The organism is Xanthomonas sp. NCPPB 2586 (assembly GCF_041475775.2).
Taxonomy (GTDB): Bacteria; Pseudomonadota; Gammaproteobacteria; order Xanthomonadales; family Xanthomonadaceae; genus Xanthomonas; species Xanthomonas campestris.
The window spans coordinates 4,701,509-4,759,179 of sequence record NZ_CM192981.1; the positions used below are offsets into that span (position 1 = coordinate 4,701,509).

At 65.8% G+C, this 57,671-nt stretch carries 44 protein-coding genes and 2 pseudogenes (2 of these 46 running past the window's edge); 14 read left to right on the plus strand and 32 right to left on the minus strand.

Translation table 11 applies throughout. The features are described from left to right. Positions 1 to 1,007 carry the 5' portion of a xanthomonadin biosynthesis 3-hydroxybenozate--AMP ligase XanA2 gene (xanA2, locus tag ACCQ09_RS20740; protein ID WP_016944516.1) on the minus strand. The gene continues 334 nt to the left of window position 1, outside the view, so the window shows 1,007 of its 1,341 coding nt (coding positions 1-1,007); the start codon lies at positions 1,005 to 1,007; the stop codon falls past the left edge of the window. Positions 1,008 to 1,559: 552 nt separating this feature from the next. On the opposite strand from xanA2, the gene ACCQ09_RS20745 reads away from it, so the two are divergent. From ACCQ09_RS20745 to hemF, 4 genes are all read left to right on the plus strand, one after another. After that, on the plus strand, positions 1,560 to 3,932 hold the full coding sequence (locus ACCQ09_RS20745; protein ID WP_040942053.1) for a S9 family peptidase: 2,373 nt from the start codon (positions 1,560 to 1,562) through the stop codon (positions 3,930 to 3,932). 722 nt (positions 3,933 to 4,654) lie between these two features. Continuing rightward, the gene (locus ACCQ09_RS20750) at positions 4,655 to 5,359 is read left to right on the plus strand and encodes a hypothetical protein (RefSeq protein ID WP_011039088.1); all 705 of its coding nucleotides are present in this window, start codon (positions 4,655 to 4,657) and stop codon (positions 5,357 to 5,359) included. Next, positions 5,356 to 5,925 carry a hypothetical protein gene (locus ACCQ09_RS20755; RefSeq protein ID WP_228428321.1) on the plus strand — a complete coding sequence of 190 codons (570 nt, stop codon included), beginning with the start codon at positions 5,356 to 5,358 and terminating at the stop codon, positions 5,923 to 5,925. The genes ACCQ09_RS20750 and ACCQ09_RS20755 overlap by 4 nt, the downstream gene beginning before the upstream one ends. Before the next feature lie 301 nt (positions 5,926 to 6,226). Beyond that, positions 6,227 to 7,126 (plus strand): oxygen-dependent coproporphyrinogen oxidase, encoded by a 900-nt coding sequence (gene hemF / locus ACCQ09_RS20760; protein WP_011039090.1) that lies wholly within the window; start codon positions 6,227 to 6,229, stop codon positions 7,124 to 7,126. Between the two features lie 550 nt (positions 7,127 to 7,676). Here hemF and polA read toward each other — a convergent pair. Next, entirely contained in the window at positions 7,677 to 10,460 is a 2,784-nt protein-coding gene (gene polA / locus ACCQ09_RS20765) for a DNA polymerase I (RefSeq protein WP_011039091.1), read from the minus strand. Positions 10,461 to 10,537: 77 nt separating this feature from the next. Between polA and ACCQ09_RS20770 the strand changes: the two genes are divergently transcribed. Further along, the gene (locus tag ACCQ09_RS20770) at positions 10,538 to 10,819 is read left to right on the plus strand and encodes a DUF2782 domain-containing protein (RefSeq protein WP_011039092.1); all 282 of its coding nucleotides are present in this window, start codon (positions 10,538 to 10,540) and stop codon (positions 10,817 to 10,819) included. A gap of 264 nt (positions 10,820 to 11,083) precedes the next feature. Here the strand turns inward: ACCQ09_RS20770 and tssA are convergent. From tssA to ACCQ09_RS20785, 3 genes and pseudogenes are all read right to left on the minus strand, one after another. Beyond that, a pseudogene (gene tssA / locus ACCQ09_RS20775) lies at positions 11,084 to 11,892 on the minus strand (type VI secretion system protein TssA); the annotation flags it as partial. Between the two features lie 388 nt (positions 11,893 to 12,280). Then, positions 12,281 to 12,727, minus strand: coding sequence for a universal stress protein (locus ACCQ09_RS20780; protein ID WP_011039095.1), 447 nt, complete (start codon positions 12,725 to 12,727; stop codon positions 12,281 to 12,283). 100 nt (positions 12,728 to 12,827) lie between these two features. Further along, positions 12,828 to 13,409 (minus strand): sugar O-acetyltransferase, encoded by a 582-nt coding sequence (locus tag ACCQ09_RS20785; RefSeq protein WP_040942408.1) that lies wholly within the window; start codon positions 13,407 to 13,409, stop codon positions 12,828 to 12,830. Between the two features lie 432 nt (positions 13,410 to 13,841). On the opposite strand from ACCQ09_RS20785, the pseudogene ACCQ09_RS20790 reads away from it, so the two are divergent. Then, positions 13,842 to 14,096: pseudogene (locus ACCQ09_RS20790) on the plus strand (hypothetical protein); the annotation flags it as partial. A 183-nt stretch (positions 14,097 to 14,279) separates the two neighbouring features. Here the strand turns inward: ACCQ09_RS20790 and uvrD are convergent. The 4 genes from uvrD to ACCQ09_RS20810 form a co-directional block, all read right to left on the minus strand. Then, a complete protein-coding gene (gene uvrD / locus ACCQ09_RS20795; RefSeq protein WP_011039097.1) occupies positions 14,280 to 16,466 on the minus strand; it encodes a DNA helicase II in 2,187 nt (728 codons plus the stop codon). 271 nt (positions 16,467 to 16,737) lie between these two features. After that, positions 16,738 to 18,129, minus strand: a complete 1,392-nt coding sequence (locus ACCQ09_RS20800; protein WP_040942055.1) for an FAD/NAD(P)-binding protein — start codon at positions 18,127 to 18,129, stop codon at positions 16,738 to 16,740. A gap of 306 nt (positions 18,130 to 18,435) precedes the next feature. After that, a complete protein-coding gene (gene cls, locus ACCQ09_RS20805) occupies positions 18,436 to 19,854 on the minus strand; it encodes a cardiolipin synthase (protein ID WP_029629072.1) in 1,419 nt (472 codons plus the stop codon). A 15-nt stretch (positions 19,855 to 19,869) separates the two neighbouring features. After that, positions 19,870 to 21,174 carry a LysR family transcriptional regulator gene (locus tag ACCQ09_RS20810; RefSeq protein WP_014506136.1) on the minus strand — a complete coding sequence of 435 codons (1,305 nt, stop codon included), beginning with the start codon at positions 21,172 to 21,174 and terminating at the stop codon, positions 19,870 to 19,872. 101 nt (positions 21,175 to 21,275) lie between these two features. Here ACCQ09_RS20810 and ACCQ09_RS20815 point away from each other — a divergent pair, with 101 nt between their 5' ends. From ACCQ09_RS20815 to ACCQ09_RS20825, 3 genes are all read left to right on the plus strand, one after another. Next, positions 21,276 to 21,947, plus strand: coding sequence for a 4-carboxy-4-hydroxy-2-oxoadipate aldolase/oxaloacetate decarboxylase (locus tag ACCQ09_RS20815; protein ID WP_014506135.1), 672 nt, complete (start codon positions 21,276 to 21,278; stop codon positions 21,945 to 21,947). Then, positions 21,940 to 22,995 (plus strand): 4-oxalomesaconate tautomerase, encoded by a 1,056-nt coding sequence (locus tag ACCQ09_RS20820; protein WP_228428322.1) that lies wholly within the window; start codon positions 21,940 to 21,942, stop codon positions 22,993 to 22,995. Before ACCQ09_RS20815 ends, ACCQ09_RS20820 begins: the two co-directional genes overlap by 8 nt. 228 nt (positions 22,996 to 23,223) lie before the next feature. Next, on the plus strand, positions 23,224 to 24,246 hold the full coding sequence (locus tag ACCQ09_RS20825) for an amidohydrolase family protein (RefSeq protein WP_011039103.1): 1,023 nt from the start codon (positions 23,224 to 23,226) through the stop codon (positions 24,244 to 24,246). A gap of 1,155 nt (positions 24,247 to 25,401) precedes the next feature. Here ACCQ09_RS20825 and rpmG read toward each other — a convergent pair. The 4 genes from rpmG to ACCQ09_RS20845 all read right to left on the minus strand — a co-directional run bounded on the left by rpmG (position 25,402) and on the right by ACCQ09_RS20845 (position 29,993). Then, positions 25,402 to 25,569, minus strand: coding sequence for a 50S ribosomal protein L33 (gene rpmG / locus ACCQ09_RS20830; RefSeq protein WP_002809462.1), 168 nt, complete (start codon positions 25,567 to 25,569; stop codon positions 25,402 to 25,404). Between the two features lie 13 nt (positions 25,570 to 25,582). Beyond that, a complete protein-coding gene (gene rpmB, locus ACCQ09_RS20835) occupies positions 25,583 to 25,819 on the minus strand; it encodes a 50S ribosomal protein L28 (RefSeq protein WP_002809459.1) in 237 nt (78 codons plus the stop codon). A gap of 341 nt (positions 25,820 to 26,160) precedes the next feature. After that, a complete protein-coding gene (locus ACCQ09_RS20840; protein ID WP_040942058.1) occupies positions 26,161 to 26,784 on the minus strand; it encodes a cation efflux transmembrane domain-containing protein in 624 nt (207 codons plus the stop codon). After that, complete coding sequence (locus ACCQ09_RS20845) at positions 26,781 to 29,993, minus strand: efflux RND transporter permease subunit (RefSeq protein WP_029217104.1); 3,213 nt, start codon at positions 29,991 to 29,993, stop codon at positions 26,781 to 26,783. Before ACCQ09_RS20845 ends, ACCQ09_RS20840 begins: the two co-directional genes overlap by 4 nt. 167 nt (positions 29,994 to 30,160) lie before the next feature. Here ACCQ09_RS20845 and ACCQ09_RS20850 point away from each other — a divergent pair, with 167 nt between their 5' ends. Next, positions 30,161 to 30,397, plus strand: a complete 237-nt coding sequence (locus tag ACCQ09_RS20850; protein ID WP_228428090.1) for a hypothetical protein — start codon at positions 30,161 to 30,163, stop codon at positions 30,395 to 30,397. 234 nt (positions 30,398 to 30,631) lie between these two features. Here the strand turns inward: ACCQ09_RS20850 and ACCQ09_RS20855 are convergent, their stop codons facing one another. The 5 genes from ACCQ09_RS20855 to rsmG all read right to left on the minus strand — a co-directional run bounded on the left by ACCQ09_RS20855 (position 30,632) and on the right by rsmG (position 36,643). Continuing rightward, positions 30,632 to 31,897 (minus strand): efflux RND transporter periplasmic adaptor subunit, encoded by a 1,266-nt coding sequence (locus ACCQ09_RS20855; protein ID WP_040942059.1) that lies wholly within the window; start codon positions 31,895 to 31,897, stop codon positions 30,632 to 30,634. A 212-nt stretch (positions 31,898 to 32,109) separates the two neighbouring features. Continuing rightward, positions 32,110 to 33,375, minus strand: coding sequence for a TolC family protein (locus ACCQ09_RS20860; RefSeq protein WP_040942060.1), 1,266 nt, complete (start codon positions 33,373 to 33,375; stop codon positions 32,110 to 32,112). A gap of 55 nt (positions 33,376 to 33,430) precedes the next feature. Further along, entirely contained in the window at positions 33,431 to 33,817 is a 387-nt protein-coding gene (locus tag ACCQ09_RS20865) for a DUF2946 family protein (protein WP_016944268.1), read from the minus strand. Between the two features lie 223 nt (positions 33,818 to 34,040). Continuing rightward, on the minus strand, positions 34,041 to 35,858 hold the full coding sequence (locus tag ACCQ09_RS20870) for a DUF885 domain-containing protein (RefSeq protein ID WP_040942061.1): 1,818 nt from the start codon (positions 35,856 to 35,858) through the stop codon (positions 34,041 to 34,043). A gap of 146 nt (positions 35,859 to 36,004) precedes the next feature. Continuing rightward, on the minus strand, positions 36,005 to 36,643 hold the full coding sequence (rsmG, locus tag ACCQ09_RS20875; protein WP_040942410.1) for a 16S rRNA (guanine(527)-N(7))-methyltransferase RsmG: 639 nt from the start codon (positions 36,641 to 36,643) through the stop codon (positions 36,005 to 36,007). A gap of 352 nt (positions 36,644 to 36,995) precedes the next feature. On the opposite strand from rsmG, the gene ACCQ09_RS20880 reads away from it, so the two are divergent. Beyond that, positions 36,996 to 38,624: an alkaline phosphatase D family protein gene (locus tag ACCQ09_RS20880; protein WP_040942062.1), complete on the plus strand. Its 1,629-nt coding sequence runs from the start codon at positions 36,996 to 36,998 to the stop codon at positions 38,622 to 38,624. Between the two features lie 74 nt (positions 38,625 to 38,698). Here ACCQ09_RS20880 and ACCQ09_RS20885 read toward each other — a convergent pair whose 3' ends face one another. The 5 genes from ACCQ09_RS20885 to ACCQ09_RS20905 all read right to left on the minus strand — a co-directional run bounded on the left by ACCQ09_RS20885 (position 38,699) and on the right by ACCQ09_RS20905 (position 46,718). Continuing rightward, the gene (locus ACCQ09_RS20885) at positions 38,699 to 39,520 is read right to left on the minus strand and encodes an IS30 family transposase (protein WP_228428092.1); all 822 of its coding nucleotides are present in this window, start codon (positions 39,518 to 39,520) and stop codon (positions 38,699 to 38,701) included. A gap of 15 nt (positions 39,521 to 39,535) precedes the next feature. Continuing rightward, positions 39,536 to 39,673: a helix-turn-helix domain-containing protein gene (locus tag ACCQ09_RS20890; RefSeq protein WP_228428062.1), complete on the minus strand. Its 138-nt coding sequence runs from the start codon at positions 39,671 to 39,673 to the stop codon at positions 39,536 to 39,538. Between the two features lie 147 nt (positions 39,674 to 39,820). Beyond that, the gene (locus ACCQ09_RS20895; protein WP_075272237.1) at positions 39,821 to 40,429 is read right to left on the minus strand and encodes a DUF416 family protein; all 609 of its coding nucleotides are present in this window, start codon (positions 40,427 to 40,429) and stop codon (positions 39,821 to 39,823) included. Between the two features lie 9 nt (positions 40,430 to 40,438). Next, the gene (locus ACCQ09_RS20900) at positions 40,439 to 41,350 is read right to left on the minus strand and encodes an RHS repeat domain-containing protein (RefSeq protein ID WP_012439585.1); all 912 of its coding nucleotides are present in this window, start codon (positions 41,348 to 41,350) and stop codon (positions 40,439 to 40,441) included. Positions 41,351 to 41,360: 10 nt separating this feature from the next. Continuing rightward, positions 41,361 to 46,718: an RHS repeat domain-containing protein gene (locus tag ACCQ09_RS20905; RefSeq protein WP_228428064.1), complete on the minus strand. Its 5,358-nt coding sequence runs from the start codon at positions 46,716 to 46,718 to the stop codon at positions 41,361 to 41,363. 51 nt (positions 46,719 to 46,769) lie between these two features. On the opposite strand from ACCQ09_RS20905, the gene ACCQ09_RS20910 reads away from it, so the two are divergent. Both ACCQ09_RS20910 and ACCQ09_RS20915 read left to right on the plus strand, forming a co-directional pair. Then, positions 46,770 to 46,964: a hypothetical protein gene (locus ACCQ09_RS20910; RefSeq protein WP_139145260.1), complete on the plus strand. Its 195-nt coding sequence runs from the start codon at positions 46,770 to 46,772 to the stop codon at positions 46,962 to 46,964. Between the two features lie 133 nt (positions 46,965 to 47,097). Next, positions 47,098 to 48,690: an alkaline phosphatase D family protein gene (locus tag ACCQ09_RS20915; protein WP_012439587.1), complete on the plus strand. Its 1,593-nt coding sequence runs from the start codon at positions 47,098 to 47,100 to the stop codon at positions 48,688 to 48,690. Here the strand turns inward: ACCQ09_RS20915 and ACCQ09_RS20920 are convergent. After that, entirely contained in the window at positions 48,672 to 49,286 is a 615-nt protein-coding gene (locus ACCQ09_RS20920; protein WP_014506122.1) for a 4'-phosphopantetheinyl transferase family protein, read from the minus strand. The genes ACCQ09_RS20915 and ACCQ09_RS20920 overlap by 19 nt on opposite strands. A 129-nt stretch (positions 49,287 to 49,415) precedes the next feature. Between ACCQ09_RS20920 and ACCQ09_RS20925 the strand changes: the two genes are divergently transcribed. Next, positions 49,416 to 49,667, plus strand: a complete 252-nt coding sequence (locus ACCQ09_RS20925; RefSeq protein WP_011039113.1) for a GlsB/YeaQ/YmgE family stress response membrane protein — start codon at positions 49,416 to 49,418, stop codon at positions 49,665 to 49,667. Between the two features lie 69 nt (positions 49,668 to 49,736). Here ACCQ09_RS20925 and ACCQ09_RS20930 read toward each other — a convergent pair whose 3' ends face one another. From ACCQ09_RS20930 to ACCQ09_RS20965, 8 genes are all read right to left on the minus strand, one after another. After that, a complete protein-coding gene (locus ACCQ09_RS20930) occupies positions 49,737 to 50,171 on the minus strand; it encodes a GFA family protein (RefSeq protein WP_019238105.1) in 435 nt (144 codons plus the stop codon). Next, on the minus strand, positions 50,168 to 50,947 hold the full coding sequence (gene xth / locus ACCQ09_RS20935; protein WP_040942064.1) for an exodeoxyribonuclease III: 780 nt from the start codon (positions 50,945 to 50,947) through the stop codon (positions 50,168 to 50,170). Before xth ends, ACCQ09_RS20930 begins: the two co-directional genes overlap by 4 nt. 89 nt (positions 50,948 to 51,036) lie before the next feature. After that, positions 51,037 to 51,597 (minus strand): hypothetical protein, encoded by a 561-nt coding sequence (locus ACCQ09_RS20940; RefSeq protein WP_011039116.1) that lies wholly within the window; start codon positions 51,595 to 51,597, stop codon positions 51,037 to 51,039. A 60-nt stretch (positions 51,598 to 51,657) separates the two neighbouring features. Further along, on the minus strand, positions 51,658 to 53,844 hold the full coding sequence (locus tag ACCQ09_RS20945; protein ID WP_040942411.1) for a Tle-like phospholipase domain-containing protein: 2,187 nt from the start codon (positions 53,842 to 53,844) through the stop codon (positions 51,658 to 51,660). Positions 53,845 to 53,988: 144 nt separating this feature from the next. After that, positions 53,989 to 54,870 (minus strand): ankyrin repeat domain-containing protein, encoded by an 882-nt coding sequence (locus ACCQ09_RS20950; protein ID WP_197708513.1) that lies wholly within the window; start codon positions 54,868 to 54,870, stop codon positions 53,989 to 53,991. A 134-nt stretch (positions 54,871 to 55,004) separates the two neighbouring features. Further along, a complete protein-coding gene (locus ACCQ09_RS20955; RefSeq protein ID WP_197708514.1) occupies positions 55,005 to 55,862 on the minus strand; it encodes an ankyrin repeat domain-containing protein in 858 nt (285 codons plus the stop codon). Positions 55,863 to 56,237: 375 nt separating this feature from the next. Beyond that, on the minus strand, positions 56,238 to 57,491 hold the full coding sequence (locus ACCQ09_RS20960; protein ID WP_040942066.1) for a phosphodiester glycosidase family protein: 1,254 nt from the start codon (positions 57,489 to 57,491) through the stop codon (positions 56,238 to 56,240). After that, positions 57,481 to 57,671 carry the 3' portion of a TonB-dependent receptor gene (locus ACCQ09_RS20965; RefSeq protein WP_228428068.1) on the minus strand. The gene runs 2,482 nt beyond the window's last position, so only the last 191 of its 2,673 coding nucleotides appear in the window; its start codon lies off the right edge, out of view; the stop codon is at positions 57,481 to 57,483. Before ACCQ09_RS20965 ends, ACCQ09_RS20960 begins: the two co-directional genes overlap by 11 nt.

Here is a 57,671-nt window from a genome sequence, read left to right on the forward strand (position 1 = left end):
TCGGCGGCCACGTCCATCATGTCGGCCAGCAGCACCGGGCTGGCCAGATGCGGCGCGTGCACCAAGGTGCCGGCGGCCTGCGATTCCAGACGCACGCCGGGCAGCGGCGTCCAGGCAGCCTCCACGGCGGTACGCCGCACCGCAAACACGCAGGTTTCGGTGGAGCCGAACATCTCGCGCACTTCCCCGCCAAAGCGCGCTTCGGCGGCGGCCGCCACCTCCTGCGCCAGCGGTGCGGTGGCCGAGACGATGCCTACCAGCGGCGGCAGGTGCACGCCCGATTCGACCAGCGCGCGCAGATGCACCGGCGTGGTCACCAGCACGCGCGGCTCGGGAATCTCCGCAAGCGCACGTGCCACATCGTCGGGGAAGAACGGCCGGCCGGCATGTACCGCCAGTGCGGTCACCATCGGTAGCAGCACCGACAACTCCATGCCGTACATGTGTTGTGGCGGCACGGTGGCCACCACGTGCGGCACCGCGTCGGTGTGTGCCCACAGGCTCTGCAACGCCACCAGATCCTGCCGCGTGCTGGTCAGGAAACTGCCCCAGGTCTTGGGATTGGGTTGCGGCGCGCCGGTGCTGCCGGAGGTGAAGCCGATCGCCACCAAGACATCGTCGGCCAGCATCGGGACCGGGCCTCCCAGCCGCGGCAAGTCCGCCGGTAATTGCCAATAGCGCGGGGGCGCCAGTTCCAGCGCCAGATCGCCCAGGCAGTACGCATCGGCGTGGCGCGCCTGCACTTCGCCCACCACCGCCGGCGCGCGCGAAGACGGCAGCAGCGACACCTGCCCACGCACCGCGCAGGCATAAAACGCCACCATGAAGCGATAGCGGTCCTCGCACAGGTTCACCGCGTGGCGGCCGTCGGGCAGCAACTGCGCCAGGCCATGCACGTGTGCGATGAAGGTGGCCAGGTCCACCGCCTGCCCATCGCGCCACGCCAACGGCCGGCCGGGTTCGCCAACGGCCAACGGATGGGACAGCGGAGTGGACGGACTGGGCATGGGCACCGGTGATCGCAAAAGCGCGCTAGCTTGGCGGCCCCCTGCGCTGCTGGCAAGTCGGGGCATTCCTGGCATTGGCTGATAGTCGGCGCTCATGACGGCGCGTGTTCGCGGCAATGTCGCAACTTCGCTGCTGTGTGCAGGGCGGCGTGGCGCCGGAATGCGCACGTGGGAAGCGTGGAGCGCCTGGCACACGCGCTGATAGGCGCCGCATAAATATGCACGCATCGCCGACGCCTAAGTTGTGCAGCGATCGCGCGCTCGTCGCCGGATGAGCGTCCATGCAAGCGCTCTGCCGCTGGCCCACCGAAACACGCTGCGATCGTGAAACGCGGTTGATCGCCACAATTCCCAGCACAGGCGCTTGCACAATCGCGGCCGCCTCGCACGACAATGCAGTCCGCAGCGCAGCTCTAGTCCAGCCGGCTTCAATCACCGCAATCACCACCGATGGCACGCGCGCAGACGCCATCACGCATGACCTGTGGCCCAGCCCCGTGCGGAAACGAACTGCTAGGCTTGCCCGCTCTTCTTGCGTTTCGATCCCGCCCGATGCCCAGACTGTTGCCGTTGTCCCTCCTGTTGCTGGCCGCCACTGCGCAGGCGCAGTCCACCGCACCGCTCACCATCGAACAGGTGATGGCCGACCCGGACTGGATCGGGCCGTCGGTCGAGCAGGCCTGGTGGCAATGGGACGGCAAGCAGGTGCAGTACCAGCTCAAGCGCGAAGGCAGCCCGGTGCGCGATACCTATCGCCAGCCCGCAGCGGGCGGCACCGCCGCCGAGCGTGTGGCCGACACCGCGCGTGCGGGGCTGGATGCCGCCAACCCGAGCTACGACGCCGGCCGGCAACGCATGCTGTTTGCGCGCAACGGTGACATCTTCCTGCGCGATCTGCGCTCCGGGGCGCTGACCCAGCTGACCCGCAGCAACGAGGTCGAATCGCGCCCGCAATTTGCCAGCGATGGCGGTGCGATCTGGCGCGCGGGCAACAACTGGTACCACTGGCGTGCCGATGGCGGTACCGCGCAGGTGGCAGTGGTGAAGGCCGAGCGCGATCCCAACGCCGCGCCCAAGGCCGATGTGCTGCGCGAGCAGCAACTGGCCACCCTGGCCACCTTGCGCCGCGACCGCGAGCAACGCGAGGCGTTGCGCACCCAGGACGATGCCTGGCGCCGCGCCGACAGCACACGCGCACCGGCACCGGTGTATCTGGGCGATGAGGTGGAAATCGTCGACAGCGCGCTGTCGCCGGATGGACGCCATCTGCTGGTGGTCACCCAGGCCAAGAGCGCCGACGAGGGCCAGGACGGCAAGATGCCCAAGTACGTCACCGAATCCGGCTATGAGGAATTCCAGGAAGTCCGCACCCGCGTTGGCCGCAACGCCCCGGTGGCGCATGCGCTGTGGCTGGTGGACGTGGCTGCCGGCAGTGCCAGAGCGCTGTCGTTCGACCCGTTGCCCGGCATCGCCACCGACCCGCTGGCCGCGCTGCGCAAGGCGGCCAAGAAAGATCCGCTCAAGGGCAACCGTGCCGTGCGCGTGGAAAGCGACGGCGATGGCAGCGGCCCGGCCGTGCACTGGAGCGATGACGGCCGCAACGTGGCGGTGGAAATCCGCGCCGTGGACAACAAGGACCGCTGGATCGCCAGCGTGGATCTGGACGATGCCAAGCTGCAGCCGCGCCATCGCCTGAGCGACAGCGCCTGGATCAACTGGGGCTTCAACGAATTCGGCTGGCTGCCGGACAACCGCACGCTGTGGCTGCTGTCGGAAGAATCCGGCTATTCGCAGCTGTACACGGTGGAAGGCAATGGCAAGCCACGCCAGCGCACCCGCGGCACATTCGAAGTATCCGCACCGGTGCCCAGCGCCGATGGCAGCGGGATGTTCTTCCTGTGCAACCGGAAATGGCCGGGCGATTACGAGGTGTGCAAGCTGGATCTGCGCACCGATCAGCTCAGCGAAGTCACCGCGCTCGACGGCGTGGAAGATTTCAGCCTGTCGCCGAACGGCCAGCAGGTGCTGGTGCGTTATTCCGGCAGCTACCTGCCCCCGCAGTTGGCGGTGGTGCCGGCCGCTGGCGGCCAGGCCACGGTGCTCACCGACACGCGCACCGCTGCCTTCAAGGCGCAGCCGTGGATCGCGCCGCAATACGTGCAGGTGCCTTCAACGCACGGCGCCGGAACGGTGTGGGGCAAGTACTACGGCCCGCAGCATCCCGAGCCCGGCAAGCAGTACCCGATCGTGATGTTCGTGCACGGCGCCGGCTACCTGCAGAACGTGTCGGCGCGCTACACGCCGTATTTCCGCGAGCAAATGTTCCATAACCTGCTGGTGCAGCAGGGCTACATCGTGCTGGATCTGGACTACCGCGCCTCCGAAGGTTACGGCCGCGACTGGCGCACTGCGATCTATCGCAACATGGGCCATCCGGAACTGGAAGACTATCTGGACGGCCTGCAGTGGCTGGTCGACACCAAGCAGGGCGATCGCGCGCGTGCGGGCATCTACGGCGGCTCCTACGGCGGTTTCATGACCTACATGGCGCTGTTCCGCAGCCCGGGCACGTTCAAGGCCGGCGCCGCGCTGCGGCCGGTCGGCGACTGGATGCAGTACAACCACGAGTACACCTCCAACATCCTCAACACGCCCGACCTCGACCCGCAGGCCTACAAGACCTCCTCGCCGATCAACTATGCCGAGGGCTTGCGCGACCATCTGTTGATTGCGCACGGCATGATCGACGACAACGTGTTCTTCAAGGACTCGGTCGACATGACCCAGAAGCTGGTCGAGCTGCACAAGGACAACTGGCAGGTGGCGCCGTATCCGCTGGAGCGCCACGGCTTCACGCGGGCCGATTCGTGGCTGGATGAGTACAAGCGCATCCTCAAGCTGTTCAACGAACAGGTGAAGCCGTAACGGCAGCGGTCTTGCCAGGGCGATGCGTCATGTATCGCCATGGCGTGGAGGTAATGCCGGCATTGCGTTCGCCGCTCTCCACGCTGGTGCGGTTACACAGTGCGAGCGCCAGCGCGTTTGATTCGCAGATAACCGCGTGCGTGGGGGCATCAGCGTGCTTGCCAGAGTGTCCGAGTGACGCGACCGCATGTAGGAGCGCACCTGGGCGTGATGGGACTTCGGTAAAGCCCCATCGCGCCCGGTGCGCTCCTGCGACGGATGCTGCGCTGAGAGGCATCCGCGAGATCGGTCACCCGTGCGTTGGGTTCGCGGGAAATCGCATATGTGGGGGTCTCTTCTCATCGACGTGCTTGTGCAGAGTCCGAGCGACACGAATCACCCGTAGCAGCGCACCGAGCGCGACGGGACTTCCCGGTAATGCCCTATCGCGCCCCGGTACGCTCCTACGATGAGATGCTGCGGCTAAGAGGAACACGCCAGATCGGCTGCCAGCGCTGCGTCGACCGATGATCGGAGCAGCGTATGCAGACCACGCGTGCGCGCACGGCAGTGACGCTGTAACGCACTCACCCCACCCTACGTGTCACGCCTTAAGCTTGGTGCAGGATCGGCAGCAGGCGTGCGTGTATGCGCCCCGTGCGCCGGTCCGCTGCCTGACCGGTGCGCCACCGGCCGTGCGGCGGCGCCATCCACTCCTCAATCGGCGCGTAGAAGGAATCGCGATGGGCCTGTGGGACCGTTTGTTTGGACGCAAGACCCCGGCGACACCGCCGCCCGCTGCAGCGCAAGCCGCGCCTGCCGCGGATGCAGATCCCGCTGCCGACATCGATCCACAGCTGCAGCCCGCGCTGGCGCTGTTCCAGCAGGGCGATCACGTCGGTGCCTACAACGCCGCAGTGGCGCATCTGGACGTCGGTGCCGATGCGCACCGCCTGTGCGCGATCTCGCTGAGCGCCCTGGGTCGGTACCACGAAGCGTTTCCGCATTGGCTGGCGTTGTTCGAGGTGGAGCAGAGCGCGCACAACGCGCTGCAACTGGCCACCACCTCGGTGATGTGCAACGAGATCGACCGCGGCGAAGCCTGGCTGATGAAGTTCGACCAGTTGAACGAGCAGGAACGCGCCACCTCGCCGGCCACCGCACGTACCAATTTCCTCAGCGCGCTGACCCAGGCCGGCCACGGCGAGCATGCATTGCCGCACCTGGAATGGCTGCGCGAAGCGTATGCCGGCATGTCGATCACCGATGGGCATTTCCTGTTCGTCCGCGGGCTACCGTTCTTCGAAACGTTTCTGGAGCGCAGCACACCACTGTTGCGCGTCTGCCTGCCCGCCGATGCGCTGGCCGACTGGTATCTGCAGATGCAGCCGGCGCTGGATGCACCGGGCCAGGCGGCAGTGGCCGCGCACGTCGCCTCACTGCAATGAACCGCACGCCGGCACCGGCAACGCGCGGCGGGTTCGTCACGCCAATGGCGTGGGTGTCGCTGCTGCTGGGCGTGGCCAGCGCGCTGACCAACCTGCTGCAGATCCTGCTGATCGTGCTGGTGCCCGGCTCCACCGCGCTGCCATTGCCCCCGGGAATGCGCATGCCCGCTTCCTGGCAATGGCTGATCGACCATGCGATGAGCTTGTCGGTGCTGGGCATGGTGCTGTCGGTGGCCTTCGCCTGGATGAGCTGGGCCTTGCTGCAGCGGCGCGAGTGGGCGCGGATCGGCTTCGTGCTGGTGCTGGTGGTCACCGGATTGCTTAATTTCGCTGGCTTGGCCCTGATAGGGCCGCTGTTCGATGGCCTGCAGTCGATGCTGCCGGCCGACATCCTGCACAGCCCGGAGTGGCCGCAGATGCAGGCGCGCCTGCAGACCACGCGACTGATGGCGCTGCTGCTGACCGGCATCGGTGCGCTGGTGATCGCGCTGTTTCAGTGCGCCCTGGCGTGGCGGCTGTGCGCGCCTGCGGTGCGCGCGGAGTTTGCGGCCTCGCCACGGGGCTGATCGTTCGCCTGGAATCACGGCTGGGAGCGGTTGTCTTCAATCGAAGAGACCTCGCGTGCGTGGCGCCCGCACTGCCTGCGGGGCACGGCGCCGATCCAGCCTGGAAAACGCCTTCGCGACCGCCCTGCCGCCCCAAGCCCCTGCACGCAGTGATGGCTCTGCACCTCCACGGTGGATCGGCGTGGTGGCGACAACCTGGCGGCCCTGCACGCGAACGACCAGACGACCCACCGCGTCGCACGCGACACCTTGGCGCGGGTGCGAAATGCACGCAGCGCGGTGCACCGCTTAGAATCGAGGCATGAACGAATTCGACCGTGTACGTGACTATCTGACCGATCTGCAGGACCGCATCTGCGCCGCCGTGGAAGCCATCGATGGCAAGGCGCGGTTTGCCGAGGACCTGTGGCAGCGCGCGGAAGGCGGCGGTGGGCGCACCCGCATCCTGCGCGACGGTGCGGTGTTTGAGCAGGCCGGCATCGGCTTCTCCGACGTGTCCGGCGCGCGGCTGCCGCCCTCGGCCAGCGCGCATCGGCCCGAGCTGGCCGGCGCCACCTGGCGCGCCTGCGGGGTGTCGCTGGTGTTCCACCCGCACAATCCGCACATCCCGACCACACACGCCAACGTGCGCTACTTCCGCGCCGAGCGCGATGGCGAGATGGTGGCGGCCTGGTTCGGCGGCGGCTTCGACCTGACCCCGTTCTACCCGGTCGACGAAGACGTCATGCACTGGCACCGCACCGCACAGGCGCTATGCGCGCCGTTTGGCGAGGAGCGTTACGCCGCGCACAAGCGCTGGTGCGACGAGTACTTCTTCCTGCGCCACCGCAACGAGACCCGCGGCGTGGGCGGGCTGTTCTTCGACGACCTGGGCCAGGACTTCGAACGCGACTTTGCCTACCAGCGCGCGGTCGGGGACGGCTTCCTGGACGCCTATCTGCCGATCGTCGAACGCCGCAAGGACACGCCCTATGGCGAAGCTGAGCGCGCCTTTCAGCTGTACCGGCGTGGCCGCTACGTGGAGTTCAACCTGGTCTACGACCGCGGCACCCTGTTCGGTCTGCAGAGCGGTGGCCGCGCCGAGAGCATCCTGATGAGCCTGCCGCCGCAGGTGCGCTGGGAATATGGATTCCAGCCGCAACCGGGAAGCGCCGAGGCACGCTTGGCCGATTATTTGATTCCGCGTGATTGGCTCGGCTGATTTCCAAACGCGTCACCGATGAAACACAGTGTTGATTCACGGATTAAATCGGCCCTATTTAAATTTGTGATTGCAGACGAAACCAGTCGCCCCGTCGTTCGATGAACTGGTTATGTTGCGCTGCACGCAGTGACGCGTGCATTGTGGGTCTCAGCACGCTCAGTAAAAGCGCCGAAGCGACGCCATTCGCCACCGCCGCTGCGCTGTAGGCGCTGAGCCCGATTCACCGCTGTACCGCTGCGGCATACATGGCCTGCGTGAGAAATCGCAGGCAATAAAAAGCCCCGCAGACCAGGGGGAGGTCGGCGGGGCCAGGGAACGGAAACTTGGGGAGGAGTTTCCGCTCCGAGATCTGCTCCAGGGGATGGGAGAGATCTGCCGACAGGCATTGCGCCCGTCGAGGGATATAACACCATTTTCTACATTGATGGATCGTGAAGATCACCGTTAAGAATTTGTAGAATTTAGCGGTTATTCAGTGCTGCGGCGCGGTGCGAGTTTCTGAATATTCTGATCTGCGTATTCAGCATACGAGGCATGCGCTGTACCATCAATGCGCCTCGTCCCAGTTATCGCCCACGCCAGAATCGACCACCAGCGGCACGCGCAGGCTGGCAGCTGCGGACATGCGTGCGGTGACCTCGGCCAGCAGGGTGTCGACGAAGTCGGCGTCGGCCTCGAACACCAGTTCGTCGTGCACCTGCAGGATCATCAGGGCGCGCTGCGCGTGATCGGCAATCCAGCCATCCACGCTGACCATGGCGCGCTTGATGATGTCGGCGGCGGTGCCCTGCATCGGCGCGTTGATGGCCGCGCGCTCGGCGCCGGCGCGTTGGCCCTGGCTGCCGGCGTTGATGAAGTCCAGGTACAGCCGGCGGCCGAACACGGTTTCCACGTAGCCCTTGTCGCGGGCCTGCTGCCGGGTGGTTTCCATGAAGTCACGCACGCCCGGGTAACGGCTGAAGTACAGCGCGATGTAGTCCTGCGCCTCGCCGCGGCCGATGCCGAGCTGGCGGGCCAAGCCGAACGCGCTCATGCCGTACATCAGGCCGAAGTTGATCGCCTTGGCGGCGCGGCGCTCATCCCCGCTGACCGTATCGATGGTGCGGCCGAACACTTCGGCGGCGGTGGCACGGTGCACGTCGGCGCCGGATTCGAATGCGCCGACCAGGCCGGGGTCGCCGGACAGGTGGGCCATGATGCGCAGCTCGATCTGCGAGTAGTCGCAGGCGATCAGCTTGCGTCCGGCCGGGGCGACAAAGGCGCGGCGGATGCGGCGGCCGTCTTCGGTGCGGATCGGGATGTTCTGCAGGTTGGGGTCGGACGAAGACAACCGCCCGGTGGCCGCGCCGGCCTGGTGGTAGCTGGTGTGCACGCGCCCGGACTGCGGGTGGATCATCTCCGGCAGCTTGTCGGTGTAGGTGCTGCGCAGTTTGGCCAGGCTGCGGTAGTCCAGGATCACCCGCGGCAGCTCGTGCTGGTCGGCGATGGCTTCCAGGGCTTCTTCGTTGGTCGAGGGCTGGCCCTTGGGCGTCTTGACCACGGCGGGCAGCTTGAGCTCGTCGAACAGCAGCGCCTGCAGCTGTTTGGGCGAGTCCAGGTTGAAGGTGCGCCCGGCCAGTTCGGTGGCCTTCTGCTGGGCGGCGAGCATGCGCTTGGACAGGTCCGCGCTCTGGCGGCGCAGTTCGGCCGCGTCCACGCACACGCCGTTGGCCTCGATGCGCTCCAGCACGCCCACCAGCGGCATTTCGATGTCGCGGTAGACACTCTCCAGCGCCGGCTCGGCGGCCAGGCGCTTGCCCAGCACCTGGTGCAGCCGCAGGGTGATGTCGGCGTCTTCGGCGGCGTAGCGGGTGGCGTCTTCCAGACTGACCTGGGCGAACTTGATCTGCTTGGCGCCCTTGCCGCAGATGTCTTCGTACTTGACGGTGTCGTAGCCCAGGTAACGTTTCGCCAGGCTGTCCATATCGTGGCGGGCACTGCCGGAGTTGAGCACGAAGCTCTCCAGCAGGGTGTCGTCGGCGTAGCCGGCCAGGGCGATGCCGTGGCGGCGCATCACGTGCAGGTCGTACTTGCCGTGCTGGCCGAGCTTGCGCACCGCCGGGTCGGTCAGCAGCGGCGCCAGCTGCGCCAGCGCCTGCGTGCGGTCGAGCTGGGCCGGTGCGCCGGGGAAATCGTGGCCGAACGGCAGGTAGGCGGCCTGGCCGGGCTCGGCGGCGACGCTGAGGCCGATCAGATTGGCCTGCAGCGCGTCCAGGCTGTCGGTTTCGGTATCGAAGGCGAACTGCCCGGCCGCGCGCAGCCGCGCGATCCAGCTGTCGAGCTGCGCCTGGGTGAGGATGGTCTCGTACTGGCCGGGCGCCGACAGGGCCGGGTCCAGCTCCACCGGAGCGGCAGCCGGCGCCGACACGAAGCCGGTGCCGCGTGCGCGGCCAGGCTCGGTGCGCGCCACCGCCATCGGTGCGGTCAGCCCGCCGGCCTCGGCGGCGGCGCCGCCGAGTTCGCGCAGCGCCTGGGTGAAGCCGTAGCGCGCGTACAGCACCGCCAGCGCTTCGGCGTTGGGTTCGCGCAGGTCCAGCGCGCGCGGACCGCTGGCCAGCACCACGTCGGTCTTGATGGTGACCAGCTCGCGATTGAGCGGCAGCCGCGGCAAGGCGGCGCGCAGGTTCTCGCCGATCTTGCCCTTGATCTTGTCGGCATTGGCGATCACGCCGTCGAGCGAGTCGTATTCGGCCAGCCATTTGGCGGCGGTCTTGGGGCCGCACTTTTCCACGCCGGGCACGTTGTCGACGGTGTCGCCCATCAGCGCCAGCAGGTCGACGATCTGGTTCGGGCGCACGCCGAATTTGGCGATCACCGCCTCGTCCGAATCCATGCGGCTGCCGCTCATGGTGTTGACCAGTTCCACGCCCGGGCGCACCAGCTGCGCGAAGTCCTTGTCGCCGGTGGAGATGGTGACGGCCAGGCCGTCGCTGGCGCCTTGCAGCGCGAGCGTGCCGATCACGTCATCCGCTTCCACGCCGTCGATGCGCAGGATGTCGATGCCCAGCGCATGCACGATGTCGCACATCGGCTGCACCTGCGCACGCAGGTCGTCGGGCATCGACGGGCGGTTGGCCTTGTAGTCGGCATACAAGTCATCACGAAATGTCTTGCCGGGCGCATCCACCACGAACGCCACATAGGCCGGGCGTTCCTTCAAGGTGGCACGCAGCATGTTGACCACGCCGAACAACGCACCGGTGGGCTCGCCCTGGGCATTGGTCAGCGGCGGAAGCGCGTGGAACGCGCGATACAGGTAACTGGACCCGTCGATCAGGACTAATCTGCTCATGCCGTAATTCTACGCTGCACGCCCACGCCACACCCGGCCAGCGCATACTCGGCGACGACCTCACACGGACCATCACGATGAAGAGAGCAAGTCTTTTGCTGTTGCCGCTGCTGCTGCTCGGCGGCTGCGCCACCACCGGTGGCGGCGGCGATGTGCCGGCCAACGCGGATGTCACCAGCAAGACCATGGGCAACGGCGACAAGGTTGACGAATACCGCGTCAACGGGCAGCTGGAAATGGTGCGCGTGACCCCCGCACGTGGCGCGCCGTACTTCCTCTACGACCGTGACCATGACGGCCATACCGACGCCGAGCGTGACAAGGTCAACAAGACGTATTGGCAGTTGTATAGCTGGTGATTGGGGAGCGGTGATTGGGAATTCGGGATTGGGGATTCGCTAGGCGAAGAGCTTAGCGATTGCATCGTCCGGCGCTTGTTTGGTGCGTCCTGAAGGCGTCAAACGGTTCAGCAGCTGCGGGCCAATCTGGCCCGCAGATTTCGGGCGACGAAGCACTGAAGCAGGCGTGCTGGGCGAGCGGATCCGGCAATCCTGCAGTGGCGGCGAGCGGCGGGTAACGCCACTGCTGTGCCCTGCGGCAGCTGATAGTGGTGAGCATATTGCTCAGCTGTTCTCCAGCGGGCCGGTGACGCGTTGCAGTTCATCGATCCCGCCTGGCGCCAGTTCCTTCATCAGCGCCAGGACGTCGCAGCCAACCAGCCGCTGCGCGCGCCGCAGCAACATCGGCACCGGGCTGGACGGCTCGTTGCGCGCGTAATAGGCGCAGATCTCCTCCAGCCGCCGCATGACATCGTCCGGGCCGGCGATTCCCCAGTGCGACGCGCCGGGCTGCCCGCAGCGGTGGCAGTGCCATCGCCTGAATGCTCGGTGGCGTCGGCGGCCTCTCCCGGGCTGCCCTGGCGCGCCTGCCAGTGCGGCAGCACGAAGCGCTCCAGATCGCGCAGGTCGGCCAGCAGCGGACGCAGGTCCGGCGCGGCGGTGCCGAGCTGTTCGGTGAGCAAGGCATCGATCGCCCGTGCGGTGGCGGCGGCGTCGGTAATCGCCTTGGCCGAGGCCGCCAGCGTGTCGAGCGGGCAATCCAGGCAGCAGGCTTCGATCTCGGCCAGCTTGAGGCTGCCGTTGGCGGCGCGCAGGTCGCGCAGGCTGAAGCGGCCCAGCCGCGGCGACTGCACGAAGGCGTTGGTGCGCAATGCGCCGAGCAGGCCCATCGGGTCGCTCAGGCCCACTAGCGCGTTGACCCGCGCGGTGGGGTCGTTGTCGTCGTCGGCATCCAGTTGCGGGTGCACGCTGTCCCAGTGCTGGCCGAGCAGGCCGTGGATCAGCGCCAGGGCGTCTGCCCAGCCAGGCAGCCCGCGCAGCCGCAGCCAGGCGGCGCCGAGCTTGCTGGCGATACGCACGTCGCGGCTGCGCCTTGGGCGCTCCTACAATGATCCGCATGCATCACGCTGCGCGTGCCGGTGAGCGCGCTGCTGCCGAGCTACCTCAGACGAATGACCAACTGCACACACCTGCGTAGGAGCGCGCTTGCGCGCGATGAGCCTTCCCGGTAATGCCCATCGCGCCCAAGGGCGCTCCTACGGTGATCCGCACGCATCACGCTGCGCATGCTGCTGAGCGCGGCTGTTGCCGAGTTACCTCAGGCGAATAACGAGCTGCACGCCCTGCGTAGGAGCGCGCTTGTGCGCGATGAGGCCTTCCCGGTAATGCCCATCGCGCCCAAGGGCGCTCCTACAAACGTTCTGCACGACTAGCCTGGACCCGATTGGTCATCGCGCTCGCATCAACGCATCAACCCCAATCTCAACGAATCACCAGTACCGGAATCGTGCTGTGTGTCAGCACTTCCACCGTCTGGCTGCCGAGCAATACGCGGCTCATGCCGCGGCGGCCGTGCGAGGTCATCACGATCAGGTCGCTCTTGCACTCCTCGGCGGTCTGCACAATGCCCTCGGCCGCAAAACGGTCCAGCACATGCCGCGCGGTCGCCTTGAGGTTCGCAGCGATCGCCAACTCCACAGCCGGGCGCAGGATCTTTTCCGCAGCCGCCTCGCGCTCCTTGCGATAGTCCGGGCTGGCTTCGTACCCCACGCTCCAACCCATGGCGTCGTACATGCCCATCGCCCACGGCTCGGAGACGGTGACGATATCGACCTTGGCGCCAGTGGCCTTGGCCAGTTCCAGACCCTGAAACAACCCGCGGTGGGAAAGCTCGGACGCATCGATGGCGATCAGGATACGTTTGTACATGGTGGCCCCCTGGAATGCCGGCACATCCACCGGCGGAAATCAGCGTGACAGCGCGGCGCAACTATCGCCTTGAGACAGATCAGTGCAGCGAGAAGCGCAGTCAGTCGGTCGGGGTCGCCTGTGGATCGGTGCGCGGCATGAGGACACGCGCAGGATTCCCCACTACAGTGGCGCCTGCCGGCACATCGCGGGTGACCACCGCACCGGCCCCGATCAACGCATCGTCGCCAATGCGCACGCCCGGCAGAATGATCGCGCCGCCGCCGATCCACACATTACGTCCCACATGAATCGGGCGGCCAAACTCCAGCCCGCTGGCACGATCGGTCGCATCGCGCGGATGGTCGGCCGCGTAGAACTGCACCGCCGGGCCGATCTGCGTGCCATCGCCGATGCTGACCTCGCACACATCCAGAATCACGCAATTGAAGTTGAGAAAAACCCCCGCACCCAAACGGATGTTGTAGCCATAGTCGCAATGGAACGGCGGGCGAATCACTGCACCCGCGCCCACCTCGGCCAGACGTTCGACCAGCAAGGCATGGCGCTGCGCAGCGGGCTGTTGCGCAGCGGCGTTGTAACGCGCCATCCACGCGGCGGCGGCAGCCTGATCGGCCTGCAGTTCGTCATCGGCCGCGTTGTACAGCTCGCCTGCGAGCATCTTCTTTTTTTCGGTGCACATCGGGCTGTGTGCCTTCATAAAGTCGGTTCGACCGCAGCTTGTCATGAAAGCTGTGGCGAATGCATCGAGCAGCGCACCACCGCGTTTGGCTGTCTGGATCTTCTGACCTGACTCGTTGCCTGTGCCGTATAGAACCAGTGAGAGATCACTGGCTCGGCCCTAGTAGCGCCAAGGAAGGTGGCGAGCAATTGCCAGGCGGCTGTTAAGGGCGCGCAGAAGCCGCAATATTCGCATCGTCAGATGCAGATGCGTTGTGACGCGGCGGCGGCATAAGTAATACTCGCTCCGACAGTGCCGTTCCACGCTGTGCGCTCTCAAGGATGACCCCATGAAAAACGTTTTTACGTTTGCCTGGCCGCGCTGCTTGCGATCTGCTGCAGCGCACCCGCTTACGCCACCTCAAGCCTTTCCTTCGAAGGCGGCGGCTACGCAATGACATTTGAAGTCGGCAACGACGGCCGCCCTGTTATCGCCAGCATCCATTTCTACGCGCCGGGCGACTGCAAGGGCGTCCCATTGCAGAACGACTTCGAGGTAAAAACCTTCGATACCAAACGCAGAGTATTGCGGTTGATTTACCCGGGTGGCGGCCAGGGAGTGCCACCATTTGCACTAGTTGTGCTCGCGGACAAGTCGACGCTCACCATAGGAGGTAAGCGAATCAACTCCACCTTCAGCTGGGAAATGTCGGCGTACGGCACCAAAGTCGATGCAATGCCATCTCCCATAAGGCTGGTCGTCAAGCGATGAAGCAATCTCGGCGGGCTTGGTGAGCTCCGACATCAGCCAGCCTTTCCGCCCTACCGATAAGCGCCAGCTTGCCCTGATAGCTTCACCCGGGCGACAGGATTGGCGCTGGTAAGGGCTCGCCTACACCACCGTCAGATTCGCGTACGCCATCACCAGCCACTTGGCGCCCACTTCATCGAATTGCACCTGCACGCGTGCATGCGCGCCGGCGCCTTCGTAGTCGACAACCACGCCGCCACCGAACTTGGGGTGTTCGACATTGGCGCCGAGCTTGATCGGCGCGGCGTCGACCACGGCGTGTACCGGGCCGCCGCGTGCGGCGCCCAGCGAGGCAGTGCGCGAGACCTGCACCTTGGGCCGCACTTCATGCAGCAGGTCGCGCGGGATCTCGCGCAGAAAGCGCGACGGCACGTTGTAGTTGTCCTGGCCGTGGATGCGCCGCGATTCGGCGTAGCACAGCACCAGTTTCTGGCGCGCGCGGGTGATACCCACGTAGGCCAGGCGGCGTTCTTCTTCGAGCCGGCCGCTTTCTTCCAGCGAGCGTGCGCTGGGGAACAGGCCATCTTCCAGCCCGACCAGGAACACGATCGGAAATTCCAGGCCCTTGGCCGAGTGCAACGTCATCAGCTGCACGCCTTCTTCGCCGGCCTGCGCCTGGCCTTCGCCGGCTTCCAGCGAGGCGTAGGCGAGGAAGGCCACCAGTTCGGTCATGCCCTGGCTGTCTTCATCGTCCGGGCGGGTGAAGCGCGAGGCCACCGAGACCAGTTCGTCCAGGTTCTCGGTGCGCGATTCCGAATCCAGCCCGCCGCGGCTTTCCTTGGCCCAATGCTCGCGCAGGCCCGAGCGCATCAGCACATGGTCGATGCGCTCGGCCAGGTCCATCTCGCCGGTTTCGGCCTGCAGCTGGCCGACCAGGCTCAGGAACGTAGCCAGTGCATTGCGTGCACGCGCCGCAAGAGTATTTTCCTGCGTGCACAGCATCGCCGCTTCCCACAGCGACAGCGCATTGGCGCGCGCCAGCCGGCGCACTTCATCCAGGGTGCGATCGCCAATGCCACGCGTGGGCGTGTTGACCGCGCGCTCGAACGCGGCATCGTCGCTGCGGTTGGTGAGCATGCGCAGGTACGCCAGCGCGTCCTTGATTTCGGCGCGTTCGAAAAAGCGCATGCCACCGTACACGCGGTACGGCAGTTGTTCGGCAATCAGCGCTTCTTCCAGCGCGCGCGATTGGGCATTGCTGCGATAGAGCACTGCCACTTCGCCGTAACTGCCGCCATCACGCACCCACTGGCGCGCGCGCTCGACTACATAGCGGGCCTCGTCGACTTCGTTATAGGCCGCGTACAGATCGATCGGGTCGCCATCGCCGGAATCGGTCCACAACTGTTTGCCGATGCGGTCCGGGTTATGCGCGATCACCGCATTGGCCGCGCCCAGGATATTCGCGCTGGAGCGGTAGTTCTGCTCCAGCCGCACGGTCTGCGCACCGGGGAAGTCCTTGAGGAAGCGCTGCACGTTCTCGACCTTGGCACCGCGCCAGCCGTAGATGGCCTGGTCGTCGTCGCCCACCACGAACACGTGGCCGCTCTCGCCGGCCAGCACGCGCACAAAGGCGTACTGGATGGCGTTGGTGTCCTGGAACTCGTCGACCAGAATTTCGCGAAAGCGCGCGCGGTAGTGCGCCAGCAAGGCCGGGGTGTCGCGCAGCAATTCGTGTGCGCGCAGCAGCAGCTCGGCGAAATCCAGCAGGCCGGAGCGGTCGCAGCGTTCCTGGTAGGCGGCGTACACCTGCCGGCGCACCTCGGTCCAGTCGTCGTTGGGCTCGGGCTGGATGTGTTGCGGGCGGCGGCCTTCGTCCTTCTGCTCGTTGATCCACCAGCCCATCTGCTTGGGCGGATACTTGGTCTCGTCCAGCTCCAGCGACTGCACCACGCGCTTGACCAGCCGTAGCTGGTCATCGCTGTCCATAACCTGGAAGCCTTCCGGCAGCCGCGCGTCCTGCCAGTGCAGGCGCAGCAGGCGATGGGCCAGCCCATGGAAGGTGCCGATCCACATCCCGCGGCTGCCGTTGCGCAGTTGCAGGTCGGTGCGGTGGCGCATTTCGCCGGCGGCCTTGTTGGTGAAGGTCACCGCGAAGATGCCGTGGTTGGGCACGCCCTGGACTTCATTGAGCCAGGCAATGCGATGGATCAGCACGCGCGTCTTGCCGGAGCCGGCGCCGGCCAGCACAAGGTAATGCCCCGGCGGCGCGGAAACGGCCTCGCGCTGGGCGGGGTTCAGGTGATCGAGCAAATGAGAGACATCCACCCGGGCATTTTACCGGTTGTGGCGTCGCTGCGGCTGAGATTGGGATGAAGGGGTTTGGGATGCGAGGCTTCGCTCGGACCCTCATCCGCCCCTTCGGGGCACCTTCTCCCGGCGGGAGAAGGGAACAACGCCCCTCTCCTACGGGAGAGGGCTTGGGGTGAGGGTACGGGGCGAAGCCACTACGAGTGGTGGGTAACACGAGAGCTTCGCTCGCACCCTCATCCGGCGCTTCGCGCCACCTTCTCCCAGCGGGAGAAGGGAACAACGCCTCTCACCGCCCAAGCAATACCAGCACATCCCGCGCAATCGCCGTTGCCTGCTCACGCAGTTCCGGTACCGCCAGGCTTTCCCATAGCGAGCCGATGCGCAGGCTGCCGATCACCCGCAGGCGTGGATTGGGGCGGCCATCGGCATCGAGCAGCGCGCCATTGGACGCGGTGTCCACGCCGATGCCATGCGGGCCGGGCGTGGCGATGCCCTGGCCCAGCAGCTGCTGCAGCAGGCCGTTGCGCATGGCCTGCACGCGCATTTCCACGCCGGTGGCGTTGATCAGCGTCTGCACATCCAGCTGCAGCGCATGCCCGGCGCCGGCGCCGGCGCTCACCCGCACACAGGCACCGGCCTGGTACGCCACATCCAGCCGCGCGCGATGCAGTTGCAATTGCCCGCGCGCCTGCATTGCCTGCAGCTGCGCATGCACCGGCGCGGCGATGCGGTGGCGGTGCACATCCCAATAGCGCACCACATGGCGCAAGAAGCGGCGCTGGTCGGCGGCCGACAGCGTCTGCCATAGCGCCTGGCTCAACGGGCGGATGCGCTCCATCACGCTCTGCCAGGGCAGGCCCTGCGCGGCCGCGTCGCGCGCATGCCGGCGCACTGCGCGCATGCGCGCGCGCAGGGGCAGTGCCAGCAGCGGTTGCGGGTCGAACGGTGCCGGCGTGGCGTGTGCGTGCGGCAGCGGCAGCAAGCCGTGCCGCGAGACCACGTGTACCGCGCCGCGGTGCTGCTGCGCGGCCAGGGTGACCACGCTGTCGGCCATGCTCAACCCCGAGCCAATAATGCACACCGGCGCGTCCTGCGGGATCTGCGCCACTGCGGGCGTGTCCCAGGCTTCCACGCGCTGGCCGGGCGCCAGGCCGGCGGCGCCGCGCAATGGCAGCGGCCGCAAGGCATTGCCCACCGCCAGGATCACGCTGGCAGCCTGCAGGTGCTGGCCGTCATCCAAATGCAGCAGCGCGCCTGCGGCGTTTGGCTGCAGGTCGCGTACGCGAGCGCTGCAGACAGTGAGTGTGGCGGGGCTGCGCGCGCAGGCCTCTTGCAACCGAGCACGCAGGTACGGGGCATATAGGCAGCGGCCCACGAACTGCTGCGGCAGTTGCGCCGCGTCCAGCGCCGGGCAGGCCTGCGTGGCCTGCAGGTAGGCGACAAAATCGCCTGGCAACTCTGCCAGCGCGCTCATCCGCGCGGCCGGCACATTGAGCAGATGCTCGGGCCGCGCCGTGGCGTAGGCCACGCCTTCGCCCAATGCCGCGCTGGGCTCGATCATGACGATCTGCAGCGGCGCGGCGGCCTGGCGCAGCAGCTGCAACGCCACCAGCACGCCGGACGCGCCACCACCGACGATGGCGATCGCTGCATCGCCGGGTACACGCTGTTCGTTCATGCCGCAATTGTAGGCGATGGCCGCGTCGGGCCCATGACCACGGGTGCGGCGGCAACCGACATGTGAGGTGCTGGATTCGCTGCGCGGCAGCTGACTGCCGGGTGATGTCCGCAGCCCCACGCGGTGGGACTGCACGCAGCACCCAGGCCGGTACCGGCCGGCGCCACGCTGTGGGTGCGCCGCGCTCTATCACCCGTGGCAGCAGCGTGCGTGCATGCACTACGCCAACGCTGTGCGAATCAGGCCACCATGCTGCCCGACGCTTCAATGCCAGGCCTCACCGCGCGACAGCCATCCAGCCGCCCGCTACATCAATGCATCCGCCAGGCGTGCGATGCCTTCGCGGCTTCGCCGCCAGGCCGGGCGGCGGCGCCACTGCGCGATGTCCACCGGCTGCGACTGCGCCAGGTAATCCTGCTCGATCTCGCGCAGGCGTAGCACCACGTTGCGGTCGTAGCAGAGCATGCCGATCTCGGCATTGAGCGCGAACGAGCGGATGTCCAGGTTGATCGAGCCCACCAACGCAATGTCTTCATCCACGCTCAGATGCTTGGCATGCAGAAAGTGCGGCCGGTACAGCGCAATCTTCACTCCACAGCGCAGCAACTCTTCGAAATAGGCCTCCTGCGCCCACGCCGCCAGCCGCTGGTTGTTGTGTTCGGACAGGATCAACTGCACGTCCACGCCAGACATCCCGGCAATGCGCAGCGCACTGAGCATGGCTTCGTCCGGCACGAAATACGGCGTGACCAGCACCACCTTGCGGCGCGCCAGATGGATCACCGCGTTGATCGCGTCGCGTGCGTTCTCGAACGGATACGCCGGCCCGCTGGGCAGCAACTGGGTAGCGATGTTGTCGTCGTACACCGGTGCGTCCGGCCACACGTCCAGGCGCTGCCCGGTTTCGGTGAACCAGTCGCTGGCGAACACCGCTTCCAGGTGGTTGACCACCGGCCCGCGTACGCGCGCGACCAGTTCGCGATTGGGCGCGCCGGCGATGAAGCCGGGTGCGGCCAGGTTCTGCGAGCCGACAAAGCCGACCTGGTTGTCGATCACCGCAATCTTGCGGTGGTTGCGCAGGTCCATGCGCCCGCTGCGGCGCCAGCGCAGCCCGCCGGGCAGCAAGGCCAGCACCTCCACGCCACTGGCCTGCAGGCGCTGGCGATAACGGCGCAGGCCACGCTTGGCGCCCATGGCATCCAGCAGCAAGCGGCAGCGCACGCCGCGTGCGCAGGCGCGTTCCAGCGCAGCCACCACAGCCTCGCCCACCGCATCGTCGAACATCAGGTAATACAGCAGATGCACGCGTTCCTGCGCCTGGTCGATCGCGGTAATCAACGCCTGCAGCGAGGCCTCGTAGTCGTCCAGCAGTTCCACCGCATTGCCCAGCGTGGGCATGAAATCGCCCTGCCGCTCGATCAACGGCACCACCTCGGCGCTGCTGGTGTCCGGCTGCGGGGTCCAGCGCAAGGCGTGCAATGGCAGCTGCTGCTCACGGATCACCTGCGAGGCCGTGGCTTGGCGTTGTACGCGCTGCCGCGATAGCCACGGGTGGCCGAACAACAGGTACAGCGGCAGGCCAACCACCGGCACGAAGCCGATCAGCAGCAACCAGCTGCGCGCCGCCCCAGGCGTGGTGCGGGTGGGGATCCACAGCAGCGCGGCCAGGCGGATCGCCCAGTCCAGCGCCAGCAGCCAGGTCCCTTGCAACCAGTCAGGCAGCATCGGCATCGGGTCTCGTCAAGGGGAGCCCGATTCTGACCGGGCCGCGCATAAACGCAACGGCCCGGACGCCGCCGCGCAATGCCGGAATGGCCCGGCCGCAGTATCGGCCGGCAGCGCGCGGTCGGCGCACACCTGGCGCACGGTCTGCACGAAGGCCGACTGCGCGCGGGTGGGGTGCCAATCAGCGCGTGTGGTCAGGCCAATCTGCCGGCGCAGCTGCGGCACCGCCAGGCCGATCTCGCACAGCAGCCCGGCGCGTTGCTCGAACAGGAACTGGTCGCGCGACATCACGGTCAGCCAGTCGTCTTCCAGCAGCAGCCCGCGGATGACCAGCACCGACCCGCATTCGATGCGCGGCGGCGGCGGCTCCAGCTGCTGGTCGCGGAACATGCGCTCCCAGCGCGCGCGCAGCGGCGTACCCGTGGCCGCCACCACCCATGGGTAGTCCAGCAATTGCGCGAAGGCGTAGGCCTGCCCGGCCAGCGGATGCCCGCTGCGCGCCACGATCACCGCCGCATCGTCGAATAGCGCGTCCTGCACCACGTCGTGCACGGGCAACGGCTCGCGCAACGCGCCGATCAACAGGTCCAACCCACCCTCGCGCAGCTGCGCCAGCAACTCCGGATACGGCCCTTCCACCACGCTGACGGTGGCACCGGGGTGGCTGCGTGCGAAGCGCGCCAGCGCCCGCGGCAGCAATACCGCGCGGGCAAGCGGCATCACCCCCACAGTCACCCGCCCGGCGTGCTGGGAGCGCAGCGCGGCCACCTCGTCCAGCCCGGCGCCCAGCTCCGCCAAGGCGAGCCGCACCTGCCGCAGCAGCCGCAGCGCCACCGGCGTGGCGTGCACGCTCTTGCCGCGGCGCACGATCAACGGCACTTCGACCACATCGGCCAGCGTCTGCACCGCGCGGTAGATGGCCGGCTGCGAGACCCCGGTGCGCACCGCCGCCAACGAATAGCTGCCGGCGACGTCCACCGCCACCAGTGCCTGCAGTTGCCCCAGCGACACCCGCCGCTCCAGGCCCGGGCGGGCCGGCAGCCGCAGCGCGCGCCGCGCCACCCGCAGCCCGCGCCCCAGATGCGCCAGTGCGCGCGCCACCCGCGGTGCCAGCAGGCGCGTGGCCTCGGTGCCGGCCATGCCGCCGGGGTGGCGGTCGAACAACCGCACGCCCAATTGCTGTTCCAGCCGCGCGATGGCCTGGGTGAGCGCCGGCTGCGACAGGTTCACCTGTGGCGCGGCGGCGCTGACGCTGCCCGCTTCGGCCACCACATGCATGGCATACAGGTGGCGCAGGTTGATTTCGAAAGGTGTCGACATGCTCTAACTATAAGCAGAACCAATAGACATACCTTAAATTGATATTGAGCCAGCAGGCGCTCCACCAACAGACTCGGCGCATTGCTAACGAGGATGGATGGATGAGCAAGGTCGTCACCGACATCGCGCGTGCCCCGGTCGCGGTCGTGCAAGGGTTGGCGCAGGCGGGCGTGGCCACCGTGCACGAAGCCATGGGCCGCAGCGGGCTGCTGCATCACCGGCTGCGGCCGATCTATGCCGGCTGCCGCATCGCCGGCACCGCCGTCACGGTGTCGGTCCCGCCGGGCGACAACTGGATGATGCATGTGGCGATCGAGCAACTGCGCGACGGCGACCTGCTGGTGGTCGCGCCCACCAGCGAGTGCTACGACGGCTATTTCGGCGACCTGCTCGCCACTTCGGCGCAGGCGCGCGGCTGCCGTGGGCTGATCATCGACGCCGGCGTGCGCGACGTGCGCGACCTCACCGCGATGGGCTTCCCGGTGTGGAGCCGCGCCATCTGCGCGCAGGGCACCATCAAGGAGACCCTGGGTGCGGTGAACGTGCCGCTGGTCTGCGCCGGGCAGCTGATCCAGCCGGGCGATGTGGTGGTGGCCGACGACGACGGCGTCTGCGTGGTGCCAAGCGCCCAGGCGCAGGCAGTGCTGGCCGAAGCCCAGGCACGCGAAGCGCGCGAATTGATCAAGCGCGAGCGGCTGGCGCGCGGCGAACTGGGCCTGGACATCTACGCCATGCGTGAGCGTCTGGCCGCGAAGGGCCTGCGCTATGTCTGAGGGCGTGCGCGCGATGTGGATGCGCGGCGGCACCTCCAAGGGCGGGTTCTTCCTGGCTGCGGACCTGCCGGCCGACACCGCCGCGCGCGATGCCTTCCTGCTGCGCGCCTATGGCTCGCCGGACCTGCGCCAGATCGATGGCATGGGCGGCGCCGACCCGCTCACCTCCAAGGTGGCCGTGGTAAGCCGCTCCGCGCGCGACGATGCCGATGTGGACTACCTGTTCCTGCAGGTCTCGGTGGACCAGGCCCAGGTCAGCGACGCGCAGAACTGCGGCAACCTGCTGGCCGGCGTGGGGCCGTTCGCGCTGGAGCGCGGCCTGCTGCCCGCACAGGACGGCCAGACTGCGGTGCGCATCTTCATGCGCAACACCGGTACCGTGGCCACCGCCACCGTGTGCACGCCGGGCGGCCAGGTGACCTACGCCGGCGACACCCGGATCGATGGCGTGCCCGGCACCGCCGCGCCCATCGCGCTGGCCTTTGCCGAGATCGCCGGTTCCAGCTGCGGCGCGCTGCTGCCCACCGGCAACCCGGTGGACCTGCTGGACGGCATTGCGGTCACGCTGATCGATAACGGCATGCCCTGCGTGGTACTGCGTGCCAGCGATGTGGGCATCCGCGGCGACGAAGACCGCGCCACGCTCGATGCCGATGTCGCGCTCAAGGCGCGCCTGGAGACCCTGCGCCTGCAGGCCGGGCCGCTGATGCGGCTGGGCGATGTGGCCACCGCCACCGTGCCGAAATTGATGCTGGTCTCGGCCCCGCGCAACGGCGGCGCGATCACGGTGCGCTCGTTCATTCCGCATCGCTGCCATGCCTCCATCGGCGTGCTGGGTGCGGTCACCGTGGCCACCGCCTGCCTGCTGCCCGGCACGCCGGCGCACGCGCTGGCACAGCTGCCGGGCGGCACCACGCAGCAGCTGGAGATCGAGCACCCCAGTGGTGCCAGCAGCTGCCTGATTGCACTGGACGCGCACGGCAACGTGGTGCGCGCCGCCGTCGTGCGCACCGCCCGCAAACTGTTCGATGGGGTGCTGTTTGGCTAGTCAGCGGCCAATGCCATTCACGCCTGCCGATGACGGCACGGCCGGGGGCTTGATGCAACTGCCGGCGCACTCGGCAGCTCAGGCGCTACCGTCTACGCGATGTGCCGCCTGCAGCGGCTACCGCCTGCGTAAACGCGCGTATGTAGGCACCTGCCGATCCCGCGCGCCCGGCTGCAGCGGCTGCAAGCAACCGCGCGATGCGCACGTTCCCTCATATCAGACGACCCGATGATCATCGACTGCCACGGCCACTACACCACCGCACCTGCTGCCCACGATGCGTTCCGCAAGGCGCAGATCGCCCATCACGACGACCCGCAGCAACCGGCCCCGCAATACCCGCACATTTCCGACGACGCCCTGCGCGAGAGCATCGAACAGCACCAATTGCGATTGCTGCGCGAGCGTGGCGCGGACATGACCATTTTTTCGCCACGCGCCAGCACCATGGCCCACCACATCGGCAACGAAGCGGTGAGCCAGGTCTGGACGCAGCGCTGCAATGACCTGATCGCGCGCGTGGTGCAGTTGTATCCGCACACCTTCATCGGTGTCTGCCAGCTGCCGCAGTCGCCGGGCGTTCCGATCAGCCACTCCATCGCCGAGCTGGAACGCTGCGTCAACGAACTAGGCTTTGTCGGCTGCAATCTCAATCCCGACCCGTCGGGCGGGCACTGGAACGGCGTACCGCTCACCGACCGTGCCTGGTACCCGTTCTTCGAGAAAATGGTGGAGCTGGATGTGCCGGCGATGGTGCATGTGTCCGGCAGCTGCAATGCCAACTTCCACGCCACCGGTGCGCACTACCTCAACGCCGACACCACCGCCTTCATGCAGTTCCTGGAAGGCGATCTGTTCCGCGACTTCCCGAGCTTGCGCTTCATCATTCCGCATGGCGGCGGCGCGGTGCCTTACCACTGGGGGCGCTTTCGCGGGCTGGCCGACATGCTGGGCAAACCGCCGCTGGCCACGCATGTGATGCGCAATGTGTTCTTCGATACCTGCGTGTATCACCAGCCGGGCATCGACCTGCTGTTCGAAGTGATCGACATCGACAACATCCTGTTCGGCTCGGAAATGGTGGGCGCGGTGCGCGGCATCGACCCGCAGACCGGGCATTACTTCGACGACACCAAGCGCTACATCGATGCGCTGACCATCTCCGATGCAGACAAGCGCAAGGTGTTCGAAGGCAACGCGCGGCGGGTCTACCCGCGCCTGGATGCGCAACTGCGTGCGCGTGGGCTGTAGCGGTGTTCCCTTCTCCCATCGGGAGAAGGTGCCCCGCAGGGGCGGATGAGGGTACGTGCGAAGCCTCTGGCACTCCAACCACTGCGAGTGGCTTCGCCCCGTACCCTCACCCCTACCCCTTTCCCGCAGGAGAGGGGATGTAGTCCGCCGCGGTGTAGTGGCCCAGAACGCCAGGCGGGTCTACCCGCGCCTGGATGCGCAACTGCGTGCACGTGGGCTGTCGCGGTGTTCCCTTCTCCCATCGGGAGAAGGTGCCCCGCAGGGGCGGATGAGGGTACGTGCGAAGCCTCTGGCACTCCAACCACTGCGAGCGGCTTCGCCCCGCACCCTCACCCCTACCCCTCTCCCGCAGGAGAGGGGATGCAATCCGCCGCGGTGTAGTGGCCCAGAACGCCAGGCGGGTCTGCCCGCGTCTGGATGCGCAACTGCGTGCGCGTGGGCTGTAGGTGTTCCCTTCTCCCATCGGAAGAAGGTGCCCCGCAGGGGCGGATGAGGGTACGTGCGAAGCCTCTGGCACTCCAGCCACTGCGAATGGCTCCGCCCCGTACCCTCACCCCTACCCCTTTCCCGCAGGAGAGGGGATGTAGTCCGCCGCAGTGTAGTGGCCCAGAACGCCAGGCGGGTCTACCCGCGCCTGGATGCGCAACTGCGTGCACGTGGGCTGTAGCGGTGTTCCCTTCTCCCATCGGGAGAAGGTGCCCCGCAGGGGCGGATGAGGGTACGTGCGAAGCCTCTGGCACTCCAGCCACTGCAAGTGGCTCCGCCCCGTACCCTCACCCCTCTCCCGCAGGAGAGGGGATGTAGTCCGCCGAGGTGTAGTGGCCCAGAACGCCAGGCGGGTCTGCCCGCGTCTGGATGCGCAACTGCGTGCGCGTGGGCTGTAGGTGTTCCCTTCTCCCATCGGGAGAAGGTGCCCCGCAGGGGCGGATGAGGGTACGTGCGAAGCCTCTGGCACTCCAGCCACTGCAAGTGGCTTCGCCCCGCACCCTCACCCCTCTCCCGCAGGAGAGGGGATGTAGTCCGCCGAGGCGTAGTGGCCCAGGAAGTATGCGGATTTAAACCATTGTTGCGATCAAACCCCGCAACCCTCCACAAACGCAAAAACCCCGCCTCTCGGCGGGGTTTTTGTTGGAAGCAGATCACGTAATCGGTGGATTACTTGATCTTGCCTTCCTTGTACATGACGTGCTTACGCACGACCGGGTCGTACTTCATCATTTCCATCTTCCCCGGAGTGTTTTTCTTGTTCTTATCCGTGGTGTAGAAGTGGCCGGTAGCGGCCGAGGAAATCATACGAATCTTGTCACGCTTGCCTTTTGCCATGACTGCTTACTCCTCAGACCTTTTCGCCGCGCGCACGCAGCTCTTTCAGAACGGCATCAATCCCGTTCTTGTCGATGGTGCGCAACGCATGCGCGGAAACACGGAGCTTGACCCAGCGGTTTTCGCTGGCGACCCAGAAGCGGCGCTCGTGCAGGTTGGGCAGGAAACGACGACGGGTTCTGTTGTTTGCGTGGGAGACGTTGTTACCCGTCTGCACACGCTTGCCGGACACTTGGCATACGCGGGACATTGCGCACCTCGATAAAGTTTGGTGTCTTCCTTAGCCAGGAAAACGGCGGCCCCGACAGCGCTTGGCTGCCACGCAACGTTGGGAATCAAGTACTTACGCTGGGAGCAGGCCGGCACCCCATCGCGTTGGGTGCCGCCGTCCGGAGCGATCCGGGCACAGCGAGCCGCGCATTATGCACGGCATTTCCTTGTGCCGCAAGCAGTTAGGGCGCTCCACCGGATGGCTACGCCCGGCTGCCGGGGGCGCGGGGCACGGGACTGCATGCGGAGTGGCACGCGCGAACTGGACCAGCTCGCGCGCGCCTGTCGTACAGCGATGCGTCTGCAGCACCCGAGGGAGTGCTACCCGGCGGTGCCCAGCTCGGCCCAGGCGCGCCGGGCCTCCTGCCAGGCAGGCCGTAGAAACACGACCAGCAAGCCGACCGCGATCAGCAGATCCGGCCAGCCACTGCCCAACGCCCAGACCGCCCCACTGGCAGCAAGCACCGCGACACCTTCGTAGACATCGTTGCGCGAACACGCCCATGCCGAGGCCAGATTGATGTCGCCATCGCGGTACGGCCACAGCAGGCGCAGGCACACCAGGTTGGCGAGGAAGTTCGCCGCGGCCACCAGGCCCATGCTCTGAAACAGCGGCACCTGCGGATGGGCCAGCTTCCAGCCGATCTCCGCCGCCACGGCCAGCGCCGCCAGCAAGATCAAGCCGGCCTTGAGCAAGGCCACGCGCGCCTTGGCCGCCATGCTGGCGCCCACCACCGCCAGACTCAGCGCATAGGTCAGCGCATCGCCCAGGTTGTCCAGGCTCCCGGACAGCAGTGATGCCGCGCCGCTGTGCAGCGCACCGGCCAGCATCAGCGCAAAGCTGCCGGCATTGATTGCCAACACCCACCACAGCACGCGCCGCTGACGCGCGTGCATCGCCGCCACGTCCAAGGTTTTTCCGCATCCGCAACAGGGCGCGCTCATGGCGTGCCCCCGTGCTGCTGCGCCGTCATCGCTGAGGTGCGTGGGGCGCGCTCGCGGTGCAGCCAGCGGTACAGCACCGGCAACACCAGCAAGGTAAGCAGGGTCGAGGAGACGATGCCGCCGATCACCACCGTAGCCAGCGGGCGCTGCACTTCCGCACCGGCGCCGACGTTGAAGGCCATCGGCACGAAGCCCAGCGCCGCCACCAGTGCGGTCATCAGCACCGGCCGCAAGCGCGCCAACGCGCCTTCGCGCAGGGCCTGCTCCAGTGGCATGCCCGCATCGCGCAGGCCGCGGATGAAGGCGATCATGACCAGGCCGTTGAGCACCGCCACGCCCGATAGCGCGATGAAGCCCACCCCGGCCGAGATCGACAACGACAACCCGCGCAGCGCCAGCGCCACCACCCCGCCGGTCAGCGCCAGCGGCACGCCGCTGAACACCACCACCGCATCGCGCAACGAACCGAACGACCAGTACAGCAGCGCGAAGATCAGCAGCAGCGTGGCCGGCACCACCCAGGCCAGCCGCTGGCCGGCGGAAATCAGCTGCTCGAAGGTGCCGCCGTAGCCGATCCAGTAACCGGTCGGCAGTGCCACCTCGGCCTGCACACGCTGCTGCACCTCGGCCACGAAACTGCCCAGATCGCGGTCGCGCACATTGGCGGTGATGACGATGCGCCGCTTGCCGTCTTCGCGATTGATCTGGTTCGGCCCGAGCACGCTCTCGATCCTGGCCACCTCGCGCAACGGCACCGTGGTCGGCGCACCGCTGCGCCACCCGGCCGCGCGGCTGGATTCGTCGGCATCGTTGCGCTCGCCATCGCCCTGCAGCGGAATCGGCAGGTCGGCCAGCGCGGTCGGGTCCTGGCGCAAGGCTTCCGGCAGGCGCACCACAATGTCGAAGCGGCGGTCGCCGTCGAACAATTGCCCGGCCGGTTGCCCGCCCACCGCCGCGGCCACGGTGTCCTGCACCACGCCGGGATTGAGGCCGTAGCCGGCCAACGCATCGCGATCGGGCACCACGGCCAGCATCGGCAGCCCGGTGGATTGCTCCAGGCCGACATCCGCCGCCCCGGGCACGCTGCGGGCGATGGCCTCGATCCGCCGGCCCACCGTCACCAGCGTGTCCAGGTCATCGCCGTACAGCTTGATCGCCACGTCCGCCCGCACGCCGGAAATCAGCTCGTTCATGCGCATCTGGATCGGCTGGGTGAACTCGTAGTTGTTGCCGGGCAATTGCCGCACCGCCGCTTCGATCTCGGCCACCAACTGCGCCTTGGGCTTGCGCGGATCCGGCCATTGCTCGCGGGGATGCATGATCAAGAACGTATCGGCCACCGATGGCGGCATCGGGTCGGTGGCCACTTCCGCCGTGCCCAGCTTGCCGAACACGTGCGCCACTTCAGGGAACTGCTTGATGCGCCGCTCCAGCGTGGCCTGCATGCTGATCGCCTGCTCCAGGCTGGTGCCGGGAATGCGCATGGCATGCAGGGCGATGTCGCCCTCGTCCAGGTTCGGGATGAATTCGCTGCCCAGCCGCGTGGCCAGCGCCGCACACAACACCACCGTGGTCAGCGCACCAATGCCGACCCAGCGCGCATGCCGCAACACGCGATCCAGCAGCGGCGCATACACCCCGCGTGCCCAGCGCATGGCGCGATTTTCGTGCTCGGCCACCTTGCCGCCGAGCAACAAGGCGATGGCCGCCGGCACGAAGGTCAGCGACAGCAGCATCGCGCCGGTGAGCGCGAGCACCACGGTGACTGCCATCGGGTGGAACATCTTGCCCTCGATACCGGTGAGCGCGAACACCGGCAGATACACCGCCGCGATGATGCCCACACCGAACAGGCTGGGGCGGATCACCTCGGCGGTGGCCTCGGCGGTGAGGGCAAAGCGCTCGTCACGTTCCAGCACGCGGCCCAGCCGTGCCTGCGCCTCGCCGAAACGGCGCAGGCAGTTCTCCACGATGATCACCGCGCCATCGACGATCAGGCCGAAATCCAGCGCGCCCAGGCTCATCAGATTGCCCGACACCCCACCGCGCACCATGCCGGTGAGGGTGAACAACATCGCCAGCGGGATCACCGCGGCGGTGATCAGCGCTGCACGCACATTGCCCAGCATCAGGAACAGCACCACGATCACCAGCAACGCGCCTTCGATCAGGTTCTTGGCAACGGTGACGATGGTGCGGTCCACCAATGCGGTGCGGTCGTACACCGGCACCGCACGCACACCGGCCGGAAGACTGGCGTTGGCCAACTCCAGCCGCTGCGCAGCCGCCTGCGCCACCGTGCGGCTGTTGGCGCCCACCAGCATGAACACCGTGCCCAGCACCACTTCGGTTCCGTCCTGCGTGGCGGCACCGTTGCGCAGCTCGCGGCCTTCGCCCACCTGGGCCACATCGCGCACCCGGATCGGCACACCTTCGCGCCGATCCAGCACGATCGCGCCGATCTGCGCGATGTCATCCACCTGCCCAGGCACCCGCACCAGGAACTGCTGCCCGCTGCGTTCGATGTAGCCGGCACCAACGTTGCGGTTGTTGGCCTCCACCGCCTGAGCCACATCGTCCAGGGTGAAGCCCAATGCCACCAGACGCGCCGGATCCGGGGTGATATGGATCTGCCGCGCATGCCCGCCGATGGTGTTGACCTCGGTCACGCCAGGCACGTTACGCAACTGCGGGCGCACCACCCAATCCTGCAAGGTGCGCAGATCGGTCGCGGTCCACGCACTGCCATCGGCCTTGCGCGCGTTCGGCTTGGCTTCGACCGTGTACATGAAAATCTCGCCCAAGCCGGTGGCGATCGGCCCCAATTGCGGCTCCAGCTCCGGCGGCAATTGCGACTTCACCTGCTGCAGCCGCTCGGCCACCTGCTGCCGCGCAAAGTACAGATCGGTGCCATCGGCAAACACCGCGGTCACCTGCGACAACCCGTAGCGCGACAAGGACCGCGTGGACTCCAAGCCCGGCAGCCCCGCCAGCACCGTCTCCAACGGAAACGTCACCCGCTGCTCGGATTCCAACGGCGAATATCCCGGCGCCGCCGTATTGACCTGCACCTGCACATTGGTGATATCCGGCGTGGCGTCGATCGGCAACCGCGAAAAACTCCACGCACCGATCGCAATCAACACCCCCGTCAACGCCAGCATCAACCACCGCTGCGCGATCGCAAACCGAATGATCTTAGTGAGCATGGCGGGCACCTCCACAAACGTGCTGCGTACATGGCGCAGGGGTTGCGCGAACAGCACGCCTGCGACTTATCGCGCCAAAAAATCCAGCACTGCCCCAATCACCGTAGCAACCGCTGATGCAGCGAGCGTCTTTGTGATCAGCGTTGTAATTGGCATTGCTATTGTTGGTGTTGCTGTTCTTGTTGCTGCTGTGGCTGTGGCTGTGGCTGTGGCTGTGGCTGTTGCTGTGGCTGTTGCTGTTGCTTTCGATCTTGCCGTTGCCGTACCGGGGCCCCTTCCGCAGCGGCGGAGACGGTGGGCAAACCCCACCGGGGCGGCGCGCACGGATGCGCGACGTTTTCGGCAGGGACAGGATGTCCCTTCCGAAAATTCCCGCCGGCTCCGCGCACCCGAAGGGCGCGTAGGCGGGGTGTGCTTTCTTTTGGTTACGTTTCTTTGCACAAGCAAAGAAAAGTGACTCGCGCCCGAGAGGGCGTGAAAGCCCCTGCCCTTGCACCATCCGAAAAGACCGAACACCACGTTCGTTATTGCTAGCGAAGCACGCAACCGCGCACACGCCATGGTTTGAGCTGCCACGAAGCACCGGCAAACCCAACTGAAATGCCAGCGCAGCGGAGGACACCGCAGACACACAATGATCAATGATCATGCGACGCCCCCGACTTCTCGATATCCGCCTTCACCAGATAACTCTGCTCCACCACCACCACATCCCCCGCCGCCACCCCCGACAGCACCTCCACGTGCTGCGCATCGCGCGCACCCAGCGTCAACGGCCGCACCTCGTAGGTCTCGCCCACCTGCACGAACACCACCTGCCAATCGCGGAACTGTTGCAACGCGCTCACCGGCACCACCAACTTGGCCGGCTGCTGCGCCACCGTCACCCGCGCCTTCACTGCCGACCCTGGCCGCCACAGGCCATCGGTATTGCGCAGCACCGCGCGCGCCACCGTGCTCTGGCTGGCGGTTGCCGTGCCTGGCAATACCCGCTCCAACGTGGTCTGCGCCACCACACCATCGCTGATGCGGGTCACGGTGACCGGCGCGCCGGCGGTGATGTGCCCGGCATCGGCGCCGAAGATGTGCAGGTCCACCCACAAGGTGGAGAGGTCGGCGATCTCGAACAGCGCCTGGCCTTCGCCGGCATTGCTGCCCACGCTGGCGTTGCGTGCCAGCACGGTGCCGCTGATCGGCGCGACCACGCTGTAGGTGGTCAGGCTCAGATTGCTCTCCACCGTGGCCAGTACCTGCCCGGCGCGCACCTGGTCGCCCACGTTGGCGCGCAGGCTGCGCACCGGGCCGGGGAAGCGCGCGGTGGCCTGTGCCTGCCCGCCTTCGGCCGGCGTCAGCAGGCCCTGCACCTCATGCTGGTCGGCAATGCTGCCAGCGGCCACCGGTGCCACGCGAATGCCACTTTCCTTGGCGATCGCCGCGGCGATCGTGGTGCGGCCTTCGTAACTGTCATAGGTCCAGCGATGCGCCTTGCCTTGCACCGTCGCGCGCAGCTCGACATCGAACGAATGCGGCTCGGCCACCACGCTGTCGGCCAGCAGGCGGCCATCGGGGCGTGCGCTGAGCCGGTGCACTTCGGTGGCGCCGCCCAGACGGGTGAGCCGCACCTCCACACTGCCGGCGGTGGCCGGGAGCGGTTTGCCGTCGCGGTAGAGCCAGGCCTGGTAGGTGGGCGGGGTGCCGTCTTCGGCAATCGCCAGCTCGACGCTGTCGCCGTCCTGGCTCAGCAGGCGCCCGCCATGGCTGCCTTTGGCGGCTTCCTCGGCGTGCGCCTCGCCGCCGTGTTCTGCGGTTTCGCCGGCATGCGCATGTGCGTCTTCGCCGTCACGGCCGCAGCCGCCCAGCAGCAGCGCCAGCAACAGCGGTGCGATCCAAGAAGTCGTGGTCATGGAAACAGGTCCTGTGAGGTGCCCGCGCAGTGCGCTGGAGGCAGCAAGCGATGAAGAACAGCGCGTGGAAGTGGTGCGCGAGGTGTGCGTTTGCGCGCGCGCGCGTGGCAGCACGCGCAGGCGTGACGCCGCTGCAAGACAACCGGCGGTGATGCGTGCGGACAGCAGTGCGATCAGCCTGCTGCGGCACTGCAGGTGCCAGACGTGCAGACTCATGGCGTCACCTGCGCGGGCACGACAAACGACTGGCCGGTCAGGCGCTGGATTTCGATCAGCGCGGTCTGCGCCTCCGATGCGGCAGCCAGTTGTTGCTGGCGTGCGTCATTGTGCTGCGCCTGCAATTGCGCCCAATCCAGATAACTGGTGGCGCCGGCGCGGTAGGCGCGTTCGGCAGCAGCATCGGCGCGGGCGAGTGCGGGCAGCACGTCCTCGCGCATGCGGCTGACTTCCAACTGCGCGGCGCGGTAGCGGCCGTGCGCATCGGCTAGCGTGGTGTAGAGCACCAGCGCCTGCGACTGCCGTTCGATGTCCAGCAGCGACAGCTCCGCTTCGGCCGCGCGGATCTCCGGCTGCGCACGTGCCGCGCTGCCCAGCGCCAACGACACGCCACCGACTAGCGCGGTGGCATCGCTGCCCTGCAGGCGGCGCACGCCCACCTGCCAATCCAGATCCGGGCGTGCCTGGCTGCGGGCCAGCCGCACCCGTGCCTCGCGCACGCGCTGTTCGTTGTTCAAGCGCGCCAGCTCGGGCGTGGCATCGAGCAGCTGCGCCAGCACGTCGAAGTCGGGAATCGCCGGCAGCTGCAGTGGGTCGCCGGTGACCGCGGCGAAGTCGGGCGTGCGTTCGCCCCACAACACCGCCAGCTGGCGACACGCGGCCAACCACTCCTGCTGCGCGCGATCGCGCTCCAGTTCCGCACGGGCCTGCAGCGCCTGCGCGGTCAGCACCACCGATTCGGGCGATGCGCCGGCCTGCAGGCGCTGACGCGCGGCCCGCACGGTGCGCTGCCGTTGCGCCAGCGTCTCCAACGCCACCGTCTGCCGCTGCGCCGCCAGGCTGATGGCCAGATAGCGCCGCGCCACTTCGGCCAACACATCCAGCCGTGCCAATGCGCGTTGGGGTGCCAGCGCGTCGATGCGCGCCTGGGCCAGGGTGCGGCGCGCGTCGAGCTTGCCGCCGCGCTCCAGCACCCCGGCCAGGGTGACGGTGAGTTCGGCCTGGTCCAGCGCGCGGGTCGGGCCGGTGCCGAACACGTTTTCGACCTGTGCGCCCAGGCGCAACGGCGGACGCAGGGCGTCGCGTTCGGCTTCGGCGGTGAGGACCGCACGCTGGCCATCGGCCAGGCGCAGATCGGGATGCTGCCGGGCAACGCGCGCAATGGCGTCGTCCAGGGTCAGCACGGGTTTGGGCGGTACGTCCTGCGCCATGGCGCACGGCACGACCGCGAAGACGGCAAGTGCCGTCAGTCGCAACCACATGAGGGTGTCTCCGGAATCGGGATCGATGGACAGGCCGGCAGCTGCCGGCGATGCATCACGCCGCGATCGGGGGACGCAACAGGGTCTCGATCAGGTGCGAGCGGTAGACGCTGGGCAGCGGCGCCGGCTGCGCCTGCGCGCTGGCCGGCAACGGGCCCCACGCTGCGGCCGACAACAGGGCCGGGCTGTGCCCGTGGCAATAGCCGCTGTGCATCAGGGCATGCAGCAGGCCGGCGCCATCCTGGTCGCCGCCCGCATCGGCTTCGTCGGCACCGTCGTGGCCATGCGCGGCGGTGTCGTCCAGATGTGCCTGGTCATGCGCCAGCGCATGCACGTCGCCCAGCGCACAGGCGATGGGCGCGACCAGCACGCCCATCATCAGCACCGCCAGCGCCATCAGGCGCAGCAACGGGTGCAACAGGCGGGCGCGGCGGAGCAACATGCCCGCAGCGTATAGAGGCCGGGGGGGTTACACAATCGCAGTGCGGGTGTCTTGTCGCGTTAGGCGTAGAAACACCGATGCCGGTGTCGGGGTGGTCCTGACGGGTGCGGGACGTCGGTTGGAGGATCGGTACGGCTTCGCGGCCAGGGCCGCTCCTACGTGGAGCGGGCCACTGGTGCCGTTTTTCCTGCGCAGGCCGCCGCGTGGCTGCGGGCCCGGGCGATCACGGCGCGGTGGTTGGTGCCGGCTTCTGGTCGGCCGGACGGGCCTTGCTCTGCGCGATGAAGGCGCGCACCTGCTGTTCCAGCACCGGCAAGGTCACCGAGCCCTGGCGCAGCACCATGTCGTGGAAGGCCTTGATGTCGAAGCGCTCGCCCAGCGCCTGTTCGGCTTCGGCGCGCAGTTTGACGATGGCGATCTCGCCGAGCTTGTAGCTCAGCGCCTGCGCCGGCCAGGAGATGTAGCGGTCCACCTCGGTGGTGACTTCGTGCTCGCTCAGCGCGGTGTGGTCGCGCAGGTAGGCCAGCGCCTGGTCGCGGCTCCAGCCGTCGTGATGCACACCGGTGTCGATCACCAGCCGGCAGGCGCGCCACATCTCATAAGTGAGCCGGCCGAACTCTTCGTACGGCGTCTCGTAGATGCCCATCTCCTGGCCGAGTTTTTCGGTGTACAGCGCCCAGCCTTCGCCATAGGCGGAGATGTAGTTTTCGCGGCGAAAGGCCGGCTGCTCGCCCTGTTCCAGCGCTAGTGAGCCTTGCAGCGAGTGGCCGGGCGAAGATTCGTGCAGGGTGAGCGCGGGCAGGTTGTACAGCGGTCGCGACGGCAGGTTGTAGGTGTTGACCCAATAGGTGGTGGCGCCGCCGCGCCCGGCGGTCCAGAACGGGGCGATATCGTCCGGCACCGGCTTGATGGTGAAGCGCCCGCGCGGCAGCGTGCCGATGAACTTGCCCACCTGCCCGTCCACGCGTTTGGAAATCCACGCGGCGCGGTCCAGCAACTCCTGCGGAGTCTTGGCATAGAACTGCGGATCGGTGCGCAGGAAGGTCAAAAACTGCGCAAAGCTGCCCTTGAAACCAACCTGTTGGATGATTGCGTTCATTTGGGTCTGGATGCGCGCCACCTCGTCCAGGCCAATCTGGTGGATCTGGTCCGGGGTGAGATCCAGCGTGGTGTATTCGCGGATCTGCTGGCGATAAAACGCCTTGCCGTCGGGCATGGCTTCGGCGGCCAGGGTGGTGCGCGCCTTGGGCACGTAGTCGTTGCGGAAGAAAGTCAGCAACCTGGCGTACGCCGGGATCACCGCGCCGCTCACGGCCGCCTTGGCCTGCGCGCGCAGCTGCGCCTGCTCGGCGGCGGGGATCTGCGCGGGCAGCTGCTTGAACGGTGCGTAGAAGGTGGACTCGGTGGGGTCGCTCACTTGCGCCACGGTGGCGATGGAGCCATCGCGCCCGTCCAGCACCGCGCGCGGCACGCTGAAGCCGCGGGCCAGGCCGGCGCGCATGTTGGCGACCTGCTGGTCGAAATAGCGCGGCACGTCATTGAGGCGGGCGATGTAGGCGCGGTATTCGGCGGCGGTCTTCATTGGCCGCTGCGCCATGAAGCCCAGGTTGGACCAGAACGAGCTGTCCGAATTGAACGGCATCTCGTAGGCGCGCAGGCGCACTTCGGCGGCGAGGTTTTCCACCTGCGGGCGGTAGATGGCGTAGTTGACCTGGTTGGCCGGGGAGAGCGTGGCCGGGTCGATGCCGTCCAGCTGCTTGAGCACGCCGTCCCAGACCGCCAGGCGCGCCTGCTGCGCGGCCGGGCCAACGTCGGGCAGGCGGGTGTTGTCGCCGGTGGTGTCGGTGTCTTCGTCGGCCTGGCCGGTCTCGGCCTGCCGCCATGCCCATTCTTTCTCGTAGATGGCGCGGAAGCGCGCATCGGCTGGCGCTTCGGCGCGCAGCGTGGACGGCGCGTTGGCCGCTACCGGTGGCGCGGCATCGGCGCTGAAGGACAGGCCCAGCAGGGCGAACGAAAGTGCGGCGGCAAGGGGAGATGTCACGTGCGGGCAACCTGCGGTCGAATCGAACCTCCGATCTTCGCAGGCACCGGGCCGGCTGCCATGGGCCGGAAGTCCCAACGCGTGCGTCAGGCTTGCGGCTGGGCTTGCTTCATCTCATGCAGCGCAGCGTGAGGGGTTACCCCAGATCAGTCCTTGTGCACCACCACCAGGTGGCGCTCGCCCTCCAGGCCGGGCACCTGCAACGGATGCACCTCGCCAACGCGCCAGCCGGCGGGCAATGCGGCGATTTCCTCGTGCGGGTAGACGCCCTTCATCGCCAGCAGGCTGCCGCCTGGGCGCAGCAGATGCCCGCCAACGGCGATGATGCCGGCCAGCGTATCCAGCGCGCGGGCGGTGAGATGGTCGTAGGCGGCCGGTTCGTCCACGGCTTCGGCACGCGCCTCGGCCACGCGGGCATTGCCCAACGCCAGGTGCCGCAGCGCCTCGCGCATGAAGCGCGCTTTCTTGCCGTTGCTTTCCACCAGCGTCACCTGCAGCTGCGGGCGGGTGATCGCCAGCGGGATGCCGGGCAGCCCGGGGCCGGTGCCCAGATCGGCCAGCGTGCCGCTGACGATGTAGGGCTGCATGGCCAGCGAATCGAGCAGATGGCGGGTGACCATCTCGCGCGGGTCGCGCACGGCGGTGAGGTTGTAGGTCTTGTTCCAGCGCACTAGCAGCGTCAGGTAACGCAGCAGCGGCGCGGCAAAGTCCGCATCCAGGGATTGGGCCTGCAGGCCGTTGGCCAGTGCGGCAGAGACATCGGGGGGAAGCGCAGCATCGTTCATGCCGCGATTATCGCAGCTGGGTGGCGTGCAGGTGCGTGGGTGCCGCGCTTGGTGGCGATGCGCGGCACGTGGGCGCGTGGGCAGGAAGCCGTCGTACTTGAGCTTGCCCGGCACGGAACGTCCAGGCTCGGCGATATCGCAGGACCTGCAATCACCACGATAGCCGCCGCTGCACCGGCTCATGCGCATCGCTGTGGGCGGGATCATCCGCCGCGGTGGCACGCCCCGTATCCACCATCCGCACTCGATGACGCGCGCAAGCCTGCGCCGGCAGCGACAGCACTGCCGCTGCCATTGAACGGACATCCGCCCGTCGCACTATGGTCGCGCTCGCCAGATTGCCTGTGTGCCCATGTCCTCGATCGACCCGTCTTCCGCATCGCCCCTGCCCGGCCCCGACAACGCAACCACCCAAGTGGATCACGGCCGCCGGCGCATTCTCATCGCCAGCGCCGGGCTGGCGACTGCCGGGGTGCTCAGCCCGTTCGCACGCGCAAGCGGCAACCCGGATCCGTTCACCCTGGGCGTGGCCGCTGGCGACCCGCTGGCCGACGGCTTTGTCATATGGACCAGGCTGGCACCGCGCCCGCTGGACCCGGATGGACACGGCGGGCTGACCGCACCGGTGCGTGTGCGCTGGCAGGTGGCCAGCGATCCGGGCATGCGCCGCATCGTGCGTCAGGGCGAGACCATGGCCAGCCCGGCCTGGGGTCATGCGGTGCATGTGGAGGTCGCCGGCCTGGCCGCCGACCGTCCGTACTGGTACTGCTTCCAGGCGCTGGGCGCGCGTAGCGCCATCGGCACCGCACGCACCTTGCCGGCGCCGCATCAATTACCGGCGGCTGCGCGACTGGGCTTTGTGTCCTGCTCGCACTGGGAGCTGGGCTACTTCAGCGCCTACCGCCATCTGGCTGCCGAGCAACCGGACCTGGTGTTCTTCCTCGGCGATTACATCTACGAATACAGCAATCACGGCGAGGCGGCGGCCAAGATCGTGCGCCCGCACGGCAGCGGCGAATGCCTGGACCTGGCCGGCTATCGCAACCGCTACGCGCTGTACCGCACCGATCCCGATCTGCAGGCACTGCACGCCGGCAGCGCTTGCGTGGCGACCTGGGACGACCATGAGGTGCAGAACGACTACGCCAATCGCTGGTCGCAGGATCCGTCGATTGCAGTCGACACCTTCCTGGCCCGACGCGCGGCCGCCTACGGCGCCTTTTACGAGCATTTCCCGCTGCGCGCGCGCAATCGCCCAAATGGCGCGGACATGCGCATCTACCGGTCGCTGGACTACGGCCAGCTGGCGCGTTTCTACGTGCTCGATGGCCGCCAGTACCGCAGCGAACAACCCTGCCCGCAAGCCAACGGTTGGCGTGGCGGCCACGTGGTGGACGACAGCTGCCGCGAACGCACCGACCCACGCCGCACCATGCTCGGCTGGGAACAGGAGCGTTGGCTGCATGGCGCCTTTGCGCAGTCGCCTGCACGCTGGAACGTGATCGCACAGGATCTATTGGTGGCACCGATGAACCAACACGGCCGCGACGGCGTGCTCGGCCACTGGACCGACGGCTGGGACGGCTACCCGGCCACGCGTACGCGCATGCTCGAGGCGATCGCCACGACCCGGCTACGCAACCCGGTGTTCTGGGGCGGCGACATCCATTCGTACTGGGTCACCGATCTGAAGGCCGATCCGGCCGACCCCGACTCGCCGACGCTGGCCACCGAATTCGTCGGCACCTCAATCACCTCCGACGGCCAAAGCAACGCCGAGCTGCAAGCCACCATGGCGCTCAATCCGCAGGTGCACTACGCCGAGGGCGAGACGCGCGGCTATGTCTCGGTGACACTGACCCCGGGCCGGATGGAAACGCGCCTGCAAGGCATCTCCGATCGCCGCGACCGCCAGGCCACGGTCTCGACGTTGAAGCGCTTTGTGGTCGAAGACGGCAAGGCGGGGGCAGTGGAGGCGTGATCAACTATAAATATCTGTATCGACAAGATCATGGGCCAGGGTTGATCCATGCCTTCGAGCTCGCCCCTGTGCCGTCAATTCGCCCGGCGAATTCGACTCTGATTCGCAACGCTGTTGAGGACCTCCTCGGAGAAGACTTCGAGGGGAGTTTTGAATCCGAGTATCTTGCGTGGGCGATTGTAGAGTCGCTGCTCGATCCATCGCAGGTGCGCATCGGTGATGCGTGCTGAAATCGGTCTGTCGTGGCAAGTACTGGCGAGTCGACCCGTTGGCATTTTTTTGCTGCCTCGCTGCCATGCGCAGTACGGATCTGCAAAATAGAAATCGCTCTGCAGGCAGGCAGCTATGAGCTGATGATCGTCGAACTCCTTGCCGTTGTCGGCGGTGAGGGTGTGCACTGTATGGCCTAGGCCATACAGCCGCTGGACGATGGCGTTGCGCACGTTCTCGGCGGTGCCGTCAGGCGAGTAAGCCAGCAGATGCAGGCGACTGCGGCGTTCGGTCATGCTGGCCACCACGGCCTTTCTGTATGAGGCCCGGAGGGTATCCAGCTCCCAGTCGCCGATGGGGCTTCGCTGCTCCACCACGCTTGGGCGCCGTGTCCAGCTGTGCCGATGCGTCAGCTGCCCGAGGCCATCGCGCACGCCCCGCCGACGGCGGTTGCGGCGGCGCCTGCGTAGATGCGTGAACAACTGACCACCGCGCTTCTGGTCGGCGTAGATTTGCCAATAGATCCATTCGTGACTGGCCAAGCCGGTGCGACCGGCAATCTGTTCCGGACTGAAATCCTCGCTCAGCAGGCCCTCGATCTGGCAGATGCGCTCAGCGTCGATGCGTAGACGCCGGCTGGCCTGCGTGCGCCGATGCTCGCTGATGCGCTGCGCGTGCTCTGGCAGATACTGCCGAGCGTGCTAGTTGCGGCGCAGTTCGCGGCTGATCGTGCTGGGTGCACGCTCCAACGCATCGGCGATGGCCCGCATCGACATGCCGGTTTCATACAACGCATGTGGAGGGTATCGTTCTAGCAGGCCCAGGCGGCTGGATGACATGGGCAACTCCACTTGGCGGTGAAGTGGTTCAGGTCAGGTCGCCTGGGCCACTTCACAACCGTTGGTGTCGCGATCCAGAGCTGAAGCCGTCGGCCATATGGTTCACATTAAGGATATAGCCTAGCTAAATAAAGTTTAGAAATTATCTCACCCTAGTTGAGCCAATTTCAGACTTCCATTATCAAGATTTGACCATCGCGCACGCAGCACCTTAGTCACTGTCTCACGGCCCCCCTCTAAATTGACTAGGAACTCAAGACTTTCCTTTTGGATACGCAATTCATTTTGCATGAGCTGACTTCCACAAACCATGCCCTCTAGGCGAGGATCATTAGGATCAATATCCTCTTGAAATTGAACAAATAAATCAACAGTGTCCCTGGATAAAGATGCCACATCAATGAGATGCATTGCTGTCGGGCTTGCTGTTGCATTTATAGTTATCGCTGTTGCTGCAGCAGCATCAAGTGCGGCGGATGTGTATATCGAAGTAAAATCTTCTGTATCAGGCGCCTGCTTCTCACAAGCTTTTACTAGGGTAGCCGCATCCTCATTTAACTTACCGAATTCAATCCATTCCCAAATATAGTCTAAGGAATTCCTTAATACCGACGCATCACCAAACTCGGTCTCTTTGCTGAAATCAACGTAATTAGGAAACATTCTTTCACAACAATAGGTCATAAAAGCTATGCGCCTCCAATCCGGCATGCCATTTATCCACAGCAAAATTTTTGTCTCGTTGAAAATTTCCACTTTCAGCCTTTATTTATCTTTAATCGGAATTTCTAATTTTTTCATTGCTTCCTGGCATCCTGGGCATGCCGTTCGACTTGGCGAGACGCTTGTTGGTGTCAATCCCATATCTCTAGCGGCATTGACTCCGTTCACCTCCGCGTGCGTGCGTGCGGCGCCTTTTCCAGCCACCTCGCCAACTTGTAGGGCTGCACGCTGTGCTGGACGCAACCTCCCTTCGCTTGAAGTTACAACGCGAACGCCTTCCGCCGTCTCTGTTACAGCAGTCGTGACTTTGGACTGAGTTATAGGTTTCAGTGCGCCCTGGATTTCCCTTGCCCTGGTGAGGGCGCTTACTGCTTCAGCAGACTTCGCAACAACCCCACCTACGCCTGCAGCCGCTCCACCAGGACCATCACCAAACTGCGATAGGAACAGGTCTAAAGCAACGTTAAGTGTAATAGCGGCATGCTCACCCTGTGCTTGGTGGAAGTCATTGATAACAGCTGGGTCGCTGGAACCAAGTTTATTTTCCGATGGTATTGTTTGCCTTCCATCCGGATCAGTGAACCGATACGGATTGTCGTTAGCATACCAATAGCGATTAAAAGCCCCTAAAGGATTTCCATGAGCCATCACAGGATCAACTGAAAGAAGTCTTCCAACCTGTGGATCGTAATACCGCTGCTGCATATAACTCAGCCCGGTCGCCGAGTCCGCTACATGCCCGGTAAACCCAGGTCCGTCCACTGCCGCCTTGTTGACCATGCCGCCATACGGCTCATACACCGTCCGCTCGATCACATTGCCTGCGGCATCGGTGATCGCCACCGGTGAGCCCAAGGCGTCGGTGTGGATGTACTCCACCGTTTCGGCAAGACCTGCAGCCGGCCAGGCCAATGCCAACAGCAGCGCCGCACGACGCATGATTCTCTTCAGCATCCTGGCATCCTCATTCCATCTCGCCCTGGGTCACCGGGAATGGTGGGCTCGACCATGCCGAACAACCACCGGCGTTGCAGGCGCGCACCGTGTACTCGTAGGCGCAGTAGGCATTGCCGTTGGCACTGACATAGGTGCTGGGGCCGGTGTAAAGCGCATTGCCGCCACTGCTCTGCAATTGGTACTCCACTGCATCGGCGACCGCAGACCAACCGGCTTCGCACCAGACCTGCACCGGCGCGGTGCGCGTACTCAGCCAGTTCGCTGTCTGCATGACCGGCGTCGCCGGTGGCGGAGAGACCGTCACCGTGACAATGCCCGAGGTCGGTCCGCAGCCGGCCATGTTGCAGGCCCTGGCCCGGTAGCCGTAGCTGCCCTTGCCTTTGCTGGTGTCGAAGCTGGTGGCAGCGCCCGCATACACCTGCACCCATCCTGCGCCATTGCTGTCTTCTTCCAGCTGGAAGCTCTCGCTGCCGGATGGAGTGCTCCAACTCACCGTGTACGCGTTACCCGGCACCAGCGAGGGGGCCGACACTGAGGGCTCCAGAGTGGGCGGGGCGACAACCTGCACCGCGACAGCGCCGGACCAGTTGCCGCACCCGGCACGATTGCAGGCCGCCACCCGGTAGCCGTAATCGCCTGCAGTGCGGGCACCGGTCTCGAAGGCCTGTTGGGGGCCCTCCTGCAGCGTGGACCACGCTCCACCATTGGCACTTTCCTGCAGCACATAGTGAGAGGCCGCGCCTACAGCCGACCAGCTGACGGCAAAGCCGCTCTGGGTGGCACGGGCAGGAGCACTCGTCGCGGGCGCACTGTCGGGCGGGTACACCACATTGACACTGGCGCTGGCGGAATAGGACGTACAGCCGATGGGATTGCAGGCGCGTACCCGATAGCTGTATATCCCCGCCGCGCGTGCTGCAAAAGCCCTGGACAACTCTGCACCGGTGTAGTTTGGGCTCCAGGCACCATCGGCAACGCTTTCTTCCAATTCATACCCGGTTGCACCCGAAGCGGCGGACCAGGCGATGCTGTAGTTGCCGTTGTCGCCAAACTGAGGCACCGACAGGCTGGGCACGGTCGACGGTGGCAGCTCGATTGCCACTGTGGCGATATTGCTCCAGCCTCCACAGCTGTCGCGGCATGCACGGACGCGATACTGGAAGCTGCCAGTCGATTTCCCGGTGACGGTGAAAGTCAGCGCGCTTGCGTTGTAGATGCCTGTCCAGCTTCCGCCGCTGGCCGCTTCCTCCAGTTCGTAACGGGTTGCCGCGCCCACTGCGTTCCAGGTCAACGCGTAGTCGCCCTGATTGACGTAACCCGGGCCGCTCAAAGCCGGAACATTCGGGGTCACGCTGCCCGACACCTGCGCCACCAGACTGCCGTTGAGCTGGATGTAGTCCACGTCCTTGCCGGTGCGCTCATTGCGCTGCTGCCGCAGGACACCGGCATTGTCGTAGAACGAGTAGATCGCGCCGCTGGCGGAGGCCTGAGCGCGGATACGCCTTCCCTGCGCATCGTATTGATAGGCCTCCACTGCACCGACCTGACGCAGGCGGTTACCGTAGTCGAAATCGTAGGTCACGCCGTTGCGATTGTTCAAATTGCCCTGCACGTCGTAGCTCAATCCGACCAGCGTCGCTCCGCCGACGGCATCGACCACGTTGGTCAGGCGATTGTTGCCATCGTAAACATGCATGCGATCACGCGTTCCCACTTTGGCCGCCTGCAGGTTGTCCAAGGCGTCGTAGTTGTAGCTGGCGTCACCAAAAGCAGCCGAGGTTACGGTTTTCAACCGATCCAGGCCGTCGTAGGTCATGTCGCGGCTGGTGTTGCCGCCCGTTACGCCATCGCTGATGGCCATCACATTACCCACCGCATCATAGTCATAGCCATCGTCGAGCACCGCAGTGCCACCGGCCAGATCGGTACTGCGATCGGGGAGACCACGCACGTTCTGTCCCAATGTATGCACCACGCCATTGCCGTAGAGGAACCGCGACATGCCGCCGTTGGCGTAGTAGGTCACCTCGCTGGCAAAGTTGCCGGCACGGGTCGGTCGGCCCAATGCATCCGGCGCATAGTCCACGACACGCCCGCTCGGGTAGGTATGGCCCGACAGTGCGCCATTGGCATCGTAGGCATAGTTCATGCTCCTGAGCCCGAGTTCGGCGTGCTGCTGAGACTCCTGAACCAGCAGGCGTCGGCGGTTGTACTGGTAGCTGTTGATCACCGGCAACGCGTCGCTGGTATTGGACGTGCTGATGGAGGCAGGCAGGCCGTCTGGGGTGTAGGACCAATCCTGATCTCCCCGACCATCAGGAAAGCGCAGTTGAAACAAGCGATTGCGCGCATCGTAGTTGCGCACCACGACACGCCCACTCGCTTGCGCCGCTTCGGTATCGCACTGGGTCGCGCTGGTCAGGGCGGTGCCCGATGCAGACCAGGCAAGATTGCCGGCTGCATCGTAGTCCTGCACGGTGGCGCCGGATTCTGGCTCGATGGTCTTGCACAGCTGGCGATACCCATCGTAGACATAGCGACGGGCCAGCTGCTGGCTGCCATCCCCGTTACGCCGGTTGATCGAGAGTGGAGTTCCGAGCGCATCGCGCTGGATCTCGGTAATCACGTCTTCGGGTTGGGAAATCGTCAGCGGCATCTCGTACTCCGGCCCGGTATAGGCAAGATGCCGGGTCGTGGTGGAAAGACCTCGCGGATTGGTCACGCGGACGCTGAGATCGCCGATGTACTCGGTCGTGGTAACGAGCGGCCAGAGTTCCGATGCCTGCGTCATGCTGATCGGACGCCCAAGCGCATCGTATGTATAGGAAGTGCCTGAGAGTGCCTGGTTGACGTCGTTCACTGCACGCGACGGATACGAGGTAAACGCCTTCTGGCCAGTGACGTCATAGCGAGTGACCACGGCGCTATCGGTCTGCCCTTGTGCCACCTCCGCAGCCATTACTGGGCGAAATAACGCATCCAGATAGGTCTGGGTTGTGTGCCCGCCCTGCGTGCGGCTGTGCAGCCAATGCCCGGCAGGCAGGCCGAGATTGGCTGCCTCCATGCGTTGCAGCGCAAAGCTCACTGCATTCCATGCCGTGCTGTCGCCTTGCGGATATTGGATCGACGCCAATCTCCCCATGCCGTCATAGGTATAGTTGGTAGTGAACCCGTTCTCATCGGTAAGTGCGGCAATCCATCCGTTGTCGTCGATCACCACCGATCGCGTCGCGCCATTGGGCGCTTCAGCAGTGCCGGGAAACTTGATTTGCTGCGGTACACCGAACTTCCAACCACTGAGCAGGGTTGCATTGCCACGCCCATCACTAACGCTGGCGACCGTTCCATCAGCGGCGTAGCCCACACTCTGGGCAAGTCGCCCAAACGCATAGAAACGCACTGGCAACCCACTTGCAGTATCAAACTCGGCGCGGCTGCGCTGGATATCGCCGACGGTCTCTTGCTGGTCCTGTCCCAACAACCACAACCCAGCGTCGTCGTAGTAGGCCTTGGAGGTAGTTCTGCTCTGGCCGGCAGAGTTCGACTCCACTGCAGATCTCTCGCGGGCAAAAGCATCGAAAGCTGTAATCTGCCGGACAAACTGCACACCATCCTGGGTTGTGCTGGTGCTCTGCACGGGCCGGTTGCCATGCGACATGATCTCGTCACTGCCATAAACATAACTGGTACCAGCCAATGCCGGAAACGGTGCGTCTGCAAGCTGCGACTCTGCAACGTAACTGGTGGTCTCCACTTTGACATTGACATCGTTGCGCGTGGTCACTACGCCCAGCAACCGCCCATCGTTGTAGCGGACTTCCTTGCCGAACTCGTAACGCTTGACCGTGCCGTCGGGTTCGGTTTCCACGGTGAATTTGTGTTCTGCGCTGCCTACCGGATACAACGGCCAGCTATCCACCGTGACGTCGCGATCGTAGCGCCCACCTAAATTGAGATAGTCGTACTGCCATTGAGCAGTCGGCAGCGCAGGGCCGCTGATGGTCTTGGATTTGAGAGTGTAGGCGCCGCGATACAGCGGCGTCTGGTTCCATCCATCCTCCAGCGTGGCGCTTTCCCCGTTTTCCTGACAATCGAAACGCACACCCATCCGACCGTGTCGGATCGGGCGCAGGCTAAACGTTGCGACTGCTCCAGAAGGATGGTTGACGGTATAGATCGCTTCGTTGTCGAGGAGGATCCCCATTTTGGCGCACAGATCCATGCGTACCCGATAATTGGACTCCGGCTCGTCCTGGGTTTGCCGCTGCTTGTATAGCAATGCCGGTGGCGCGATCGCATAGCCCCACGCTGTTCCATCCGGCAAAGTGACCGAGATCAGCCGGGAAGTAGTGCTGTCGTACTGGTAGCTCCACTGGCGCGTACCGCTGGTCATACTGGCGACACGCCCCGCGTTGTCGTAGCCGAGCACAATGCTACGTCCATCGTTGGCATGGATACGCTGCAGCTGCGCGCCACTCCATTCGTAGCGAACCCAGTTGCCGAAGCGGTCGACGACCTGGCTCGGATACAGAAAGACCTTGTTGCGGCGAAGCACCGCATGCGTATCTGCCCCAAGGGTTTGCTTATGTGCCTGGTCGTTATGGTCGCGCACCACCATCCAATCGAAGTAATACTTGCTACCGTCGGGCGCATGCCCCACGAAGCCCTGCCCTGCCTGTCCGCTCTTCAAGGCACCCAGGCATGAGAAGAACCAGCCGTCCTTGGTATTCCAGCGCACAGCCTCGGTAAACGTCGGCCTGACCTCGCGCGCATCTCCTGATGCACCAAGCAGTTCGCCGCCTCCACCTCCGGGCAACGACAGCCGGTTGCCGTCCCAATACTCGAAATCGGCAAAATCAATATCGAGGGTTCCGCGAACATTTCGGACCGTGACAATCGGTGGTCCGCTCACACTGTCACAGCGCTGCGCAGGCGCCCAACTGCCGGCACCTGCCGTTGCCGCATCGTCTCCAAAAACGCCTGAAAGCGAAGGGATATCCAGCTCCCAGTCGCCAAACGCAAGATTGTTTTTGGGATTACTCGGGTCGAGCCTGCGTCCGATGGACACCGGTAAACCGTTATTTCCCGTCAACGACAGCTCGGTGGCAGAGAAGGACACCGACCCGTCATAAAGATTGACCGATTCGCCAAAGATATCGCCCTTGAGCGGCTCGACCAGTTCCGCATATTTCAGCCGGTTGCCATATTCCTCATGCCAACTTGGAATCTCTGCATGCAGTATCGAAGGACAGCACGCGAGCGAGAAAATCGTCACCCCGGCTCTTGCGAAATTCCCCGCAAACAGGCGTGCAGCACCGCAAGTCCGAAGAATTTTCCAAAATTGGCCGCACTTATCATCAGACACGCCTGGCTTCCTACTCATCCCTGACCTCTGCGCTGTAGTGAATATCCACTCATGACCGCCATCCCAGCCAGTGAACCAGCTGGCGCTTCGCGCGATGACCTGTCCTTGGTGCCTCAGACGAGTCTGTTCCGCAACGGGAACACCGTCAAGAAAATTCAAAACCCAATGCACATTGAAAAAGCGAAAGACGCCCATGTAGCAGCACCTCAAGCGCTCACCACTTCATTGCCAGCAACGCAGCGCTGAGGGGTGAATTCGAAATGCTCCAATCGCGTTGCTAAGCCTGAAAGATTCGCCTAGCTATCGTCGCGCCAGACACGCGCCGGTAAGACTCATGCGCTAGATCTGGATGCCGGACCTAACTCGTCAAGGACTGCCCATGTCTGCCTCCGATCCCGCCCGCCGCCGCTTGCTGCAAGGTCTGGGTGCCGGCCTGCTGTTGCCGGCCACAGCCGGTTGGTCCACACGCACGCTGGCGGCGCCGTCCGGGCGGCCGCTGATCACCGATGGCGTGCAAAGCGGCGATGTGCAGGGGGGCCGCGCGATCTTGTGGAGCCGCTGCGATCGCCCGGCGCGGTTGCGGGTGGAATGGGATACGCGACCGAGCCTGCGCCATGCACGGCGGATCGACGGCCCGCTGGCGCTGCCCACCCAGGATTTCACCGCACGCGTGGACCTGGCCGCGCTGCCGCCGGGGCAGGACATCTTCTACCGGGTGCGCTTTGAAGATGCGCACAGCGGCGTGTTGAGCGCACCGGTGCACGGGCATCTGCGCAGCACGCCACAGGCACGCGACAACGTGCGTTTCGTATGGAGCGGCGACACCGTGGGCCAGGGCTTCGGCATCAATCCGGACATCGGTGGCATGCGCATCTATTCGGCGATGCGCGCACGCAACCCGGACTTCTTCCTGCACAGCGGCGACACCATCTATGCCGATGGCCCGGTCCCGGCCGAACTCACGGTGGAAGACGGCAAGCGCTGGCGCAATCTCACCACCGCGGCCAAGAGCAAGGTGGCCGAGACCCTGGACGAGTTTCGCGGCAATTACCGCTACAACCTGCTCGATGAAAACGTCCGTCGCTTCAATGCCGAGGTGGCGCAGGTGTGGCAATGGGACGACCACGAAACCACCAACAACTGGTCGCCCGGCAAGCAGCTGGATGCGCGTTACCAAGTGCGCGATATCGAGGTGCTGGCGGCGCGCGCACGCAAGGCCTTCCTGGAATACGCGCTGATGCGCGGCGTGCGGGCCGACGGCGATGGGCGCATCTACCGCAAGATCAGCTATGGCCCGCTGCTGGATGTGTTCGTGCTGGACATGCGCAGTTATCGCGGTGCTAACAGCGACAACCTGCAACCAACGCCCGGCGCAGATGCCGCGTTTCTCGGCCCGCAACAACTGGCCTGGCTGCAGCGCGAACTGGCCGGCTCGCGCGCGCAATGGAAAGTGATTGCCGCCGACATGCCGATCGGGTTGCAGGTTCCCGACGGCCAGGATGCGGATGGACGTGCGCGCTGGGAAGCCATTGCCAATGGCGATCCGGGCGTGCCGCGCGGCCGCGAGCAGGAAATCGCCGCATTGCTGCGTTTCATCAGCACCGCGCGCATTCGCAATACGCTTTGGCTCACCGCCGACGTGCACTACTGCGCAGCGCATTACTACCATCCGGATCAGGCCGCGTTTCAGCAGTTCGAACCGTTCTGGGAATTTGTCGCCGGCCCGCTCAATGCCGGCAGTTTCGGCCCGAATGCACTGGATGCCACCTTCGGCCCCACGGTGGTGTTCCAGAAGGCGCCGCCGGCACCGAACACCTCACCGTTGGCAGGCTTTCAGTTCTTCGGCGAGGTGGAGATCGACGGCCACAGCGGCGTGCTCACGGTGACCTTGCGCGACCTCGATGGCGTGGCGCAGTTTCGCCAGCCGATCCTGCCGCATGGTGCATTGCCGCCTCACACCGCCAACGGGTAACAGGCCAGCGCCGCGCGGCAGTCGGGCGCGGCCAGCCATTCGTGCAGCTGCCAGCGCGCAGCCTCGCCCAGCGCCGGGTCGCACCAGTGCAGCTGCAGCGCACCGGAGGCATTCGGTGCAAACGCCAACCGGTGCAGGCCGAACGATAGCCCGTGGCCATGGGCCTTCAGCAGCGCTTCCTTGGCGCACCACAGGCGAAAGAACAGCGGCTGTTGCGTCTCGGCGGGCAGCGCCGTCAGCCAGGCGATCTCGTCCGGGTGGAAGAACCGCTGCGCGATGTCCAGCAAGCGGGGGCGTTCGCGGATGCGTTCCAGATCCACACCCAGCCGCACGCCGTGGCCCAGCCCTACCAGCAGGTGATCGCCGCTGTGGCTCCAGCCGGTGTCCCACTCGGGCAAGGCCGGCTGCAAGGTGGGCCGCCCACGCGCGTCACGCTGCAGCGGCACCTGCGCCGGGTCCAGCCCCAACGCCTTGCCCAGCAATTCGCGCGCCTGCGGCTCGCCGCGCTCGCCATGCCGATGCGCACGCCGCCAGACCTGGGTGGTGCCGAATTGCCAGTGGTCCGCTTCCGCGGCTGGCTGCGTGCTGGCCTCCATCACGTGGCCTGCACCAACCCGAACCGCAGGCCGCGCCGTTCAGCGCGCTGCACAGGCGTTTCACGGCCGGCTGCGTTGAATGACGCCCACGCACCAGCTCCGGTGCGAACGAACGAGGAGAGTGGCAGCATGGGCATCATCATCTGGTTGATCGTCGGCGGGATCGTGGGTTGGCTGGCCAGCATCATCATGCGACGTGATGCGCAGCAGGGCATCATCCTCAACGTGGTGGTAGGCATCGTGGGTGCAATGATCGCCGGGTTCCTGTCTGGCAACAGCATCAACCAAGCCATCACACTCATGACATTCGTGTGGTCGTTGATCGGTGCGGTCATCCTGCTGGCCATCGTCAATCTGTTTACCCGCGGCCGCGCGCGCTGAGTCCAGCGCAGGGCTGTGAACACAACGCCCGGGCAAGCCCGGGCGTTGTTGTTTCAGCTGGCCAAGGGCTCACTGCGGCGCGACGCGATCGGCCGGGTGATGGATGCCGTCTTCCACCGGCACGGTGATGTTCAACGCGTATGGGTTGACGCCCTCCAGGCAGCCGACGTTGTAGCCGTATTCGTTGGGATTGGAACGCCGGCGGTGGTGCGTGTAGATGCCGCACACCCCACAGAAATAATGCGCGGCTGCATGCGTATTGAACTGGTACAGCCGCAACACGTCCTCGCCTTGACGCACGTGCAGGCCTTGCAGCGGCACCGACGCCACGATGGCCCCACGCCGGCGACACATCGAGCAATCGCAGCGGCGCGGATCCACCAGGCCGTGCGGCAGGTCCAGATCGATCTGCACCGCCCCGCAGTGGCAATTCAACCGATGCACGGCGCCCAGCGTGATATCGCCCACCTTGTGCGTGCTACGCCGCAAATGCCGCTCGCTCATGCGCCTGCCTCGGCCAGCCGCACCCACGCCGGCGCATGGTCGCTGGGGCGCTCCCAGGTGCGCGGTTCGCGGTCGATGCCCGCTTCCACCGCGTGGGCGCGCAGCGCATCCGACACCAACGTCAGGTCGATGCGCAGCCCCAGGTTGCGGCGGTAGGCGGCCTGGCGGTAATCCCACCAACTGAAGTGGCCGGCATCGTCGTGATGCAGGCGAAAAGCATCGTGCAGGCCCAGCGCCAGCAGCTTGTGCAGGGCGCCGCGCTCGGCGGTGGAAGTGAGGATGTGGTTGTCGCTCCACACCTCCGGCTCGTACACGTCGCGCGCGTCCGGGGCGATGTTGAAGTCGCCCAGCACCACCAGCTGCGGGTGGCGCTGCAGCTCCTGCGCGATCCAGTCGTGCACCGCCTCGAGCCAGCGCAGCTTGTAGGCGTACTTGTCGGTGCCCACGTCCTGGCCGTTGACCACATACAGATTGATGATGCGCACACCATCGACGGTGGCGGCGATGACGCGCTGCTGCACGTCATCGAACCCGGGGATGCCCATCTGCACCTCCAGCGCCGGCGAGCGCGACAGGATTGCCACGCCGTTGTAGGTCTTCTGCCCGCAGAACACGCTGCGGTAGCCCAGCGCGGCCAGTGCCGCATCCGGGAACTTGTGGTCTTCCAGCTTGGTTTCCTGGATGCCCACCACGTCCGGCGCAAAATCCGCCAGCCACTGTTGCAGGTGCGGCAGGCGCACGTTGAGCGAGTTGACGTTCCAGGAGGCAATCTTCATGGCGCGGACCGTGGTTCAAACCACCAATGGTACCGCGCCCTCGTCCATGGCCCGATCAGTCCATCCATCCACGACGCTCAAGGCTTCCGTCATGGACGCGGTTTGACCACCCGGTATTGGCTGCGCTCGCCGCTGCGTGGCCCGCGCGCATCGACATTGGCGCACAAGCGGTCACCACATAGAACGACATCGCTGTTGGCCACCGCCTGCAGCACCTTGGCATCGAGCCGGTAGCGCGTCAGGTCCCGGCGCGCTTCGGTCAGCAGGTACACACTCGAGGCACAGGCCAGCACCGTCGCAACGATCAACCCGGCGCAGGTGATCCAGGCACGGGTGAGCCACCGCCTGCGCAGCGCTTCGTGCGCGGTTTCCACCGCCTGCAAGGCCGTGCCGGAGCGCGAGATCACCGCATCCAACCGGCGCGCGGCGGGCGCGAGACTGCTATCGAGCGCCTGCTGCCAGGCCTGCTGCAGCTGCGGCACCGCGCCGCCGACCAGGCGATTGATGTCATCGCCGTTGCGCGCAGCCAGGGCGCGCAGCGCTGCCATGTCCCGCTCCAGCGCCGCATGCTGGCGCTGGTCGCGCGCTTCGATGGTGGCAGCCAGCGTGCCCAACGCCCTGGCCAGGTCCTTCAGTTCTTCTTGGTGCATCCGTCGTCTCCGTCACCGTGCATCGCCAACGCGCATCCGCCTTGCCGCACATACCGGTGCCTACCCGCCACCGCCGCCTCCACCACCGCCGCCCCCTCCTCCGCCATCACCGCCACCGCTATCGGCCGCGGCCATCGCCGGCCCCTGGTGCATCAGGCTCATCACGCGTACCGGCCCGTGCGCCATCTGCACATCGGCCGGCTGCATGTCGGCCGGGGTCCAGGTCACCTGGTTGGTCACCGCCTCCTGCTCGCGCTGCTGCATCAACGCCTGCCCCTCCTGCAGCAGCGCTTGCCCTTCGGGCGAATACCGGATCCGCTCGGCCGCCTTGAATACCCCCGCCTCGTCGTGATTGCGCAGCGCCTGCAGCATCGCGTCGATATCCGCATCGCCGGTCCGCAGCGCCGTCGGCGCCTGCGGATCCTGCTGCGCAGCCGTGCGGCCCTGGCCCAGGACCTGGCGGGCCTGCTGTTCTTCCGCATCGATCCGCGCCTGCAGGCTCGGCACCACCGTCTCGGTCATCAGGTGGCGTTCCAGCGCCTCGTGCAGCGAGCGTTGGCCATGCACCGACAAGGTGGCCGTCTGCGCCACATTGCCAAGATTGTGCGGGGTGCTGGGCGTGAACCGGAGTTGGGTGGCAGCACCGGCGGCCAGCAGCGCACCTTCCAGCGCACCGGCGCTGGGCGCATGCGCGGTGAGGCCGGCGAGCGCATCGCCGCTGGCATCCAGGGTGCGATTCAGGCGACCGCCAACAGCGTCCAGCACCTGTTGCGGCAGCGCCGACGCGCTACGCACCTGATCCGCGGCGGCCGTTGCCATGCCCGCGGCCGTGTGCATCAAGGTCTCTGCCTGCCGCGCGCTATCTTCGCGCAGCCGCCCGGCGTGCTGCTCGGCCTGCTGGCGGTCCGCCTGGGCCTGGCGCTCCAATGCCTGGGCCTGCTCCAGCAGGGCGGCCTGTGCGGTATCGGGCAACCAGCGTGCGGCACCGCGCAGTGCGACCGCGGCGGTGTCCTGCGCCTGCGCCTGGGCCTGCAACGCCCAGCGTTGCGCGCTGGCATCCAGCTCGCCGGCAACCGCACGGCCTGCGGCCAGGCCACGGCCCAGCGTGTCGCCACCGGCTTCGAGTGCTGCGCCCGTAGCGCTACCGCCATGGCGCACGGCCGCACCCCCCATCTGCATGCCGCGCGCCGCGCCGTCGCCGGCCGCATCCAGCGCCGCATCGCCCGCCCGCCCCAGCGCGGCGCTGTGTTCGCCCAGGCCACGTCCGATCTGCGCACCGGCAGCGCCGGCCCGCAACACGCCCAACGCCGGGCCAGCCAGGTACAGGCTCTCCTGCAAGGTCAGCGCCTGCGCGCGGTCCACCAACGCGCCATCCTGGCCCTGCATCTTGGCCGGCAACACCGGCTCGATGCGGCCGGCGGCCAGCGGCAGCTGCTGCAGCAGCTGGGCGGTATCGCCCTGCGCCAGCCGGTCCACGAACGCATGCACCGCCGGCTGTGCATTCACCGGCACGTCGCGGGTCAGCGCTTGGTCGAGCAAGGCCTGCCCCTCCGGCAAGCTGCGCATCAGGGTGGCGGTGTCGCCCATCACCGCCGCCAGCTGCTGGCGCCGCGCCGCATCCAGCCGGTGGATGTTGTCCTGAATGCCGTTGTTGAGCATTTCGCCCTGAACTTGATAGGCCACGACGGTGTTGGCGGTGTCGTAGGTCGGCAACCCATTCGCCAGTGCGAATCGCTGCGCAGTTACCGGGTGCAAGCCCGCTGCATTGAAGGTGGTGGCCGGTGCGCCACTGACGGCCGAGGCAGCCGAGCCCATGCCACCACCGAGAGAATGACCGGCGATCTCGAAATCGACCCTCTGCTCTTTCAATGTCGCTGCCAACTGCATGGCACGGTCGTAGTAATCGGTCTGCATGCCGACCGACTGCGGGAAGTTGTTGGCCAGAAAATCTTCGGCACTGGTATCGCGCAGGCCATTGGCGGTCGCGACCTCTCCCGCTGAGCCTTTGTAGACCACGGTGGGCTTGTAGCCAGGTCCGAGGATCGCCGGATCTGGAATGTAGATTTCGGCGCGGAAGCCGGATTCGCGCGGCCGCAGCCGTTCAGCTAGTTCTGCATCTTTCGTAGCGTATAACTGCGGAACACTCCTCCGAAGTTGATCGAAATCTTCGCTCCCACGCATCCATCCAACAGGGGCATCACCGATCCCCTTAGCTGAGTCGTAGACATCGTCTGCCAGCGAAGCCATCTCGTGCGCATGATAAAGCTGTTGAAGCTCAGCGGCGCGCGATGCAGCCTCCGCAGTGCCACTGGCATGCAAGTCCTCCAACAGTTGCTCGCGTTGTCTGTGCAAGTCTGGCGTTTGCATGCAATCAATCCTTGTGCATGGAGGTCAAAGCAGCGGGATATCTTTTTCTTCCGTTGGGAAGTGGAACGCCTTGCGCATACTCCGATAATTTTCTGGCAATGGAGGGCGATCATATCCCCGCTTCAACAGCCATTGCTGGCACTGTCGCTGCCACTGCGGATCCTTGGAATTGCCCGGATGCCAAAAGATGGCCTCAATTATTCCAGAGTCTTTGAGATGGACAGGGTTGCCATAAGCGAACTCGATGGTTGGATCTGCACCATGCTGCAGAAGCCAGTAGACGAAGTCGAAGCCACCGCGGATTGCATAGGCGGCCGTAATGCTATTTCCCATTCCCGCAACCGCATTCACGTCCGCGCCACGCTCGACAAGAATCTTTATGTTGTCCCATTTGTTCTGCTTGATAAACGCGTGGAATAACAGGCTCTCGTTGTTCGCGTTCCGCGTATTCGGATTACCACCATGATCCAGCAGCAACTTGAGATAGATCGGGTCGTCCTGCTCGGCTGCCCAGACCATTGCATTACTGACATTGGTCTGATTTCGTCCAGGCTCCGGGGGATAGGGCTTGGCCACATTCGGATCGGCCCCATTCTCCAGCATCGCCTTCAGCCCGGTCGGGTTGTGGGTGAAGATCGGCCAGAACAACAACGGGTGGCCATCCTTGGAGAAGATCCTGTCCGGGTTCACGCCCTCCACCTTCATCAACCGCCGCACTTCCTCGGCATCGCCCTGCTCGGCCGCCAGCGCCAGCGCCAATGCCTTGGGATCGGTGAAGTTGCGCTCGGGCGCATAGCGCGATTGCGCCGCTGGCGAGCAGCCGGTGATGGCCAGCAGCACCACGCAGCAGAACCGGATGAAACAATGCGATGGCTTCACGCGCGCCTCCGTTGCGGCTGATTGCATAGGGACAGGATGGTAAGCCAGTTGGCCGCTTGCCGCGCGCGACCTGCGCTGCATTTCGTGTGCGCTGCGTCCTCTCGGCGTTGCGGTGCCGGCTGGGTGGGCGTTTGCATGCGATCAATCCTTGCGCATGGAGGTCAAAGCAGCGGAATCTCTTTTTCTTCCGAGGGTAAGTGGAACGCCTTGCGCATGCGCTTGTAGTGCTCCGGCATGGCAGGTCGCACATATCCACGCGCGAGCAGCCATTCCTGGCATTTTTTCTGCCAGCGTGGATCCTGAGGGTTTCCCGGATGCCAATATATGGAAGAAATTGTACGCGAATCCATTTTGGCTAACGGAATATCCCCGGAATACTCAATCCTCGGGTCCGCCCCGTGCTCCAACAACCAGAAAACCCGCTCAAATCCGCCGGACCCCGAGTAATTCTCCAGAATGGTTCCACCCATTCCGGCCAATGCATTAACGTCGGCTCCCTTTTTCACTAACAACTGGATGTTCGACCACTTATCCTGCTTGATAAGTGCGTGGAAAAGCAGTGTCTCGCCATTTGAATTGTAAGTATTCGGATCCCCGCCGTGATCGAGCAGCAGCTTGAGGTAAACAGAATCATCTTGCTCGGCTGCCCACACCATTGCGCGGTTCCGGTAACGTCCCTTGAACCGCGTCGTCTCCTGCAAAGGATGCAGTTGCCCAGCATTCGGATCGGCCCCATTGTCCAGCATCGCCTTCAACCCGGCCGGGCTGTGGGTGAAGATCGGCCAGAACAACAGCGGATGGCCGTCCTTGGAGAAGATCGTGTCCGGGTTCACGCCCTCCACCTTCATCAGCCGCCGCACTTCCTCGGCATCGCCCTGCTCGGCCGCCAAGGCCAGTGCCAGGGCCTTGGGGTCGCTGAAGTTGCGCTCGGGCGCATAGCGCGATTGCGCGGCAGGCGAACAGCCGGTGATGGCCAGCAGCACCACGCAGCAGAACCGGATGAAACAATGCGATGGCATCCCGCGCGCCTCCGTTGCGACGTGTCCGCTGGTTGAACGCGGTAAGGGTGACCGCTGCACCGCGCGGCCTGCCACTGATTGCCGTGGCAACGAACTGGCGAATGCAAGCGATACTGACGGACGCAGCATAGCGCAGACGGGTGGCCTGGCAAGCGCATCGCGCGCTTACTTTACTTGTATAGCCGAATCGGCAGACCGATGCGATGGCGCCCCGGTGTGCCGGCCGGCGGGTCACCGAGGCTGATAAAAGCTTGGCGAACTCTCACCACGGGACGGCGGACGATATGGGAAGGCGTGCGTGGACGCGTCATCCACGCCGCGTCCAGAAAGGCGGCACCTGTCTGGCACCAGCTTGTCAGGTTTTGGCAGTGGCTTTCAGTCAGCAGGCGCGATGCGCACGCCGAGCTGGTTGGCCACCGGGCGCTCGCGGCCCGGGATGCCGGTGTGGATGGGGCGATTGAGCGCGCGCACGTCGCCGTCCACGCGTGCGGCCAGGGTGCTGGAGCCGCCCCCATCGAGATTGATCGCCGCATGCGCGCCGAGTTCCTCGAACACGGCGGTGAGCGCGTCCAGTGTCATGCCGGCGCTGTAGCCGGGCTGGCGCCCGTCGGCCACCACCATCCACAGGGTGTGGCCGCTGCGGTCCAGGCCCACGGCGCTGCGTGGTTCGGGGCCATCGTAATAGGCGGCGCGGCTGGCTTCGCGCGGTTGGCGCTTGCCATCGAGCAACAGCAAGGGACCTGCACCCACGCCCAGCCGCGACCCGGCCGGGCAGCTGCCGCGCACGATGCGCACCGCCTCGCGTTGGCTGACGCATAGCGCCGCGTTGACGCGGGGGTCGCTGGTGGTTGCCGCCGAATCGGTGCGGCCGGCGTCGATGGCCAAGCCTTCGGCGGTAACGCCCTGGCCGGCGACCGGTACGAACGGCTTGTCCAGCAGATGGCCGCCATCGAAGGGCAGGAAGTAGTCGGCATTGATGGCCAATGCCAGCGCGCCGTCACGCACGAAGGCGGTGGTGGGCGTGGCGCGGAATTCGCCGCCGTCGCTGCGGTCGCCGGGGGTGCCGACCAGCTGCAGGCCCGGCGTGGTGAGGTCGATCTGGGCGATGTGCAGCATCACCGGCTGCGCCCCGCCGATGGCTTGCCGCCAATAACGCACCCCCGGTGCCAGCGTGAGCGGTGCGGTGGGTGCGGGCACCGGTGCGACCAGCGGCTCGATGGTGACGCGCACACGCGCCTGGGCCTGGTCCAGCACCGCCAGCACGTTGTCCAGTTGCGCCGGCGGCACGCGCAAGAGCAACCGCTGGGTGGGCGCCAGCTGCAGCACCTGCAACAACCCGGCGCAGCGCGCGCCCGTGCACGGCGTGGCATCCATCCCCACCCGCGCCGGGCCGCGCGCGTCATCGCGCACCTGCAACGCCAGGCGGTTGCCTTCGGCCGGTTTGCAGCGGCTCACCGCCGCCAGCACATCCTGCGGCCACTGGCCCCAGCAGTCGCCGCTGACCACGGTTTCGATCGGCACGAACGGCACGCTGGCACCGGGCGTGTTGGTTTCTGCACCAGCGGCAGCGCTGATCGGGGTCAGCAGTGCGCATAGCAGCGCAGCGGCACGCGACGGGTCAAAACGCATAGTCCACTCCAAGGTAATAGGCACGGCCGTTGTCGAGCTGCTCGCGCATGAGTTGTTGCTCTGCACCGATCACGCGGGTGAGCCGCGCATTGCTGAGGTTGCGGCCCTGCAGGGTGAGCCGCAGCTGCGCACTCAGGCGCCAGGCCAGCTGCGCGTCGTAGCTGGTGATGGCGTCGTAAT

Bases quoted from the DNA above. Each gene is read 5' to 3' on its own strand.
- ACCQ09_RS20825 (WP_011039103.1), top strand. From the start codon at position 23,224: ATGATCATCGACTGCCACGGCCACTACACCACCGCACCTGCTGCCCAC.
- ACCQ09_RS20855 (WP_040942059.1), bottom strand. From the start codon at position 31,897: ATGACCACGACTTCTTGGATCGCACCGCTGTTGCTGGCGCTGCTGCTG.
- hemF (WP_011039090.1), top strand. From the start codon at position 6,227: ATGAACGAATTCGACCGTGTACGTGACTATCTGACCGATCTGCAGGAC.
- rsmG (WP_040942410.1), bottom strand. From the start codon at position 36,643: ATGAACGATGCTGCGCTTCCCCCCGATGTCTCTGCCGCACTGGCCAAC.
- ACCQ09_RS20755 (WP_228428321.1), top strand. From the start codon at position 5,356: ATGAACCGCACGCCGGCACCGGCAACGCGCGGCGGGTTCGTCACGCCA.
- ACCQ09_RS20810 (WP_014506136.1), bottom strand. From the start codon at position 21,174: ATGTCGACACCTTTCGAAATCAACCTGCGCCACCTGTATGCCATGCAT.
- rpmG (WP_002809462.1), bottom strand. From the start codon at position 25,569: ATGGCAAAAGGCAAGCGTGACAAGATTCGTATGATTTCCTCGGCCGCT.
- polA (WP_011039091.1), bottom strand. From the start codon at position 10,460: ATGAGCAGATTAGTCCTGATCGACGGGTCCAGTTACCTGTATCGCGCG.
- rpmB (WP_002809459.1), bottom strand. From the start codon at position 25,819: ATGTCCCGCGTATGCCAAGTGTCCGGCAAGCGTGTGCAGACGGGTAAC.
- ACCQ09_RS20750 (WP_011039088.1), top strand. From the start codon at position 4,655: ATGGGCCTGTGGGACCGTTTGTTTGGACGCAAGACCCCGGCGACACCG.
- ACCQ09_RS20745 (WP_040942053.1), top strand. From the start codon at position 1,560: ATGCCCAGACTGTTGCCGTTGTCCCTCCTGTTGCTGGCCGCCACTGCG.
- ACCQ09_RS20780 (WP_011039095.1), bottom strand. From the start codon at position 12,727: ATGTACAAACGTATCCTGATCGCCATCGATGCGTCCGAGCTTTCCCAC.
- ACCQ09_RS20840 (WP_040942058.1), bottom strand. From the start codon at position 26,784: ATGAGCGCGCCCTGTTGCGGATGCGGAAAAACCTTGGACGTGGCGGCG.
- ACCQ09_RS20940 (WP_011039116.1), bottom strand. From the start codon at position 51,597: ATGCACCAAGAAGAACTGAAGGACCTGGCCAGGGCGTTGGGCACGCTG.
- ACCQ09_RS20770 (WP_011039092.1), top strand. From the start codon at position 10,538: ATGAAGAGAGCAAGTCTTTTGCTGTTGCCGCTGCTGCTGCTCGGCGGC.
- ACCQ09_RS20900 (WP_012439585.1), bottom strand. From the start codon at position 41,350: ATGCTGAAGAGAATCATGCGTCGTGCGGCGCTGCTGTTGGCATTGGCC.
- ACCQ09_RS20785 (WP_040942408.1), bottom strand. From the start codon at position 13,409: ATGTGCACCGAAAAAAAGAAGATGCTCGCAGGCGAGCTGTACAACGCG.
- ACCQ09_RS20925 (WP_011039113.1), top strand. From the start codon at position 49,416: ATGGGCATCATCATCTGGTTGATCGTCGGCGGGATCGTGGGTTGGCTG.
- ACCQ09_RS20950 (WP_197708513.1), bottom strand. From the start codon at position 54,870: ATGCAATCAGCCGCAACGGAGGCGCGCGTGAAGCCATCGCATTGTTTC.
- ACCQ09_RS20945 (WP_040942411.1), bottom strand. From the start codon at position 53,844: ATGGCTTCGCTGGCAGACGATGTCTACGACTCAGCTAAGGGGATCGGT.
- ACCQ09_RS20880 (WP_040942062.1), top strand. From the start codon at position 36,996: ATGTCCTCGATCGACCCGTCTTCCGCATCGCCCCTGCCCGGCCCCGAC.
- ACCQ09_RS20915 (WP_012439587.1), top strand. From the start codon at position 47,098: ATGTCTGCCTCCGATCCCGCCCGCCGCCGCTTGCTGCAAGGTCTGGGT.
- ACCQ09_RS20955 (WP_197708514.1), bottom strand. From the start codon at position 55,862: ATGCCATCGCATTGTTTCATCCGGTTCTGCTGCGTGGTGCTGCTGGCC.
- ACCQ09_RS20930 (WP_019238105.1), bottom strand. From the start codon at position 50,171: ATGAGCGAGCGGCATTTGCGGCGTAGCACGCACAAGGTGGGCGATATC.
- ACCQ09_RS20910 (WP_139145260.1), top strand. From the start codon at position 46,770: ATGACCGCCATCCCAGCCAGTGAACCAGCTGGCGCTTCGCGCGATGAC.
- ACCQ09_RS20820 (WP_228428322.1), top strand. From the start codon at position 21,940: ATGTCTGAGGGCGTGCGCGCGATGTGGATGCGCGGCGGCACCTCCAAG.
- ACCQ09_RS20845 (WP_029217104.1), bottom strand. From the start codon at position 29,993: ATGCTCACTAAGATCATTCGGTTTGCGATCGCGCAGCGGTGGTTGATG.
- ACCQ09_RS20800 (WP_040942055.1), bottom strand. From the start codon at position 18,129: ATGAACGAACAGCGTGTACCCGGCGATGCAGCGATCGCCATCGTCGGT.
- ACCQ09_RS20890 (WP_228428062.1), bottom strand. From the start codon at position 39,673: ATGTCATCCAGCCGCCTGGGCCTGCTAGAACGATACCCTCCACATGCG.
- ACCQ09_RS20960 (WP_040942066.1), bottom strand. From the start codon at position 57,491: ATGCGTTTTGACCCGTCGCGTGCCGCTGCGCTGCTATGCGCACTGCTG.
- cls (WP_029629072.1), bottom strand. From the start codon at position 19,854: ATGCTGCCTGACTGGTTGCAAGGGACCTGGCTGCTGGCGCTGGACTGG.
- ACCQ09_RS20815 (WP_014506135.1), top strand. From the start codon at position 21,276: ATGAGCAAGGTCGTCACCGACATCGCGCGTGCCCCGGTCGCGGTCGTG.
- ACCQ09_RS20865 (WP_016944268.1), bottom strand. From the start codon at position 33,817: ATGTTGCTCCGCCGCGCCCGCCTGTTGCACCCGTTGCTGCGCCTGATG.
- xth (WP_040942064.1), bottom strand. From the start codon at position 50,947: ATGAAGATTGCCTCCTGGAACGTCAACTCGCTCAACGTGCGCCTGCCG.
- ACCQ09_RS20920 (WP_014506122.1), bottom strand. From the start codon at position 49,286: ATGGAGGCCAGCACGCAGCCAGCCGCGGAAGCGGACCACTGGCAATTC.
- ACCQ09_RS20860 (WP_040942060.1), bottom strand. From the start codon at position 33,375: ATGTGGTTGCGACTGACGGCACTTGCCGTCTTCGCGGTCGTGCCGTGC.